The sequence below is a fragment of the Hymenobacter pini genome, from assembly GCF_020421205.1.
Lineage (GTDB): Bacteria > Bacteroidota > Bacteroidia > Cytophagales > Hymenobacteraceae > Hymenobacter > Hymenobacter pini.
In genome coordinates, this window is sequence record NZ_JAIZZH010000009.1 from 1 (window position 1) to 49,708 (window position 49,708).

The window sequence follows — 49,708 nt, forward strand, 5'->3', positions numbered from 1 at the left end:
ATGTGGCCGCCGTCCCGGTCGCGCGTGAGCACAATGAAGGAACCCATGTGCGCCGCCTGGGCCATCAGTTCCTTGTGCTGCCGGCCCGAGCGCCAGGGCATTACCATGCTCATCAGGCCCGGATGCGCCGGGGGCGTTTCCAACTTCACCCCGAAGTTGCTGCCATCCATGCGCGCGTAGGTGTCATTCACCACCGACATCATGGGTCCGTGCCAGGGGTTCATACGTTGCGGGTACAGCCCCGACACTACCACCGTGGGGTGCAGGTGCAAATGCCTCCCCAGGTGCGCGTGCTGCAGGCCGCTGCGCAGCAGCAGTGCCGGGGTTTGTACGGCTCCGCCGGCCACCACCACCCGCCGGGCCCGGATGGTAACGTGCATCGGCTTTCCATCCGGCGTGGCGTACACGGCCTCAGCCCCGGTAGCCTGGCCATGGGAGCTGGTAACCCGCTCCGCCCGGGCATTGCACAATATGCGCGCCCCGTGCCGGAAAGCCGTTTGCAAATACGTGTTGAGCGTGCCCTGCTTCACGCCGTACCGGTCGCCGAAGCAGCTGTAGCCCAAGCCTTCAAACTGCGCATCAGAGGTGTTATGGTGCCGCTCGTTGCGCGGAATCAGCCGGGGTTCCTCGCCCAGCTGCCGGGAGCCATCCAGCAGTGCTTGGTTCTGGGCGTTGTGCCGCACGTAATCGGTATTCACGCCCAGCACCTGGCTCACGGCATTCAGGCTTTCCTGAAAAGAAGCCGCCAGAAAGTGCGGCGCCTGATGCTCCTGGGCCCACTCCTGCAGCACGTACTCCGGCGTACGGAAGGAGCCCGCCCAGTTGACGGTGGTACCACCGCCCAGGCAGGAGCCCGCCAGCAGCCCAATGCCGCCGTCCTGGGTAGTGAGGGTGCCGCGGGCATCGTACAGCGCCCCCAGCATATCTACTTCCTGCTGCGTGAAGTCGGAGCCGTAGTAGTAGGGGCCTTTCTCCAGCACCAGCACATCGTAACCCGCGGCGGCCAGCTCGCCGGCCACCACGCCCCCGCCGGCCCCACTGCCAATTACCAGCACCTCGCACTCATACTGCACATCGTGGGTGGGCGTAAGCAACTGGATCGGCTTCGACGTTTCCACCGGCTCATCCACGGCCTGCGGACCTGGGTAACCGATGTGCTCCCACACAAAGCGGCTTTGCTCGGGCGTAGAGCCCCCGTAATACAGAAACATGCACAGCTTGCGCAGCGCCTGAAACCCCTTACGGAGCTGCGGCACGTTGGAGGCAGCCCAGCTTTGCAGCAGCTTCTCGCGCTGGGCTGAGCTGAGCTGGGCAAACGGCCGCAGGGCTCCAAACCAGGTAAGTCCCAACACCGGCGCATCGAGCAGCTGCAGCAGCTGCCGGAACTCGCGCTGCGCACTAGCAGGCTGCGCCGTAATAGCCGCCGCCAGCTTATCCAAGTCTACGCCTTCTGAGCCGGCGCGGGCCCAATAGCCCGCATCGGCCGCGGGTGAGGGCGGTGGCAGAGTGGGAATAAATGTATCGGCCAGGGCGCGCAGAGTGGCGCGTTGCGCGGCGGTGAACTCCATAACCAGGTGGGAATGCAAGCAACAGAAAGAGAAACCAGACCGGCTCGGCACCGGCTCTAAAAGTTCGTCATTTTCCCGGAATTACTCGGCTTGCATACAAAAGAAAAAGGGGGATTTAGAACTTAGAAGTGAGAACCCAGGCTCCGGCCTTGAGAATCAAGATTAGGCGCTGACGCATACAGCGAGAGGGCGTTTCTAAGTTCTCAGCTCTCTATCACAGCCACTTCACCAGCCAGTTCACCAGCTTTTTCACCTGAGGGGTGTAGGGCGGGTAGATGGGCTTGAGGCCGGTACGGCCCACGCGCTGCCGCAGCACCGATTTTTCGTTGCTGAACGCTATAAAGCCCGCGTAGCCGTGCGCCCGGCCCAGTCCGCTGTTGCCCATTCCGCCGAAGGGCAAATCGGGGTGGCCTAGGTGCAGAATGGTTTCGTTGACGCAAGCGCCGCCGGCCGGAATGTGCTGCAGCAGGTACCGTTGGTTTTCCTGGCTCTGGCTGAACACGTACAGCGCCAGGGGCCGGGGACGGGCGTTTACCTCATCCACGGCTTGCATAAGCGTGCTGAACGTGCGCACCGGCAGCAGCGGCCCAAAGATTTCCTCCTGCATCACGCGGCTTTCCGCGGGGGCATCCAGCAGCACCGTGGGCTCTATGAAACGGTGCTCCGCATTGGTAGTGCCGCCCACAGCCACGGCCGCACCGTGCTGTTGGGCATCGGCCAGCAAACCGGCTAGCCGCTGAAAGTGCCCATCATTCACGATGCGCGCAAATGAGGTGGATGCGGCCACGGGCTGCCCGTCGGGGGCGTAGAACCGCTGAATAACCTGCCGTATTTCTTCCACCAGCTGGTCGCGCACCCGCTCGTGTACCAGCACGTAATCGGGGGCCACGCAGGTTTGGCCGGCGTTGATGCCCTTGCCCCACACGATTTTCTCGGCCGCGTCGCGCAGGTCGGCGGTTTCGTCCACCACGGCGGGGCTCTTGCCTCCCAGCTCCAGCGTAACGCTGGTGAGGTGCTCGGCGGCAGCGCGCATCACCACTTTGCCCACCTGCGGGCTGCCGGTAAAGAAGATGTGGTCGAAGGGCAGAGCCAGCAGCTCAGTGGCTACTTCTTTGTCGCCCTCCACCACGGTTACTTCGGAGGGGTCGAACAGCTCCCGGCACATAAGGCTGAGCAGGGCCGCCACGGTGGGCGTCATTTCCGAAGGTTTGATAATAGCGCAGTTACCAGCCGCCAGCGCCGAAATCAGCGGATCGAGGGCCAGGTAGAAGGGGTAGTTCCAGGGTGCAATGATCAGGCACACGCCCTTGGGCTCGGCCTGCACCCAGCCCCGGGTGCCCACCAGCGCCATGGGCGTGCCCACTTTGCGCGGGGCGGCCCACTGCCGCAGGTGGCGCAACGTGTGTTTTAGCTCCGTCTGCGACGACCAGATTTCCGTCACGTCGGTTTCGGTGGCGGGCTTGCGGAAGTCGGCGTACAAGGCTTGCTGGATGGCGGCGCGGTTGTCGGTCAGCCATGCGCCGAGCTTCCGCAGGCGGGCAGCCCGGTTATCCAAGGGCTCGTGGCGCAGGGCCTCAGAGCGCCCCCGCTGCCGGTTAAACAAGTTCTGTAGAGCAGATGTAGCCGGAGCAGACGGCATAGCAGCAGTGGCCATAAAGCAGAGAAGACGGGAACTGGTAATCTAACAGAAAACACAAAAACCGATAAAAAGTACCAAACCTTGCGCAGGTTCCAACCGGTAAGCGCCATCTTTGCCCCCTGTTTTGGCGGAAATCACCCTTCACCGCCGGCTTTTTATTTGTATTCGCTATGCAACAGGTCTGTCGCCGGCTGCAAGAGCTTCTTCAGCTACTGAATGAGCACCTGCCTACTTTTTCGGCTGCTGAGCTGAGTGAGCCCTCCGCCCCCGGCAAATGGTCGCGCCAGGAAATTCTGGGCCACCTCATCGACTCGGCTGCTAACAACCACCGGCGGTTTGTGCTGGCCCTCACCCGCCCCGAGCCACTGCTCATTATTCCGTACGACCAAGATGCCTGGGTGCACTGGGCCGATTATCAGCACACTACCCCGTCCGACCTGTTGACTCTGTGGACGTTATACAACCAACAGCTCATCCGGCTGATTACCCAAATTCCGGCAGAGGCCTACGCTACTCCGTGCACCTTTGAGAGTGGGTATTCCGTGACGCTGGGCTGGCTGGTTGAGGATTATGCCGTGCACCTGGAGCACCACGTGCAACAGCTCCTAGACCGGACCCCGCACTAACGCGGGCACTATTTTGCGGGGGTAGCACGTTAGGGGACTTCGTCGTTTGAAAAGTGCATGTTGACAGTTCCCCTTTTACCTGTGCGGCGGCTCGCTCCGCTGTTTTTTCTGCTCCTAACGCTTACTCCGAAAACACCTGCCCAAGCCGCTCCGCCGCACCCGCTGGTGCGTGTGCAGCCTGTAGCGCCTCGGGTTTTTGTACCCACCAGTCGCCCGCAGCTGGCAGGCCCGGCCTCCAATGGCCTGCTTATTCAGACGCCCAAAGGCCTGCTGCTGGTAGATGCCGCCTGGAGCGCCGCCCAAACCGAGCAGTTATTGCGCTGGGCTACCGACAGCCTGCACCAGCCGGTGCGCCTACTGGTGCTTACGCACGCGGGAGCCGCCACCCCAGAAGCGTTGGAGGTGCTGCGCCGGCACCATGTGCGGCTGTACAGCAGCCCCCTCACGGCCCGGCGCTGGCACAGCAGCCACCCGCAGGCCCCCGCTCTGGTACCGGCCCTGAAGCCCTACACCCTGATTCGGGCCGGGCGCACCCGGCTGGAATTGTTTTTCCCGGGCGCAAAAGGTGGCACCGAGCCGGGCGTAGCTTGGCTTCCAAAGCAGAAAATATTGTTCAGTGGCAAAGTAGCGCCAGCCAGCGGGCAGCAGCCAAGCTCCCGTGCCGAGCGGGCCTCGCTGCGCACGGTAGCCGCTCGTTACCACCGGGCTCGGGTAGTAGTTCCCGCGCACGGGGCAGTGGGTACGCTTGCCCTGCTGGGCCGGTAGCGCCTTATTACGTGCTGCTTGAAGGAGGTGAAAAGTGTAGCTTGCGCCCTCTCTTTTCATCTCCCTACCCCTTACTATGCTGAACCGGCGGACGTACTTTATCCGGGAACACGCGGGCGTGTTCAAACTCAAAGACACCTACGATATTCTGGACCCCGAAACTCAGGAGCAGATTGGCTATGCCACGGAGGCCACGCCCTCCTGGGCCATATGGCTGCGGCTGCTGGTGAAAAAGCACATGCTGCCCGTTACCATTGCCGTGCGGGAGCAGCCCGAAGCCGCGCCGCTAATCCGGATTGAGCGGGGCTGGACGTTCTGGCGCTCCAAGGTGAACATCATTGACGCTAACGACCAACGCATTGGCTATTTCAAGAGCAAGTTGCTCTCCTTCAATGGCGGCTTCTACGTGTTCAATACCCAGGACGAGCAGATTGCCGAAGTGAAAGGCAGCTGGAAAAGCTGGGACTTCAAGTTTGTAGCAGCCTCGGGGCAGGAAATTGGGATGGTTACCAAGAAATGGGCCGGCCTGGGGCGGGAGCTATTCACCAACGCCGACAACTACCTGATTTCTATCAATGACATGGGTGAGCAGCAGGCAGCCTCCAATGCCTTGCTGCTGGCGGCTGGCTTAGCCATTGATACCGTTTTCCACGAGCAGCAGTAACCGCCTAACCGCCCTGGGCCCTGTGGCCCGGGGCGGTTAGCTAGTCCGGCGGCGCTGCCGGCGGCGGGCCAGGGCTGGGGTGCGCCAGCGCCAGGGCCAGTCGTGCTCATTAGTGAGGCGCTCAGCATCAAACAGCCATTCCAGCGCGGCGGGTAGCTCCGTGAAGTACTGCACCTCGTAGGGCAGTGATGCGCGCGTGGAAGCCAGTAGCAGCCCCTCCGTCATCATGCGGTTGTGCAACTCCATGGGCAATAGCACTGCCAGGCGGGTAATGCCGGAACGGCGCAGGCGAGGTAGCCAGTTGGTATACAACCACTGTTGCACAGCCGGATCCAGGGGAGGCAGCCGGTGCATATTAAGCAGCAGCTGCCGGGCCTGGTGGCGCTCTATCCCCGCCAGAATAGCCTCCAGAATTACCGGCACCTGCGCGGCAGTGGGCTCAGCCGGACGCCACATGCGCAACAGCCGCAGCCGCCGATTAAAGCGCAAGACAAATAAGGGAAGAGCAAAGCGCACCAAGGGCATGGCAGCTAACGAAGTAGAGAGGCAGCCCAAGATACAGCACTTCTCTACAGCTTGGTTATGATGAGCTTAGAAGTAACCTCCGCTGCGCATTTGCCCTGTTACCGGTGGGCTCTATTTCTTCTTTTTAGGCTTTTTGCTCAGATAGGCGCGGGCCTCGTTGTAGGCTTCTGATTTGCGCTCGGCTTTTTGCTGTACCTCCTTATAGTAACGGGCGGCTTCTTCGGGGCGCTGCTGCTTTTCGGCAATACGGGCCAGGTTAAGCAGCGCATACAGGTAGAAGCCCTGTTTAGTATCTTTGGTACTCTCGGCAAATACCACGCAACGCTGGTAATACTCGCGGGCTTTGGGTAGGTCTTTGTATTGGTTCTGCATCAGGCTACCCAGGAAGAAGGTAGCATAGCGCCCACTGATGCCCTCGTAGCCGGGTAGGCCCCGGTTAATCTTGTCCAGAATATCCCGACTCACCCGCTCACACTCGCGCAGGTCGCCCACTTGGTAGCTCATGAGGGCATAAAACCGCTGCAGGTAGCCATTATCGGGGTAGGTGGTGGCCATGGCTTGGGCCAGTGGCAGGGCTTCCAGCGGTTTATTCTCCTGATTCTGCAGAATTTTCATCAGGAACACCTTGGCTTCCGGCGCGGTGTAAAAGCCGTTGGCGGCCACACTACGCAGTTGGCTTAAGCCCAGTTTTTTGTTGCCTTTGGGAAAGAACAGTAGCACCGGCTTCAGCAACGGGTAATTCTCCGAAATCCAGGGGGCGTAGTAGTTGATTAGGGCCTGACCAAACAGAAATTCCGGGCTGAGGCCGTTGGCTTCCTGGCTTTTCTCCAGAAAATCGAGGGCGTGCTTGCTGGCAAAGGTGGCCTTGCGCCAGTTGTGCCGCTCGGCATTCAGCCGGGCCGAAAACCCATAGGCGGCCGACAGGAAAAAACAGGCTTCGTAGTTCTTGTTATCGGCCTTATATAAGGTTTCGCCCTTGGTCACGGCCGTATCCATGTAGGCCAGAAACACCTTGTCGTACTGCTCGTTGGTGATGTTGCTGGGCATGATTTTCCACCACGTAGTCAGGCCCAGCAGGAAGTAGGGCATGGGGTGGTTGGGGTAACGGCGGCGCAGGCTGCGGAACTGCCGCTCGGCCTTATCGTGCTTGAAGTTGTAGATGTTGAATACGGCACCTTCCAGCTCCGTCTGAATGTCCTTGTCCAGCAGTAACCACCCGGAAATATCAACGGCGGCGGGAGCTACATCCACGTTGGATAGGTTTATCTGACGGCCCGGACGGGTGGTATCGGGCTGCTGTGCCTGCACCCGAAGGGCGAGTAAAAGGCAGCAGCCGAGCAAAAAAAGACGCATGAGTACAGGTTATAGCCCCTAGTATACAGGAAACGGTCGGGAGACGCGCCCTATCATACGTACCGCAACAAAAAAAAGAGGCTGAAGCTCCCACAGCCTCAACCTCTTTTGCGTTTACCAAGCACCAAAAGCGCCCAGGAAACGGCCAGCGGCTAAAATTCCCACCCAAAGCCGCTGGATGTCCGTTCCGAAACTGCCCGCTTACCGGCCAGCTTCGGGCTGGCGGGTAAGCCAGCAATATGCGTTGTACTGACCGGGCGTAAACACCCGGATCAAGGTTTGCTCATAGGTTTTTTCGGCCTGCAGAGCCGCCGGGCTGGCCAGCAACCGGCCTTCCGTGGCCGAGGCCACCATACCGGGCTGCGCGGGCGTCTCGCCCAAGGCTTCCAACTGCTGCAAATACTGCCGCGTGCTACGCTGCACTTCCCGCTGCTGCTGCCGCGACAAGCTCAGCGCCTGGCCCAGATAGCGGGCCAGCCGGCTGCTGCGCACCGTTACGGACTTAGAAGCGGAGCCATCGGGTTGAGCCTGCGCCACATGGGCACCTACGGCCAGCAACGCTAACAGCGTCAGGGTCAGTAAGCAGGTTGTGAGCGTTTTCATATGGATAGTCCGATTCAGTATGTCAAAGGTCCGGCTGAAATACGCGAAAAGCCACTGCCTTGTTCACCTTTTTTGGTGCCTTATTGACCAAATGTGTTAATTTCACGCTTCCCACTAAGCCATTGAGGCATTACTGCGCTGTGAAGCTACAATTTGAACCCATCCACCCCACGGTTGACAGCTCGTTTACGCTCCTGCACTACACCGAAGTTAGCAAGGCCGAACTGCTCTGGCACTACCACCCTGAGTATGAGCTGGTGTACATCCCGAATGGCCATGGCCGCCGCCACATCGGCCAGCACATTTCCCGGTTCGAGGACGGGGAGCTAGTGCTTATTGGGCCCGATTTGCCCCACCTCACATTCAGCTACGGTCAGCCGGTGGGCACGCCCTTCGAGGAAATTGTAGTGCAGCTGCGCGGTGATTTTCTGGGCCCGGACTTCTGGGAGAAGCCTGAACTGGCCGCTATCCGGCAGCTGCTGGCCCGCTCCCACGAGGGGCTTTCCTTCGGAGGCAATACCCGCACGGCAGTAGGCCCCACGCTGCGGCAGCTACTGAGCGCGCCGCCGTTTATGCGGCTGCTGCTGCTGCTACAGGTGTTGCAGCAACTGGCTCAGGCTCCGGCTCAGGACATTCAGCCTCTGCACGCGGGCACCGGGGGGCAGGGTCTGAGCGGCAAGGAGCAGCAGCGTCTGAGCCGGGTGTACCAGTTTGTGGAGCAGAACTACCAGCGGGCCAGTCTCTCGGTGCAGGAAGTTGCCGATGTGGCCTATCTGTCGGTGCCGGCGTTCTGCCGCTACTTCAAGAAAATGACGCGCCACACCCTCACCGACTTTCTGCAGGAGTACCGCGTGGGTCAGGCCTGCCGCCTGCTACTGGACGACGACTTGGCGGTGACGGAGGTGTGCTACTCCTGCGGGTTCAATAACCTGTCGCACTTCAACAAAACCTTCCGCAAGTTCACGGGTCAAAGCCCCACCGAGTACCGCCGCCAGCGCATTGGGAAATAGGTGATGAGGTGAAAGGTTGGTACGTCATTCCTCGGCTCCGCTCGGAATGACGGGTTACATTTTTCGCTATCCTCTTTTCAGGAACAACCAACGGAAAGCAAGTGTCTGCTACGGTAGATGCTCGCTTTCTTTTTTACCCTACTATTCCCTTGGCAGCAGCTGCTGGTAGCCGCGCCGGAAAAGCCGTTGGTGCTGCAGCCGGCCCCATTTCCGGTGGCGCAGCCGTTATTCTCAATAGCCACTGTGCACGATGAACGCGTGGGCCGGCCCGCCGTGGCCTGGCTGCTCACGCCCACGGCCACTACGGGACAGCCGGTGGAGCTGCGAGGCGGCACTGAAGCGGCGCTGTGGCAGTTTGCGGCCCGGAGCCTGCCGGCTACTACTGCCCGCTACCGCGTGACAGTGCGCGTACTGGAGTGCCGGGTGCAGGAGGTGCCCGCCGCCAACCGGCAAGCCGCCGGGCAGCTCACGGTGCGCCTGGCATTCGACTGGCAAAACCCGGAGGGCCGTACCGTAACTCTCACCGAGTACCGGGGCGGGGCCCGTTACCAACGGCCGCTGGCTAACCGGGCGGTAGTGGAAACGGCGTTGCAGCAGAACTTGTTGGGCGGCTTCCGGTATCTGCAGCAGTGGCTGACCAAAGCGGTGCGGGAGGATGCCCGGCTAGCCACGGCTGTGCGCCCCACCTTCCGCTACGAAACCCGCCAGACTGAAGCCGACACGGTATTTCATGATGTGAACCGCCCACTGACCTGGGACGATTTCACCGGGCCGACGCGGACGAAGGGCAAGTACGCGGCGGCGGTGTATTCCAGCTTTGCCTACCAGGGCTGGCCACGGCTGCGTAACGGGATTATTGACCTGGATATTCAGCTGAAGGTATTTATGGTGCGCAGTTCCTCCTGGGTGGCTCCCAACCAGCGCACGGCTTACAACCTCAACCATGAGCAGCGGCACTTCGACATCACGCGGCTGATTGTGGAGCGCTTCCGCCGCAAAGCCACCGCCGACAGCCTCACCGTGGCTGATTTCAACAGCATTCTGCAGCTGCAGTACTTGAAGTCTTTCACCGAAATGAACCACCTGCAGGACCAGTACGACGCCGAAACCCACGGCGGCACCGACCCCGTCGCTCAGGAACGCTGGAACCGCCGGATTGATGCCGAATTGCGCAAGTATGAGGTGCTGCAGTAAAGGTTACCTCTCAGCAGTAATCTGAATATAAAAAGCCCTCGGTGTGTAATACACCGAGGGCTTTCGGATAGAAGTAGAATAGCAGCATATTGCCACTTTGCATAGACACCTTCTATAGACACTGTTAGGATAGCGGATTACAAAGGAGTAGCGGCCGTGGTAGTGCGCAGGAAAAGCAGCGCGTCGTAGGCTTTGCTGAGCTTGAATTGACCGTACTGCTCCGTGCTGGCAGGCGTCTGGCCTACCAAGCGTTGCGGGCGTTGGGCGTCCTGGGCACCCAGTTGGTGCGTGTTCAGGAAAAAGGCAGAATTGTTTACGCGGGCCAGCGAAGCCTCCCAGGAACCGGCTTTCGGTGCTGGCAGTGGGTAAGCCGCCATCTGACTAACCGGTGACACAAACGCCTGTTGGGTGGCGGCAAACGTGCCGAAAGCAGTGGAGGTGGCTAGCACGAAATACTGCCCAGGGAACATCCGCTCCAGGAAGGCCCCGGTGCCGCCCCCATTATTATCAGTAGGGTCCATAGACTGGCGCGAAAGGTGGGCGTCATGCGACCAGACGATGATTTTGCTACCCGGCTGGCGCACCAGCAGCTGCGTCATGGCGGCGAAGAGACTGTCGCGGGAGGAGTCACGCTTGTGGAACTTCACCTGGTATGGGTAGTCGAACACCATGCGGCTGTTTTGCAGGGTCAGCTCCAGGGTTTCCCGGGCGGCGCGGGGTAGGCGGGCGGTGGGGAGGGCTTTAAGCAACTGCTCAGCGGCATCGTAACCGGCCAAGCCGTTGCTCAGCCACGCCTTATGGTCGAATTTGAAAGAGCTGCTGTTCATCTGCAGCCACATGTCATCCTGGAAGGCGGCGCTCTTCACGAGTTGCTCGATGTGCGGACGCAGGGCGGGGTTCTGCTTACTCAGGCCCTGTTGCACGAGCTGAGCGTTATCGGAGCCAAACATGGCATCAATACCGGTGAGGCTGACTTGCCGACGGCGGTGCTGGCGGTTGTAAGCCTGCATCCACGTGAGCATTTCGGCGGTTTCCTGGTTCTGCCAGATGCTGAGCAAATGTTTCTGCATGAGAGGTTTCAGGGCAGTGGCCTGGCGCTGATGCAGGGCCGTATCTACCCGGCGGGCACTGCCGTAGGTATTTTCCAGGGCTACCTGCGTGAAGCCGTGCTCTTCCATTAGCATGCGCGTCAGCCAGAAACGGAGCTTGTAGAACTCGGCCGTGCCGTGCGTACCTTCGCCCAAAGCCACTACTTTCTTACCAGCCATTTGGCCCACGAGCGGCCGCACGGTTTCCCGAAACTGCTCGAAGCTCTGGGTATTCACCGCGTTGATAAGCGCCGGATTAAGCAGAATGCGGGCCGTATCAGCTGAAACAACCGGCGCAACAGTAGTAGATACCTGAGCAGAGGCCATGGAAGCCGGAGCAGCTAGTAGCGTGGCCGTAACAAGGGAGCGAAAGAAAGTTTGCATAGCGGGCGATGTGTAGAGTTGCGGGAGTAGAGAACCAGCCATTTACCGACTGGCAACGACACAAAGGAACAGGGCTTCATCGGTGAACAGAAGCTTTTTTAGACCACGGCGGCCCAAGAAGCGACGAAGCAGATGGGTTAGCATTTTAGTCGAAAAAAATACCCCGGTTAGTCGAAATCTGATTCCGCTGATGGGCTGGGTCGCCGGAAAATCTGCCAACTTGGCCCTATGCTAGCGCCCTCCTCTGCTCCTCCTTCCTCCTCCGACCAGCCCAGTTATTTCCCGCTCTTTTTTGAAGGGCTGGTGTGGGTGCTATACGTGGGCATGTATAAGTACAACGGGTTTATGGAGGCCACGGTGCTGCCTGGGCAAGCACCGCACTCCAACTTTCCCAACCCACAGCTCATTCTGTTTGCGGTGGCGGCCACGCTCTACATCATCCCGTACTACCGGCTGCTGGTGCCTGCCCTGCTGCGCCGTCGGCGCTATTTGCTGCTGGGGCTGGGCTCGGCGTTGTACCTATGGTGGGGCATCAAGCTGAACATGATGCTGGCCAGCGGGACCTTTCAGCAGATAGCCAGCCCCCCCAGTCTGATTGATTTCTACCACGCTACTTACGTAGAAGCGGCCGGCAAGCTTTTCAGCCGGGCTCAGCCCTATATTAGCCTGCTGTTCACGGACTTGCTGGCGTTTAGCTGCGTGGCGTTTATGCGCGTAGCGTTTGAAAACGAATACCGCCGCCGCCACCTCGAAAAAGACCATCTGGCCTTGCAGATGGAGCAGCTGAAGGCCCAATTGCAGCCGCACTTCCTGTTCAACACACTCAACAGCATTTACGGGCTGAGCATGGTCGGTTCGCCGGATACGCCGCGCTTTATCCTGCTGCTTTCCGAGCTGATGCGCTACGTGTTGTATGACAGCGGCAAGGCCCGCGTACCACTTGCGGAGGAAGTGGAGTTTCTGAAAAACTACTTTGAGCTGGAGCAGCGCCGCTACGCCGGGGCGCGGGTAAGCTTTACGGCCATGGGGGATATTGCCGGCGTGCAGGTGCCGCCCCTGTTGCTGCTGCCTTTGGTAGAGAATAGCTTCAAGCACGGCCGCCACCATTTTTCCGACGATGCCGCCGTGCACGCCACACTCACGTCCGCCTTGGGCCGTCTGCATTTTCTCATCGAAAACGACATGCTGCCGCAGGTCCCGACTGCCTCATCTAAGCGGAGCGGGGGCATTGGGCTGCGGAATATTCGTCAGCGGCTGGAGCTGTACTACCCCAACGCCCACCAGCTGGACCTTACCGAGCACAACGGCCGCTACCGGGCCGAGCTGACGCTGCATCTGTAACCCGGCACGGCTTTCTACTTATTCCTGCTACCCTTACTAGTATGACTACCTCCCCAGCTCCCGTTCGGTGCCTGATTGTGGACGATGAGCCCCTGGCCCACCAAGTGCTCACGCAGTTCATCGGCCAGACGCCGGGGCTCACGCTCACGGGCAAGTGCCGCAACGCCATGGAGGCCTACGAGCACCTGGCCCAGCACCCCGTGGATTTGCTGTTTCTGGATATCGAAATGCCCTTGGTGACGGGCCTGAACTTCCTGAAAAGCCTGACGCACCCGCCCAAAACGGTACTCACCACGGCCTACCGCGAGTATGCCTACGAGGGCTACGAGCTGGACGTGCTGGATTACCTGCTCAAGCCCTTTAGCTACGAGCGGTTTATGAAGGCCATTGCCCGGCTGCCCGCGGTGCAGCCCCTTCCCCCCGCCGATGCTGCCACCGAGAAGTACCTGCTGGTGAAGGAACGCCAGGGCCTGCTGAAAGTCCCGCACCGCGACATTGTGTACGTGGAGGGCTGCAAGGACTACGTGAAGATTGCCTCACCCACCAAAAGCTACCTGCTGCACCACACCATGAAGGAAATGGTGGAGGTGCTGGGCCCGGCGTTTTTGCGGGTGCACCGCTCCTTTATTGTGGCCGCCGCCCACATTCGCATGCTGCAGCCCGATAACGTACTGCTGCTGGATAACACGCTTATTCCCATTGGAAACTCCTACCGCGGCGAGCTGCTGGCTTATTTCAAGAAATAATCTGTCTTTTACCAGACTATTCCCCACTCCACCTTATACCTACCGGGTATGCTACGTGCTTCCATTTCCTTCCTGGTGCTGCCTTTGCTATGGGCCGGCACCGCCACGGCCCAAACGGCCACCTTCAACAAAGCCAAGCTCGACAGCCTGCTCACGGTGCTGGATGCCAACCACAAGCTGGCGGGCAGCCTGCAGCTTACCCAAAACGGACAGGTAGTATATAGCCGCGCCATTGGCCCGGAGCAGCCGAACGTGCCTGCTACCACGGCCACGCGCTACCGCATCGGCAGCATCAGCAAAACCTTCACGGCTACCCTGATTATGCAGCTGGTGGAAGAAGGCAAGCTTCAGCTGAACGCGCCCATTGCCACCTGGTTTCCGGACCTGCCCAACGCCACCAAGATTACCGTGGACCAGCTGCTGCACCACCGCAGTGGGCTCGGCGACTTTACCCGGGACCCGGCGTATGGGCAATACATGACGCAGCCCAAAACCCAGGCCGAACTGCTGGCCATTATCCGGGCCCGGCCGGTTGATTTTGAGCCCGGCGCCAAGTATGACTACAACAACTCCAACTATGTGCTGCTGGGCTACATTGTGGAGAAGGTGACCAAACAATCTTACGCGCAGGCATTGCAGAAGCGCATTACGGGCAAGCTGGGCCTGAAAGACACCTACTACGGCGGCCGCCTTGATGGCCAGAAACACGAAGCCGCTTCCTTCGTGTGGGATGGCACTACCTGGCAGCTGCAGCGGGAAACCGATATGAGCATTCCGGGCGGCGCGGGTGCCATTACCTCTACCCCCGCCGACCTTACCCGCTTTATGGAAGGCCTGTTTGCGGGCAAACTGGTGAAGCCGGCCACCCTGCAGCAAATGCAGCAGATGCAGGACGGCTACGGCGCAGGTATGCGCATTGTGCCCTTTGACAGCAAGCAGAGCTACGGCCATTTCGGCAGCATTGATGGGTACCGCTCGGCCCTCACCTACTTCCCCGCCGATAAACTCACGCTAGCCTACTGCGGCAACGGCATCAGCACCGGCTACACCCTCAGCGACCTGCTGGTAAGCACCCTTACCATCTATTTCAACAAGCCCTTCCGCCTGCCCGATTTCCGCGCCCCAAAGCTTGAGGCAACTGATTTGAACGCCTTAGTGGGTAACTACGCCAGCCAGCAGATGCCGCTCAAAATCAACGTAACGACCAGCGGCACCACACTCATGGCCCAGGCTACCGGCCAAGACGCTTTCCCCCTCACGCCCAAATCCAAGACCACGTTTGTGTATGATGCCGCGGGCCTTACCATGGAGTTTGATGCGGCGGCCCACACCTTTATGCTGCACCAGGGAGCCAACCACTTTCTGTTCACGCGCCAGTAGCATTCCATCAGCTGGAAACGCCAAACGGCCCCACCTGGAAAATCCAGGTGGGGCCGTTTGCTAAGTGGTAGTGGTGCGAAGCTTATTTCTTCACTTTCACCTGTCCGTCGTCGGCGTCGCGCTTCACTTTGGTACCGTTGGGGTACTCCACTTTCGTGTCGCCGTCTTTGTCAATTTTCACGGTTTTGCCATTGGCGTACTCAATTTTGGTTTCGCCGTTTTTCTTCTTGTCGTACTTCACAATAGCCGGGCCACGACGCGCGGGCGTGGTTTCGCGAGTGGTTACTACCGTGGTAGCCGTGTAGGGCGTACCATCGTAGTAAGTGCCACGGTTAGAGGCGTAGGTGTTGTATTGGGGCTCCGTCACGTAGGTTTTTACCTGGCGGTCGGTTTCGTCGTTCACCTGGCGCAGGGCGGCGTAGCGGCCAGTGGTGTCGGTGGCGTAGCGGGTGTTTACCTCGTTGAGGCGACGGCCCCGGGTGTAGTAGGTTTTAGTTACCTGGGTTACCACCACGGTGTCCGTCAGCTTCAGGTCGTCGGCAATGCGGGCGGCCAGGCGGTCGGCTTCGGTGCGGTACGCGGCCGTGTCGGTGGTCATGGTGCCGTCGTTTACTACCACGGCGGTATCGGCGGAGGGAGTGGTGGCCGCATCTACGGCGGCGGGCTTATCCTGCGTGCAGGAGGCTACGGCCAGTGAGGCAGCAGCAGAGAGAAACAACAGAGACTTATTCATGGAGAATTCGGGTATGATGAAAACCGCCAGCTCCATATAGGCTTGCGGCTATAATTGGGGCTGATACGGTAGCGCTTGAATCGAGGTTGCAGCCCGGCTTGCAGAAAAAGTACCGCGTCAGGCAACGGTTGCGGCCCGCTGTTCATCTACCCCACTACAACGCCGTTACATCCCTCACTCCTTTTCCCTGGTCGTATGAAAACGAATGTTTCTTTCGCTTTTGCAGTGGCTGCTGTGCTTAGCGGCAGCCTGGTTAGCTCGGCCGCAGCCCAGCAACTCCGCAACGTAAGCGGCTTTGAACAAATCAAGGCCAGCGGAGCCATTGATGTGGTGCTTACCCAGGGCGCTACCACCCAAGTGAAGGTAGATGCCGAGCCTGATGTGCTGGAACATGTGCGCACCGAAGTGCAAGGAAATACGCTGGTGATGTATCGGGACAAAGGCCTGTCGTCGTTACTGTCCAACAAGAAGGTAACCGTATACATTACTTGCCCCACCCTCACGCGGGTAGAAGTGAGCGGCGCGTCCGATGTGAAAAGCACCACGCCCTTCACAGCCGACAACTTCACCGTGCACGCCAGTGGAGCCTCCGACGTAACGCTGCATCTAAACGTGAAAAACCTATCGGCCTCGGCCAGCGGGGCCAGCGACCTACACCTGACTGGCCGGGCCGAGCAGCAGCAGGTACACGTCAGCGGCAGCAGCGACTACAAAGGCTACGACCTGCAAAGCCGCACGGCCAACGTGCAAGCCAGTGGCGCTTCCGATGCCTACGTATCCGTGACGGAGGAGCTGCAAAGCCACACCTCCGGCTCCAGCGACGTGCACTACAAAGGCAAGCCCCGCCTCACGCGCTAACGGCACAGGTAGCTTTTAAACTCAGTAAGGCCACCCGGTACGCACCGGGTGGCCTTATTTGTTGAGCGTAAGCAGCTACTTACTGCTTTTCAACCAGTGCCGTGCGCTGCTCCGTACCGGATTGGTAGCGCACCAAATAGGTACCAGCCGCCAAGCCAGCCAGCGGAATGGCCGTGCTGGTAGTAACCGGCCGAACCTCGTACCGGGCTACTACGCGGCCATCCAGCGCCACTACCTGCACCTGCGCGCCAGCGGTAGCAGGGTGCTGCAGCCAGAGCTGGCCGGTAGTGGGGTTGGGGTAGACCGCCAGGGCCAGTTCCCGGGCCGACAGGGTACTGGTGGCAGTGGTGCGGTTGCCCTTCACCACCACGTTTTGCAGCAAGGAATACCGGCCGGCGCTGGAGCTGCCGCAGCTAAAATATAGACGCACCGTGAGCGTTTGCCCCGTTGCTAGGTTGAGGCCGGTAGCGCCGTTCAACGCCAAGTGGTAGCGGTTGGTGAGGCCGTTGACCTGATTGGCCAGCACGATAGGCGTAGCAAAAGCGCCGTTAGCCGCAGCGGCCAGCGCCCCACCCGGACCGGTACCGCCGGTTACATCCACGGAGTCGGCAGTGAAGTTGCTGCGTGAGTACACCACGGCCAGCTTGGTACCACTGGAGGTGTTGTAGAAGCCCGCCGACAGCAGCAACGAATCCAGCCGTACCGACTGCCCAGCGGCCGCCGTAATGGTGAACTGCTCGTAGTATTTCCGGCTGAGGTTGCCGCCCGGTCCGCCCGAGGCCGTACCCCATGAACCGTCGCCGTTGCTGGTAACGCCCAGCGCCTGCCCAAAGGTGGCCGAGTAAGCTGGTACCGTGGCCACGGTGGTGCCGTTGGATACGTACAACCGCTTCAGCGTGGGCGTACTGGCCGTAAGGGCCGCACTGCGCACGGTGGCATCGTCGGCGGCGCTGGCCGTGAGAGGCCACTGCTGCAACACCACCGATACCACCGGCTGCTGGTTGGTAGCGGTACCCGTTACGGCGGCCGTTACGGCCGTGGCCCCGGTGCTGGTATGCTGAATGTTGCCCGCGTACGGACCCACGGCCGAGGCGTTCAGGCGCACGCTCACGGTAGTAGGAGCCAGCACCGTGCCGGTGGGTGCCAGGCTGAGCGGGTTAGCACTAGTGTTCCAGGCTCCGCCCGCGGCTACCTCGTAGCCCGCCGGGGGCGTAATCAGTACCGGCCCGGTCAGGTTTTCGCCCGCTACGGTGTACGACTGCGCCGCTGAGGGCCCACCAGCGTACTGCGTGAAGGTGCTCAGCCCGCCGCTTACTATTATAGTAGGCACGTTGGATACCCGCACCGAATCGGTAGAGTGGGTGGCCTGCCCGGTGCGGGAAGCCTGCACAAAATAGTAGTAGGCGCTGCCCGAAGGCGGCAAAGCATCCATCAGCTGAAAGTTGACGGTGGTATCGGTGGCGGCCGTCAGCTCGCCTATTTTGGTAACAGCGGCCCGGTTGGCCGAGCGGTACAGCTCGTACTTCACCTGGGCCAATGGCCAGCTGATGTTCCACGACACCGTGGTACTGATAGCGCCTTTCTCCGCTTTCAGGTTGGCTACGGCCACATCGGGCTGGGCCGTGGGCGTACCGAAGCCGGGGATGGTGGCCGGATTCCAGCTGCCGAACAACGTAGCGGGCTGGTAGGCGGCCGTGTCGGCGGCCGTGAGCTGCTTCGACCAGGCTACGCGCTGGGCCACGGGTACCAGTTGGCCCCCGAAGTAGCGGCTACGGAACTCGCCGTAGGTAATCAGGCTCACATCGGTACCGGCGTCCCAGGTTACCCAGCCCTCGGGCCGGATGCTGGCGCTCAGGCGGCTGTTGATGAGCACCGTTTTGTTGTTGGCCAGCGGCGAGCTACCGGTGGAGTTCTGCCAGGGACGGCCCAGATAGTACTGCGTGGCCCCGATATTGGCCGGAAACCGGCTTTTGCGGAACACGTAACCGGCAGCCTGCCCCGCCGGGGTGTTGGCCGCCGTGATGAACGAGTTGCCCACCGCCGTGCGCGACTTGGCGTATATCACGCAGTTCTCAAACACCCCAATGGAGCTGCCGAAGATGAAATCCACGTTGCCGTCCACGTAACAGTCCCGGAAATAATGGCGGGGTGTGCCGCTGCCTTTGGTGTACAGGGTGTCCTGGTTGCCCAGGAAACGGCAGTTGCGGAAGGCGGCGCGGTCGGCATTCACCAGCACGGCCACGGCCTGGGTACCGTCGCCGTAGTAGTTTTCGAAGGTGAGGTTCAGGGCGCTGAAGTCGTTGGCATTTACCGTGAAGCTGGCCGAGTTCTGGGTGCCAATGGTACCGCCCCCGGGCAGCGGGGTGCTGGCCCCGTCGTTGTAGGTCAGCACAGTGTTGGCCACACTTTCCCCCACCAGCTGCACCATGGTTTTGGTGGTGGGCACGGTAATTTTCTCCCGGTAGCGGCCCTTCTTGATGAAGATGGTGTAGAGTGTGGTGCCGTTGTCGGGGGCGGCGTTGATGGCGGCCTGCACCGTGCGGAAGTTGCCGGAGCCATCCTGCGCCACCACGGCGCTGTAGGTGGCCGTTTGGGCCCGGACGCTGAATAGCGTAGTCAGCAGTAAAAGCCAGCTGGTAACCAGCCAGTACCGATAGGTAGAGGTGTTGGGCATACAAATGTGGGAATTGGTTGGAAAAGAAAGCGCGGAGAAAAGCAACTTAAGGCTGCTCAAAAGCGGCCTGCAAGTGCTGGCCACCATCAAGGAAGCGCAGCACGTAACGGCCGGCTGCCAGCTTGGGCAGGGCCAAACGGGTTTGCCGGGCCGCCACAACCACTGGCACTGCTGCCACCTGCTGGCCCAGCACATTGTACACGGCCAGTTGGGCTCCGGGGCCAGCGGCTGGGTGCTGCACCTGCAGAGCGTCGCCCTGGGAGGGGTTGGGGTACACTAGCAGCCCCGTTTCGCTTGGCCGGAGTGCGGGGCTACTTAGCACCGGCGCGGCTAGGCCGTTGAGGTAGTTTTCTAGCTGAGTGTAGCCGTTGCTGACTCGTTGGCTTCGGTCGGCGGGGTTGTTGGGGTTAAGGCCCCGAGCCGTTTCCCAGGCATCGGGCATGCCGTCGTGGTCGGCGTCGGCGGGGGCGGGCAGGGAGTTGAGCGTGGGCCAGGCGCCGGTAGTTTGGGCGTAGGGCGTACCGTGCGGGAAACCGCCCTGCACATCAATGAGACTGCCGGTGCGGTTGCGCACATCCTGCACAATGCGCTGGTCGTGGGCGTCGCGGGCGGGCAGCACGGCCCCGGCCCCGGCTAGTACAGCTTCGTAGGCCTGCTGGGCCGGTTGGGCCGCTACCAGTGCCGTCAGCGAACTGGTGGTTTTGGCCAGTGTGGTGTCATTCAACGAGCCCCCGTTCATGGAAGCGCCCCGCCAGTTGTGCGCCGAAATGCTGGCTGAGCCTTCCACGTAGTTGCCGCTCAGGTAGTACGTGCCGTAGGGCAGGCTGCTGCTTTTGTAGGGGTTGATAATCTGGTAGCGCACCGGCACGCCGGCCGAGGAGCCGGTGCTGGTAGAGGGCCCGGCTTTGTAGTAGTTGTTGATGATGTTATAGCGGCCCCCTTCGCCCCCGTTGGTGGTGTAGCTGGCCCAATTGTAGAGCACGTTGTTCACCAGCTCGGCGTTTTCCTGGCCGGGGGTGTTGGGCGAGAGGTTGCGGCTGCCATCAAACCGGGGCAACCGGCCCCGGCAATGGGCCAGCAGGTTGTGGTGAAACGAGGCGTGCCGCCCCCCCCAGATGCCCCCGTAGGCGTGGCGCTCAAAGTCGGTGTCGCCGGTTTCGAAGTGGTAGGAGTAGTCCAGCGGCTCGCTGATGAGGTTCCATTGCAGCGAGATACTGTCGCCGGCGTACAGGGAGCAAGCCTCATCCGCCGACCAGCTCATGGAACAGTGGTCAATCATGAGCTTGCTGCGGCCCACGGCGTTGAAGGCGTCTCCGTCGCCGCTGCCGTTCACCGGCCCCAGGTTCTGGTTTTTGTCACCCAGCCGGAAGCGCAGAAACCGTACAATCACGTTATCGGCCGCCACCGTGAAGGGTTGGTCAGCCAGGCAAATTCCGTCACCGGGGGCCGTTTGGCCGGCCAGGGTAGTGTTGGGTTTCTGCAGCTTCAGGGGCGTGAGCAGATGAATGGTGCCCGACACCCGAAACACCACCGTGCGGTAGGTGGCCGGCTGAGTAAGGGCGTAGCGCAGGCTGCCGGGGTTGAGGTCGTCGTTGAGGTTGGTGACTTCGAACACCGTGGTAGGCTCCGTGGCCGTGCCGCGGCCCCCGCTGGTGTAGCGGCCGGCGCCCTCGGCTCCGGGGAAAGAGGGCAGTTGGGCCAGGGCAGGCAGGGCGGCCGTGAGCAACAGGCTGCCCGCCAGCAGGCTCCGCAACGCAGTGCGCCCCGGCCGACGCAGGGGTAGAGGTAGCAACATACAGGAAAGGTGGGAATTGGGGAAACCGGTGCCGGCCCGGAAGTTAGCAGCCCGGCAGAAGCGCGTTTGGAGCAGTATTCTACTGACTTACAAGGGCTAATCAGCCGGTTACGGCGGAGTTTATTTGCGCAATCGTTGCCGACATCGTTGCCGGTTGCCGGGCCGGGCGGCCACAACCAGGTACCTTTGCCCGCCTATGACCGAGCACCGCCACTTTCTCCTCTATAAGCCCTTCGGCTACCTCAGCCAGTTTATGAGCAACAACGCCCGGGAAGCGCGCAGAAAGAAATTCCTGGGTGAGCTGCACGACTTTCCGGCCGAAACCATGGCCGTGGGCCGCCTCGATGAGCACAGTGAAGGCCTGCTGCTGCTGACTACCGACGGCCGGGTAAGTGAGCGTATCCGCCGCAAGGATGTGGAGAAGGAATACTACGCCCAGGTAGACGGCGTGCCTACCGATGAAGCTATTCGGCAGTTGCAGGAGGGCCTGGAAATTGCCCACCGCAGTGTGCTGTACCAGACGCTGCCGGCCCAGGTACGCCGTCTGGAGCAAGCCCCCGACCTGCCGGCCCGGGGCCGCAAAATCCGCGACGAGCGGCACGGCCCCACCAGCTGGGTCAGCATCATCGTGACCGAAGGAAAATTCCGGCAGGTACGCAAAATGACGGCCGCCGCCGGTTACCCTACCCTGCGGCTGGTGCGGGTACGGGTAGGCCACATCTGGCTCACGGACATACAGCCCGGCGAAGTGCGCGAGGTGCCGGAGCTGATAGCCGTGGACGAAGCGGAGGAACCTACTGAGGACGCAAACGGATAGCTGCCACGCAGGGGAACGGGCGTAAAACTCAACCAGGCTGCTACATTCGCCCGAGTCAACCCTTTCCTGCCTGTATGCCTTTCCGCCTCCTGCTGCTCTGGCTGACTGCCGGCTTGCTGTTTCTGTCGGCCTGCTCCTCGCCCGACGGCCCGCCCGCCGAGCCCGACTACCTCACCCGGATTCCGGACCCCAAAACGCTGGGCGAAACCTATGTCAGCAACCCCGACAGCCTGCTGGCCCCGGCCACGGTGCAGGACCTCAACGCCACCCTGCAGGCCCTCGACCAAAGCGGCCGGGCCCACATTGATGTGGTAGCCGTGCGCAGTATTGGCGAAGAAACACCCAAAACCGCCGCCACGGCCCTGTTCAACCGCTGGAAAATTGGTGGCAAAGACCAAAATAACGGCTTGCTGCTCTTGCTGGTGCTGGATCAGCGGCGGGTGGAAATGGAAACCGGTTACGGCCTCGAAGCCGACCTGCCCGACGTGACCTGTTTCCGGATTCAGCAGCAGTACATGGTACCCTTGCTGCGCCAGCAGCGCTACGATGAGGCCGTACGCGAGGGGGTAGCCGCCCTTATCCGCCAGTTCAGCACCGGCTCGGTGGCCCTGGCTCCCACCGATTCCGCCGCCGCGCCAGCAGCGGCTCTGCAAACTGCTCCCGAAGCCGCCCCGGAACCGGTAGCAGTGCATGAATACGCTGAGAATAATGGCTGGAGTGGCCCGGCAATAGTAGCCGCCTGGCTTATGACGGTGCTTTGGCTGGTAACTACCCTGGCCCTGGCCTTTCATAAGCCCGCTGTGCCGGCTCCGCGCTGGGTGCTGTGGCTGAGCCTGGTGCTGCTACCACTGTACGCGGCCCTGGCCATACTCACCAACTGGACCTTGCCGGCGCTGGGCCTGCTGGTCCTGTGCTACGGGCTGCCCCTGCTGTACACTTATCTGTATCTGGGCCGGGTTAATCGGGAGTTCCGCACCACGTATGCCGCCAAGAGCCGGCATGAGAAATACACCTTTCTCCACGAAGCCCACCACAATCTGGGCTTCACGGCCTGGCTGCTGCCGCTGGGGCTGGCGTTTTACTGGCCCCGCTACCGCCGCCGGCTGCGGCAGCTCCGCGAAGCACCCTACGCCTGCCCCCGTTGCGCCACACCCATGCACCGCCTCAGCGAACAGGCCGATGATGAAAAGCTGGAGCTGTACCAGGCTGCCGAGGAGCACGTAAAATCCGTGGACTACGATGTGTGGGCGTGCCCCCAGTGCCAGCATAGCTTCGCCCTCGATTATCAGAACCTGAGCACCGATGTGCTGCCCTGCCCCAAGTGCCACCACCGCACCCTGCAGTCCAAACCCGACCAGGTGATGCAGGCGGCCACTACCGCTTCAGAGGGCTGGGGCTGGCACGTGCACCGCTGCTACTTCTGCAACCATGAGCAGAAAGAGAAGTACACCATCAGCCGCATACCTACTTCCTCCAGCAGCTCGTCCGGCGGTTCCTCATCGTCGTCCTCGTCGGGCAGTTCTTGGTCGAGCAGTAGCGGGGGCTCGTCTGGGGGTGGCGGGGCCGGCAGCAGCTGGTAGGTGCATCCCTTTAAGCAGCCATGGGCAAGGGGTTGCCGAAATTAAACGGTACCTTTACTGCATTATCACGTCAGCCGGTTGCCGAGGCCCGCGTTTCCGCGGCTGGCCCGCACCCGGTTTCTCCTGATTCGGCCGGTATTTTGCCCCCTGCAGCCACTCAGGCACGCTTTTTCCGTAGGAAGTAGTGCAGAGAGTTACTCAGGCAATAGGTGCTCCGCTTAGGCGCGGCACTTGGGTGTAGCCGGAACTTTCCGCCGCCGAGGATTGTACTGAAGTGATACTCTTTTTTACCATTTCAAGGCCTTCATTGTCAGAACGGCCGATACCTTAAGACGTCATTACTACATATGGGTAGATCACAAGCCACCTTCGGGAAGAGAGAAAACGAGAAAAAGCGCCTGAAAAAGCGGCAGGAAAAAGAAGAGAAAAAGGAAGAGCGCCAGGCCAACGCCAAGAAAGGCCAGGGCCTCGACGATATGCTGGCTTACGTAGATGAGTTCGGCAACATCACCTCTACTCCTCCCGACCCCAACCGCAAAAAGCAGGAGATTAAGCTGGAGGATATTCAGCTGGGTGCCGCCCGCGTAGTGGAGTCGGACGAGGACTCCGTGCGCACTGGTACCGTTACCTTCTTCAACGAATCGAAGGGCTACGGCTTCATCAAGGACAAAGCCACCGGCGAGAGCATTTTTGTGCACGTAAACCAGGTGCAGGCTGCTTCTCCCCTCAAGGAAAACGATAAGGTAACCTTTGAGGTAGAGATGGGCCAGAAAGGACCAAGCGCCGTGGGTGTGAAGCTTGCGTCCGCCGTATAGCCTCTCTCCCTACTGCTCCCTACACGCGAAGCGCCAGCTACTCCCGCAGTAGATGGCGCTTTTTTGTTGGAAATTCTTACTCACTTTAGGGCTACTACCGCGTATAAATCCATTTGTAATAGTGCACCTGGTCCCGCCAGTCGTCTTTCTGCCGGATAACAACGCGGTGCTCATCCAAGGCGGAGAAGGTGTAGGTTTCAGTAATCGGGAAGTTGAAGCCGGACGGACGATTCAGCTTCACCACAATGGTTGTGTCCTTCAGTTTGTACACGCCATCCTTCGACCCCATATATACATCGGCGGGCTGAAATACCCACGTAGAGTCGCCGATGTTCATTCCCTCGCTGGCGTTGCCCGCGCGGGAGTAGTCGTAGCGGCTCCTGAGGCTACCATCGGGGTTGTAGTAGAAGAGGCGTCGGTACTCCTGCTGTAGATTCCAAGTACCGGGCAGCGTGGGCGCGGGGGCAGGGTCGGGTTTGGCGGAATCGTGGCAGGCGGCCAAGCCCACACTGGCTAGCAATAGGCTGTAAGGTAGAATTGCTTTCATTGACTGAACGGAGAGGAATACGCTACGGACTGCTGGCAGCTAGACCGAAGCTACCGGATTTTCTATTGAGCTAGACACGCTTAGCCAGTAAATACCCCTAAACACACCTGGGACGGCTGAGGGCAAATCCGTAAGTTGCGGGCTAGTACGTTACGCTATGTTATCCATGCCGGCTGTATCCGTCCGGGCCCTGTGGTGGGCCCTGCTGCTTGTTCTCGTATCCGTTACCGCCCGGGCCCAAACCAGCCTACCCACTGCGGCCGACCTCGACGCTTTCTACGACCAGCTGAACGCCTACCGCACGGCCCGCTACCAGCCCCTGCCCGAGCTGGAGGCCCTGCAGCTGCCCTCCACCTTCTCGGGGGCCGATGTGGCGGCCCTGCGCCTGCGGGAGCGGCACATTGTACGGGTGGATCTGGTGTACACGGCCTTCCGGCTCAATCCGGCCTTCAACCAGCGCCAACTCAACCTGGGCCGCATCCGCAACCTGGCCGCCGCCGTGCCGGGGCTCTTGCAGGATGAATCGGTAACGTGGACGCTGGTGGAGCAGACCGGCTGCAACAGCCCCACCGAGTGCCAGCCGTTTTTCCACGGGTTTGTGGTGTACGTGGCCCGGCACGCCACCGCCGCCACCATGCGCGCCGACCTCGACAGCCTCACCCGCAAGCTGCGCGTGCTGGAAAAAAAGCGGCCCAAAGCCGGCAAGAAAGCCCAGGGTAAGAAGGTGGCCTGCAACCTGCCCGGCTCCCGCTTCACCAACCGCCAGATGGCCCGCAGCCTGCGCCGCCTCTATAAATGCCCCGAGCGGGAAGCGCAGCTGGTGAAGTTTCAGCTGACCGTGGATGCCCGCGGCACCGTGCAGAAGGTGAAGGTGCTGCCCACCGCCCGGCCCGTGTGCGTGGCCGAGCTGGAAGACGCCATCCGGCAAAGCGTGGCCTTCACCTCCGGCTTCCCCATTGATAGGAAGATGTTTCCGTTTCTGGCTACCGGGGCCATCCGGCTGCCCATTGGGCCGCTGCAGCTGCTGGGCCCGGCCGATATGGGCTTCACCCACTTTGCCCTGCCCGACTCGGCGGCCCGGCTGTACCGGGTGTTTCTGAAGCACAAGAACAAGCAGCACAAAAACGACTACTGCGAGGCGCGCATCACCAAAAAAGGCGAGCTGCTGGCCGCCGCCGACACCGCCGCCCCCGAGCTGGCTCTGCCGCCCGATGCCAATGTGGTGAGCCGGGTACTGCAGCGCCACCCCGAGTGGAGCAAGGAAGTGGTGGTGACGGACGTAACCGGCAGCATGTTCCCCTACACCTACGATTTGCTGGCCTGGCTGCAGCTCAGCGCCCTCGAAGACGAGAAAACCTTCGTGTTCTTCAACGACGGCAACGACCAGCCCGACAAAGACAAGCGCGTGGGCAAAACCGGCGGCCTCTACCACGTACGCACCGACAGCTACGAGGCCATCAAGAACAAGCTCATTGAAACCATGAAGGCCGGCGGCGGCGGCGACGCGCCCGAAAACGACGCCGAAGCCCTGCTCTACGCCCAGCAGCTGGCCGCCGCCCCCGACTCGGCCGAGCTTATCCTCATTGCCGATAACTACACTTTCCCCCGCGACGCCCGGCTGCTCAAAAACACCACCGCCCACGTGCGCATCATCCTCTGCGGCGTGCACGACTACATCAACCCCAAATACCTCGCTCTGGCCCGCAAGCACGGCTTCTCCCTCCACACCATCGAGGCCGACCTCCTGGACCTGAGCAAGCTATTGGAAGGCGAAACCATCACCATCCAGGGCCAGCAGTACCAAGTGACGAAAGATGGGTTTAAATTGGTGCGGAAGACATAGCTCGTAAACTGAATTATTTAATCCATGAGACTTACTCTTTCTCTTTTAGCAGTTTTCTATACACTTTGCTCATGCTCAAACCCAAGCGAAATTACTTACGAGGAGCAACTATCTATCTGCACTAAAAATCATAAATCACCCACAAGCAAAATCAACAAAACAAACTTAGAAGCTGCTACTCAGGAGTTTCAGCTTGAACAACAAATACGCGAGTGTATGAAAGGTGCACATGGGCCTGCTTTCAAACTCAAAACTTACAAAGGTGATAGTATTAACACAGTACCAACACAGGGCAAAGCCGTAGTACTATTTTTCTGGTCAGCTACACTCGCTGACGCTCCAGATTATGCTAAAAAGTCTGATTCGGCTACATTTGCAGCAATGAATACGCTCTGCCAAAAATATGATAAGAAAGTAGATTTTATTGGATTTCCTTTCAACGACTCCATCACCGTAAAACGCTACTTGCAAGAGCACCCCTTATACTTTCCTCAAGTCTATGACAGAAAAATAAGTAGTGATAAATATATATTACTAACTCAAAACACAACCAATTATACTATTTTCATCAATACACAAGGAAGAGTAGTTAAAATAGTTTCTGGCAGTTTCGCAACAGAATCAAGAGCTACGCAAGTTATTTCAACAATAATTCAAGCCTGTACAGAAAACAAGCCTTATAATAAATGACAAAAAAGCGGCGGCAACTTCTAGGAGCTGCCGCCGCTTTTCGTTTCAAGCGCAAGCGCAGGAATTACATGTGAATCGCCCGGTTCTCCGTAGCGGCGAGGCAGGCTTCCTTCATGGCTTCGGCGTAGGTGGGGTGGGCGTGGCTCATGCGGGCTACGTCCTCGGCGGAGGCGCGGAACTCCATGGCCGTTACGGCTTCGGCAATGAGGTCGGCAATGCGGGGGCCAATCATGTGCACGCCCAGTATTTCGTCGGTTTCCTTGTCGGCCAGCACTTTCACGAAGCCGTCGAGGTCCATGGAGGCGCGGGCGCGGCCCGAGGCGCGGAACGGGAACGAGCCGGTTTTGTAGGCTTTGCCCTGCTCCTTCAGCTGCTCCTCGGTGTAGCCCACGCCAGCCACTTCGGGCCAAGTGTACACCACGCCGGGGATGAGCAGGTAGTTGATGTGCGGCTTTTGGCCAGCAATAGTTTCGGCCACGAATACGCCTTCTTCCTCGGCCTTGTGAGCCAGCATGGCCCCCCGAATCACGTCGCCGATGGCGTAGATGCCGGGTACCGAGGTTTGCAGGTGCTCATCTACCTTGATGCGGCCCCGCTCCTCCATCTGTACGCCGGCGGCTTCCAGGTTCAGGCCAGCGGTGTAGGGCACGCGGCCCACGGCCACCAGGCAGTAGTCGCCCTCAAATTTCACTTCCTCGCCCTTGGGGTTGGTAGCGGTTACGGTCACGGTGTCGCCCTCGCGGGTGGCGCCGGTTACCTTGTGGCTCAGGAAAAACTCGATGCCGATTTTGCCCAGGATGCGCTTGAGCTCTTTGCCCAGGCCCCGGTCCATGGTGGGGATGAGCGAGTCCATGAACTCCACCACCGACACTTTCGCGCCGAGGCGGGCGTACACCGACGCCATTTCCAGGCCGATTACGCCGCCGCCAATTACAATCATGTGCTTGGGCACTTCGCGGATGTTCAGGGCCTCGGTGCTAGTGATGATGCGCTGCTTGTCCTGCTGGATGAAGGGCAGTACGGTGGGCTTGGAGCCGGTCGCAATGATGACGTTTTTAGTCTCAATCTGCTGAGCCTCGCCACCCTCGCGGGGCGCAATGCTGATGTGGTTCTTATCCACGAACGCACCGATGCCTTTGAGGACGTCGATTTTGTTCTTTTTCATCAGGAACTGGATGCCGTCGGTATTGGCCTTCACCACCCCGTTTTTGCGGTCGATGAGCTGGTTCATGTTGATCTGCAGGTCGCTCAGCTCAATGCCGTGCTCCTTGAAGGTGTGGCCGGCATTGTGGAAGTGCTCCGTCGAGTCGAGCAGGGCCTTGCTGGGGATGCAGCCCACGTTGAGGCAGGTACCGCCCAGCGTGTCGTACTTCTCGATGAGGGCCGTTTTGAGGCCGAGCTGGGCGCAGCGGATAGCCGCTACATAACCGCCGGGGCCGGAGCCGATGACGGTAACATCGTATTGGTTCATAATCAGCGGATGAGTTCGGTGGAAATCAACGGGCGCGAAGGTACGGAAGGGGAATTTGGGAAGCCGGGAATTTGTGCGCTCATCTCTATAAGAACAAGCAGCCTCCGGAAAAGTGTAATTACGCCGTCGATGCCTGTTCTGAGCCTGTAGCGCATTACGCCTTCTTCCCTACCGCCCGTCATTCCGAGCGGAGCCGAGGAATCTCGCGTGCTGACGTTGAAGTGAGCATTACAACCTCAGCACGCGAGATTCCTCGACTGCGCTCGGAATGACGGTCTATTTGTTCTCTACATCTTACCTGCAACTACGCACGCCAAACGGCTCCCCTACCGGCCGGAGCCAGCGGAGGAGCCGTTATAACGACAGAGCAAACCAGAAACCGGTTTCCGTTGCGGGCGGGGCGCTGGGGTATACCGCGCCGGCACTCAGTTTTAGGCGTATCTGTCGGCTTTTCGCCGGGCCGTAGCCCGCAGAAAAAGAGCGAAGCACCGCCTCACTTCCGGGCCGCCCGAACGGCTCCCCTGCAGCTACCAGGCGGCAATGCAGCAGTACTTCGCGTTAAGCCGCGCGCAATACCGGAGCCGTTTCCAGCTGCTCGGTCAGCGTGCGTAAAATACCTCGTGCCAGCGCCAGGTTAGTTGTATTAGCATCCACCACCAGGGAAATCAACTGCTCGCCGGTGCTAGTGAGCCGCAGCAGATGCAGCTGGCTCGACAGGGTAATCAGGATGTCCTCCAGCTGCTCGTTGGGCAGGGCCAGCGCCGCCAGGGCTTCCTGCTTGCCCTGTACCAATCGGGCCTGAAACCCGGCCGCCGCGCGCCAGTCTTGCTCCGGCAGCACTGAGTAGGCCGCCAGGCTGGTGCCGGTAGCTACTTCTACCACGGCCACGGCCAGCAAGTGCGGCAGCTCAGCACGCAGCTGCTCTACCAGGTTGGTGGCCTGCCGGGTCAGTTCCAGTTGCCGTTTGCGCACGGCTGGCTGTCGGGTAGCTTTCTTTCGATACGACTTTGGTTTCACGCGGGGAGCTAATCAGATACACTAAACCGCTGGCAGCGGCATCAAATTCTCAGAACGGTGGTAGAGCTGCGCACTTGTATTTTATTGCGGAACATCAACACGTAAATTCACAGCTCTACCACTGTTCGGGCGGCTCGCTCATTGTGGTGAGCACCCGCTTAAAACTGCCACCAATGGCGCTTGGCAGCTTTGGCCCGGGGTTGCAGCGTTACATCGGCGTGGCCAGAGGCCTGCACGCCTACTTGCGCATCCTCGTAGCCGGCGTAGCCATAGTGCAGGGCCGTGGTACCGGCAGGCACTTGCAGCACATACTCGCCCTGGCCGTTGGTAGACACGCCCCGGTAGGTACCGGGCTGAATTACGGTGGCTCCTACCAGCGGCTTGCCATCCTCGCCCAGAATGCGACCACGCACGGTAATCATGCTGCGGGCACTGCTAGCGGCGGTGCTGGCCAGGCTGGCTTCGGCCAGTTCCGTGGGGGTAGTGGCATCCACGGGCGTGTTTTCGGCCAGGGGAACCCGCTCGGATGGCAGGCGCGTACCGGCAAACACCATGGTGCCCACCAGCACCGCCGAGGCTACCAGCCCCGTCGCCCGGCGGCGGAAGCGCACCGGCTCAGTGCGGATGTAGAGCAGCTGTTTCTGCACCCAGGTAGGGGCAGTTTCGGCTTCCTCGGTAGCGCGCAGGTTTTGCCAGCGCGTGAGGGTTTCGTGGGCCTTATCGGCGTCGCGGTGCAGGTACTCTTCCACGGCTTTGGCGGAGGCTTTGCTCAGGTCGCCCCGCAGGTAAGCGTCGCGGTACACCGGCAGCAGCTCGCCGGTTTCGGGGTTGAAGGGAGAAGCAGTAAGTTTCATGCAAGCAGTAAGGGTAAGAGGTGAGAAAAAGAAATAACTGCCTGAGAACGGGTGCCACCTCTCACCAATCAGGTTTCGCAGGTGCGCATCACCTCCCGGGCAATGCCTAAGTTGGTATCACGGCAATCCACGGCCACGTACAGAAACCGCTGCCCATCGGGCAGCAGCCGTAGCAGGTGCAGCTGGGTACGCAGGGTAATCAGCAACTCGGTCAGTTGCTCATCGGCGGGGAGCTGCAGAGCCCGCATGGCCTGCTGCTGCTGCCGGATTACCTCGGCGTTGAACCCAATAATCTTGGCCGGGTTGAACTCCCGGTTAGTGGTGTAAGAGGCCAGCATGTGACCAGTGGCTACCTGCCCCACGGCGGCGGCCAGCAACTCGGGCAGGCCACGCAGCACGTTTGTCAGCAGCCGCTCGGCGGCGGTGCGCTCGGGCCCCGCCGTTCCGGCCCCTACCACCTTGTTAATGGCCGGTCCGGTAAGGGTTTGGAGTTGACTTAGAAAAGGAATTTGCATGGAAGGGGCCACCAAAAGCGTTGCGTACAAGCCGCTCGCTCCCGGCCCGGCCGGTGTGGTAAGCCAGCGTACCGGCTACTTGCGCACAAGGGCCCGGCCTTGCCGGGGCAGCCACCAGGGGGGTAGGCTGCCCCGGCTACGAGAGCCGCAGCCGCTTTCTTAGTTCAGAGCGGGCGCGTGGCTGCGCAGCACTTCACGGGCAATGGCCAGGTTGGTGTCGCGCGAGTTCACCACCAGATAAATGAACTTGTTGTTCTCGGTGAGCTTGAGCAGGTGAATCTGGTTGGAGAGGGTAATGAGGATGTCCTCAATTACTTCGCCCTGCAGTTTGAGCGCCTGCATGGCCTTCTGCTTTTGCTTTACCACCTCGGTGTTGTAAGCCGCCGCCGTATCGGGGTTGATGCTGGGCGAGTTGGTGTGCGAGGCCAGGCTCATGCCAGAAGTAGTATCTACCACGGCCACGGCCACCAGGCTGGGCAGGTCGTTGATGATTTCTTGTACTACTTTGCCAGCGGCGTTGTTCGTAGAGTAAGCCATGATTCGGGGGGAGGAAAAAGAAATGGTTGGAAGTGAAAGGCCAGTGCCGGCCGGTTGCCTCCCGTTGCCTGTATCCTTTAGTAGCCCACGCGTTGACTACCAGCGGCCTATTTGGCAATTTATTTAGGAAGCTCCTCGGCGTAGCAAGCAGATAAAGCAGTTCGTCAATCAGCTGTATCCTACTGACTTGCTCTACAAAATTCCTTCCTTATTTCCTCCCAGGAAATGATACTGCACACTTATAAAAATGATTGTAATTAAACTTTTCCCTACACTTTTAGAGCGGGAACCCATTATGGGATACAAAAAATGCTATTACAACAATAATAAAATCTATTCTTCAGAAAGCAAAATTCCCGGACCACAACTGCGGCCCGGGAGTTACGAGAAGGAAGCGGGAAATAGTTTTCAGTATTGTATTATTTCAATCATACATCTTGGCCAGCTGGCTGATTTTTTCGTGGGCAACGACCGTAATGCGGCTACCCTGCGTGAAGACCAACCCTTCGTCGCGGAACTCGGAGAGCAAGCGGCTGGCCGTTTCCTTGGTAGTGCCCGTAAGGGCGGCCAGGTCTTCGCGGGATACCGGAATGCTGAATGGTTGCTCATCAACCGGCCGAAATGCCTGGTGTAGCAGCAGCAGGGCCTCGGCTAGTCGCTCCCGCACGGGCTTGTAGGCCGTGTGGAGCAGCCGTTCCTCGGCTTCGCCCAAGTTGCGGGCCATCAGCCGGAGCAAGGAGTGCGAGAACTGGGAGTTTTGCTCCAGCAGGCTGAAAAAGTCGGGGCGCGGAATCAGGCACACCACGCAATCGGTGAGGGCGGTGGCGGCGGTAGTACATATTGGTCCCATCATCAGGGAGCGGTAGCACAGTACGTCGCCTTCCCGGGCCAAGCGGATAATCTGCTCTTTCCCATCGGCGCTGAGCTTGGAGACTTTTACCTTGCCCTGATACACGCAATACAGACCCGCCACGCGGCTACCCTGCTCAAAAATCACCTGCCCTTTTTTGTACGATTGGTGCTGCTTGCCCCCGGCCACTAACGACAACTCGGCGTGCTGGCAGGTACCCAACAAGGAGCGCTCCACGTGTGGGCAAGCCTGACATGAGAGGGGAACGGAAGGTGCTATCATGCGCTTTACCTGGTAATGAGAGGCTAGCTATAGAGAGCTTTGCTTACAAAAATACTATTCAGCCACGTGCTACTGCTGCACTGAGTAGAAGTGAAGTGGTGTAACTAACTACGTTACTTCACCTACTTGCCCAGCCCAGCAGTTCATCAATCAGGCTAATTTACGCATTTCGCAAACAAAAAATTCCATTATACCATTTATTATATATAGCGACTACCCGCTCAACATGTCCCATTATTGGATTTAGCTTCCGTAGGAAAAGACAATTTTCACATCGTCTATTCCAACAGCGTGCCTACGTAGTAATTTTCAGTATCAACTTCTAGATTGTTGCGTTTCAAATTGGGAACGGCTAGCGGCTTAAAAGATGTGAAAACCGGCACTAGCTGGTAGTTTCCACCGCGCGTACGCACCCGCACCGGCAACGCAAAATCGGGCTCATCGGCAATCCAGCGGGCCTGGACTGGGCCCTCTTTAGGGAAGCGCACTTCTAGGATGGGTAGCCCGGAATGGCGCAGGTACTGGTTGAATACGGGCGTGAGGTTCTGGCCCAGCTGCTGGTTGAAGTAGCCTACTACCTGCTCGGTGGTAATAGTTTGGTGGAAGAACTGCTTATTGAGGCCGCGCAGCAGTTCCCGCCACCGGGCATCGTCGGGCACGTAGACCACCCGAATCATGTTGAGCAGGTTGCTGCCTTTGTCGTACATATCCGAGGAGCCTTCCCGATTAACGCCGTAGGTGCCGATGATGGGCGCATCGTTGCGGATATTACGCCGCTGGCCGTGGATATACTGCTGGCCAGCCTCCTTCCCGAACTGGCTTTCCACGAATAGGGCCTCGGAGTAGGTGGTAAACGACTCGTGAATCCACATATCGGCAATATCTTGGCTGGTGAGGCTGTTACCGAACCATTCGTGGCCACTTTCGTGAATGATGATGAAGTCCCACTTGTCGCCCCAGCCCGTGCCCGACCGGTCCCGGCCGAGGTAGCCATTCTGATACTTGTTGCCGTAGGCCACGGCGCTCTGGTGCTCCATGCCTAAGTGGGGCGCATCTACCAGCTTATAGCCATCCTGATAGAAAGGGTACGGCCCGAACCAGCTTTCTAGGCTTTTGAGCATGGGCGGCACGTTGGCGGCAAACTGGGTTTTGGCCTTGGTCAGGTTTTCGGGCAGCACCCAGTAGTCGAGGGTTAGCGGGCCCGCCTCCCCGGCGTAGGTGCCGCCGCTCAGGTGCTGGTAGTCGCCCACATTCAGGGCCACATCGTAGTTGTTGATGGGGTTCGAGACAAACCAATCGAAACGGGTAGCCCCACCCTTGAGCGGCACAGTGCGGCGCAGGCGGCCATTGGACACATCCTTAAGGCCTTTGGGCACCGTTACGCTGATGAGCATGGAGTCTACTTCGTCAGCCTGCTGGTCTTTGCAGGGCCACCAGATGCTGGCCCCCACACCCTGGCAGGCTGAAGCTATCCAGGGCTTGCCTTTAGCATCCTGGGTGAACACCAACCCGCCGTCCCAGGGCGCCTGTTTGGCCTCGGTGGGCTGCCCAGAGTAGAATACGGTGAAGGCCGCCCGGCTGCCCTTGGTTACTGGGGCCGGAAACGTGACGAATACGGCGTTGGCTTCCCGCGTGAAGGGCAGGGGTTTACCCTGGTACTCTACTTTATCTACCGCCAGGTTGGCAAACAAATCAAACTGCAGGCGGCTGAAATCCTGAGTAGCCGTGAAGCGAAACTCGTTGGAACCCTTCAGGGCCTTGCGGGCGGGGCCCACCTGCACATCGAGGTGGTAGTAGTTCAGGTCGTAGCAGGTGCGCAGCGCCGACTGGTAGCCCCGTAGCGAGTCGGCGCGGGTGTAAGCGGCTTTAGGTTGCAGCAGTTGGGCCTGGGCACTGGTCAGTAGGCCGGCAAAAAGAGCAGTCAGAAGAATACGCACGGCAACATACGGGTTGGGTACAACCGCAAAGAACGGGAGCCCGCGCGAAACGCTGCACTAGTGGCCGTTTTTGGGCCGGGCGTTCAGTATACAAGAAGTTGGTTCCGGGAAGTGGGGGTTTCTGTTTACTTTTCCCAAGCTGAACCACGCTATTCTACCGGTTCGGCGGCAATACCCGCTCTGTCGTTACTCCCTTACAACCAATCTGCACCCGTGTTGAGCTTCGTCCGAATTACCCCCGTGTGGTTTTGCCTGTGGGTGCTCGGCCTAACCGGCCTGGGACTGAGCGGCTGCGCCCCCGAGGTGCGGGAGCCGGTGTACCGCATCGGCTTCTCACAGTGCACCACCAACGACGCCTGGCGCCGGGCCATGCTAGCCGGCATGGAAAAAGAGCTGAGCTTTCACCCGAACGTGCAGTTCCGGATGCTGGACGCCCACAACGACAGTGAGCTGCAGCGCCGACAGATTCAGGAACTGATTCGGCAGAAGGTGGATTTGCTGCTGATTTCTCCCAACCAGTCGGGTCCGCTTACGGCGCTGGCAGAAGCGGCCTATAACCAGGGCATTCCGGTGGTGATTCTGGACCGACGCACCGCTTCCCGCCTATACACGGCCTACGTGGGTGGCAACAACCAGGAAGTGGGCCGCACCGCCGGGCGCTACGCGGCCCAGTTGCTGAACGGGCGCGGGCAGGTGCTGGAAATAACGGGCACGCCCGGCTCCTCCCCCGCCACCGACCGGGACCGGGGCTTCCGCCAGGCCCTGAAAGCGTATCCGCAGCTGCGTATGGCGGCCCAAGTAGAAGGCAACTGGCTGCCCGAATCTGTACTCCGCCGCCTGCCGGCCGTGCTGCAGGCCCACCCCGACGTGAACCTGATTTTTGCCCATAATGACCCTATGGCCCGCGCAGCGTACCAGGTGCTGGGGCAACTGGGCCGCACGGGGCGGGTGCGCATTATCGGGGTTGATGGCCTCCCTGGCCCCGGCAACGGCCTGCAGCTGGTGGAAGATGGCGTGTTGCAGGCCACGCTGCTGTACCCCACCGGTGGGGAGGAGGCCATCCGGACGGCCCTGCGTATTCTGCGCCACGAGCCCTACGTGAAGGACAACGTACTGGGCACCATGGTTATCGACTCCTCCAACGTGGGCACCATGCGCCTGCAAACGGAGGCTCTTACAGTCCAGCGCCAGGATTTGCAGCAGCAGCAGCAGCGCCTGCGGGAGCAAATGCGCCGCTACGCCAGCCAGAAGGTAACGGTATATCTGCTGCTGGGTAGTTTGGCGGTGGCCATGCTGCTGGGGGCCTGGGCCTGGCGCTCCTCGCGCATCAACCGCCGCATCCGGGAAATGCTGGAAGGCCAGAACGCCCAAATCAGCGCCCAACACAACCAGATTACTCAGCTGGCCGAGGAGGCCCGCCGCTCCTCGGAGGCTAAGCTGCGCTTCTTTACCAACTTCTCCCACGAGCTGCGCACCCCACTCACGCTCATTCTGGGGCCGGTGGAGGATCTGCTGACCAACCCCGGTGAGCTGTCCGTGGCCCAGCGCCAGGATTTGCAGCTGGTACGCCGCAACACCCAGCGCCTGCTGCAGCTCGTGAACCAACTCCTCGATTTCCGCAAGATTGACGTGGGCCGGATGGCCGTGCGCGCCACCCAGGGCAACCTGGTGGCCTTCGTGCGGGAGTTGATGGATGTATTCGAGAAAACGGCTCTGCGGCGCGGCATCACCTTCCGGTTTCTGCCGGCCGAACCCGTTATTACCCTCTGGTTTGATGGGGACATTCTGGATAAGGTGTTTTACAACCTGCTTTCCAACGCCTTCAAGTACACCCCCGACGGCGGCCAGGTGGTGGTGAGCATGCAGCGCAACCCAGACACCAACACCGTGCGCGTGAGCGTGGAAGACAACGGCCGGGGCATTGCCGAAGCAGACCAGCCCCACGTTCTGGGCTGGTTTTACCAGGGCAGCCAACCCTCGGCCAATGGCTCGGGGCTGGGCCTGGCCTTGGCCGATGGCCTGACGCGCCTGCACGAGGGCACCTTATCGTTTCGGAGCCAGCCCGGCCACGGCAGCACCTTCGAAATAACGCTGCCCCTGGAGAAGCCCGCCACCTTCCTGGACGCCGAGCAGGCCCTGTCTCACCTCCCGCTGGCCCCCGAGGATTTGCTGGATGAGGAGCCCCCACTACCGGCGGAGGAGGTTTCAGTAGCCCGCACTGCTACCACGGCCCTCATTATTGAGGACCACGAGGAAGTGCGCGCGTTTCTGGTGCAAAAGCTGCAGCCCCACTTTCAGGTGAGCACCGCCGCCGATGGGGCTACCGGCCTGCGCCTGGCCCACGAAACCATCCCGGACGTAATTGTGTGCGACGTGAGCCTGCCGGAGTTGAGCGGGCTGGCCGTGGTTACCGCCCTCAAAGGCGACTGGCGTACCTCGCACATTCCGCTGGTATTGCTCACGGCACGTAATGCCCCCGAGCAGCAGATCGAGGGCGTGCAGGCCGGCGCCGACCTTTACCTGACCAAGCCCTTCAACCCCACCTTCCTGGTAGAAAGCCTGCGCACCCTGCTGCGCAACCGGGACCAGCAGCGGGAGCATTTCCGCCGGGAGCTGTCGGTGGACACGGCCACGGTAGCCCCCCAGCGGGTGGACCAGAAATTCCTGGCCGATCTGACGGCCATTATCGAGGCGAACCTGGACCGGCCTGGCCTGAGCGTAGACGACATTGCCCGCAGCCTGGGCGTGTCGCAGATGCAGCTGTACCGCAAGGTGAAGGCTCTGCTGGGCACCGGCGTTACCGACTGCATCCAGAACCTGCGCCTCACCAAGGCCCGGCAGTTGCTGCTACAGGAGGGCAGCACCGTGTCCCAGGTGGCCTACCAAACGGGCTTCTCCTCCCCGTCTTACTTCGCCACGCTGTTCAAGGCCAAATACCAGGTTTCGCCTTCCGAGTTCAAGGCCCTGCACACGGCCATGTGAGCACGGGCTGACAAAGTTGGCTATAACGGTTTAGTGTACAGAACCGACACGTCGCCTCTCTACGTACCCAACCCTCTTTCGGGCCTGTGCTACCCCAGCCCGTTGTGTGCTTTCCGACGGACTTTTTTAATTCCTACCGAACGGCTAAAGCGCAATTTTCTGCCTGCAAAAATTCTGCAGACCGTGTAAGATTTCTGAAGACCAGAGGATTGAACAACTAACAGCAACAAACATAATTAATTGATTTTCAAATATATATCACGACAAGGCACACTGCAAGAATTCTGTATGCATTTGAAAGAATGCAGCAGACCGTAGCCGACGGGAAAGCCAACATTTGGGAAACGCTCAGCCCAGGCATCCCATGATTCAGCGCAAAGTTTTTTTCTGGTCCATCGTTACGGCACTCGGCGGCTTCTTGTTCGGGTTCGATACGGCGGTAATTTCGGGGGCCGAAAAAGCCATTCAGCAGCTCTGGGGCCTGAGTGCTTTTGAGCACGGCTTCACTATTTCCATTGCCCTTATTGGTACGGTGCTGGGCGCCATGTTCGGGGGCATTCCCTCGGACCGGCTGGGGCGGCGGCAAACCCTGCGCTGGATTGCGGTGCTCTACCTGGTATCGGCGGTGGGGGCGGCCCTGGCCCCGAGCTGGGTATCTTTTCTGCTGTTCCGCTTTCTGGGTGGGCTGGGCGTGGGCGCTTCCTCCGTTACGGCCCCGCTGTACATTTCCGAAATTTCGCCGGCCAGCTCCCGGGGCAAGCTGGTGGGGCTGTTCCAGTTCAACATCGTATTCGGCATTCTGGCCGCTTACCTCTCCAACTACCTGCTGGCCAACGTCGGGGATATTTCCTGGCGGCTGATGCTGGGGGTGCAGGCCGTACCCTCCGTGGCTTTTCTGGTGTTTCTGTACCAGGTGCCCGAAAGCCCCCGTTGGTTGCTGCTGCACGGCCGTCTGGCCGAGGGGCGGGAGGTGCTTAGCATCATCAGCCCCGAAACGGTAGATGCCGATGTAGCGGCCATTCTTAAAGGCCAAGCCCACAGCGCAGAGCAGAGTGAGTCATTGTGGGCCCGGCAGTACCGCATGCCGGTGTTGCTGGCCATTGCCTTCGCCTTTTTCAACCAGGTATCGGGCATCAACGCCATTATTTACTACGCCCCGCGCATTTTCGAAATGACGGGGCTGGGCCAGGGCGCGGCCCTGCTCTCGTCGGCGGGCATTGGGCTGGTGAACTTCATCTTCACCCTGCTCGGCGTGAACGTGATTGACCGGTTTGGGCGGCGCAAGCTGATGCTGGTGGGCTCGTTGGGCCTTATTGCCACGCTGGGGCTGGTGGCCCGGGCCTTCTACACCCAACAGTTCAACGGGTACCTGGTACCGGTGCTGCTATTCGTGTACATCGGCTTTTTTGCTTTCTCGCAGGGGGCCGTCATCTGGGTGTTCATCTCCGAAATCTTTCCCAACGCGGTGCGGGCCAAGGGGCAGGCCCTGGGTTCTTCCACGCACTGGGTAATGGCCACCGTCATTGCCTTCACCTTCCCCTACTTCGCCGAGCGGCTGGGCGGGGGGCACACCTTCGCCTTCTTCTGCGCCATGATGGTGCTGCAGCTGCTATTTGTGCTGCGCCTGATGCCCGAGAAGAAAGGCAGCAGTCTGGAAGAAGTGGAACCCGTTCTGGTCATGCACTGACCAACTCAGCTTACGCAACAACAACTCAGCGTGGTATTCCTGCCGAAGTGGATATAGCCGGGGCCGTTTGCTTGCTGCAACGAGCACTCCCCGGGCCCGGGGCTGCCGGTGAGTACAGCCCCCGGACCACCCCGCACCGCCGCTTCGGCAGGTTTCACCGCCCAGTGTTTTCAGGTACTTAAACTCTTTCTTATCCCATGCCAATTGCTTGTTTTGGAGAGATGCTATGGGATGTGCTGCCCACCGGCAAGCAGCCCGGCGGCGCGCCCCTCAACGTGGCCGTGCACCTGCACAACTTTGGGCTAGGGGCGCACATCATCAGCCGCGTCGGCCACGACGACCTGGGAGCCGAGCTGCTGGCGTTTGTGGAATCCCAGCACATCAGCACCCACTACGTGCAGCAGGGCGAAACCCACCTGACGGGCGTGGTAAAGGCCAACGTGAGCAACAGCATGGAGGTAACCTACCAGATTGTGAAGCCCGTAGCCTGGGACTATATCCAGTACAATGCCGCCCTCAGCGAGCTGGTGCAGCAGGCCGATGCCTTTGTGTACGGTAGCCTGGCCGCCCGCCACGCTCCTTCCCGCGAAACCCTGTACCGCCTGCTCCAGCAGGCTTCCCTCAAGGTATTCGACGTGAACCTGCGCCCCCCGCACTACTCCCGCGACGTGGTAAGCTACCTGCTCAACCAGGCCGACATCGTGAAGCTCAACCACCACGAGCTGGAGGAAATTATGGGCTGGTTTGGGGCCAGTCCCGACGAGGCCACCGCCCTGCGCTGGCTGGCCGAGCGGTTTCAACTGCAGGCCGTGTGCGTGACCAAAGGTGCCGACGGGGCCGTGCTGTGGGTGGACCGGCAGCTGTACAGCAGCCCCGGGCTGGTGGTGCAGGTGCAGGATACCATTGGCAGCGGAGACGCCTTTCTGGCGGCTTTGCTGCGGGGCTGGCTGGCTGGCCAGGCCCCGGCTGATTACCTGGCCTTTGCCTGCGCGGCCGGCTCCCTGGTGGCCAGCTGCCAGGGTGCCACTCCACCCATCTCCGAGGCCCAGGTACTGGCCCTCGCCGCCACCTCCACCATCTAAAATTACCCGCTTTTCCTTCCCGCTTCTATCAAGACGATCATACCGGCCGCAACCGCCTTGCTCAGCGCCGTGTCCGGCCCGGCGCAGACGCCCACGCCCGCCGGTCCTTACCGGCCGGTGTACCACTTCCCCACGCCCAGATACCCCTTTTATCCTCCTGTTCTCCATGGTTTCCCACAGTTTGCCCCATGCTCGTTGGCCAACCTGCCCGCTCTACGCTGGCGGGTACGCGGTACCGATAACCGACCAGTGACAAAGCCGGACCTGCCGCCCTACTTATCTGCCGAGTGGCGGCGGTGGGCCTGGCTTTGCTGAATGCTTGCAGAATTCCCACACTTTTTTTCCCTCACTCATGAATAACAACTGGTACAAACGGTACAAATCTCATGAGCAGCTAGCCTTGGGGCTGGCTGGTCAAGCATCGTCGGTGTGGCTGAAAGCCCTGACGATTGGCGGGTTGTGCATGCTCACACCGCTACTTAGCCAAGCCCAGGCCACGCGGGCCATCAGCGGCCGGGTAGTGGACGCCAACTCGGCGGGTCTGCCGGGGGTAACGGTAGTAGTGCCCGGCTCCAGCGTGGGCACCAGCACCGGCTCCGATGGCTCGTTCCGGCTGGATGTTCCCGCGGCGGCCACTACCCTGTCGTTTTCCTTTGTGGGCTACACTACCCAGCAGGTCAGCATCACCGACAAAACCACGGTGCAGGTAACGCTGCGCGAGGACACGCAGGTGCTGGGCGACGTGGTAGTGGTAGGCTACGGCACGGCCCGCAAGCAGGACGTAACCGGGGCCGTGGCCGTAGTGGGCGAAAAGGATTTCAACCGGGGCACTTTCACTTCGCCCGACCAGCTGTTGCAGGGTCGGGTTTCGGGGGTGCAGGTAAGCAACAACAGCGGGCAACCCGGCGGACCTTCTACCATCCGCATCCGGGGCAACTCGGCCGTGACGGGTACGGGCCAGCCCTTGTATGTGGTGGACGGGGTACCCCTGGACGGGCGCTCAGCCCGGCCGGGCCTGGTGGCTTCCGCCGATATTGGGGCCGGGGCCGACAGCAACCCGCTCAACTTCCTCAACCCCGATGATATTGAGTCTTTTACGGTATTGAAGGACGCGTCGGCCACCGCTATTTATGGCTCCCGGGCAGCGTACGGGGTTGTACTGATTACTACTAAAAAAGGACAGTCGGGAGCACCCACTCTAAACGTAGGTGTCTCCAACGGCTTCTCCACCCTGCTGCGCCGGCCCGAATTTCTGGATGCCAGCCAGTACCGGCAGGCCCTCACCTACTACGGCGTAGCGGCCACTAACGACAAGGGTGGCAACGTGAATGCCCTGGATGAGATTCTGCGCACTGGCTACCTGCAGAACTACACCGTGGCTATGAGCGGCGGCGGCGAAACCGGCCGCTACCGCCTCTCCCTCGGCTACCTTGACCAGGACGGTATCGTGCGCAAAACGGGGTTCAAGAAGTACAGCGCCAACCTCTCCACCAACCTGCAGTTTCTGCAGAGTAAGAAGCTGGGCCTCGACGTGAATATTTCCACCAGCCAGTTCCGCGAGCAGCTGGCCCCTATCACCACCGATGCCGGCTTCCGAGGCTCCCTTATTGGGCAGGCCCTGCAGTGGAACCCTACTCAGCCCCTGCGCAACCCCGATGGCAGCCTGTACGTGGTGGCTGGCGACGTGGTGAACCCGCTGGCTAACCAGGAGTATTACAACGACAACTCCCGGGTAACTACCATTCTAGCCAGCGCCTCGCCCTACTACAAGTTCACTTCCTGGCTGGATTACCGGGCCCTGATCAGCGTGAACTACAACACCGGGCAGCGGCGCACATCCATCGACCAGCGGCTGATTAACTTTCCCGACCTGATTGACAAAGGCTTTGCCTCCATCAGCGACAATGAGCTGGTAACCCAGCAGCTTACCCACACGCTGAACTTCAACAAAGCCGTAGCTACCAGCCTGAACCTGAACGCAGTGCTGGGCTACGAGTACACGAAGTTTGCCAACTCGGGCTCCAACGTGAATGCCTTTGGCAATCCCGCCGGCGGGGGCTTCGGGGTGTTCGGTCTTGATTACACCAACTACATCCAATACTCGGCCGCCGGCAACCGGCGCATTTCCTCCTTCGTGGACCCGTCCTCGCAGCTGCAGTCGGTGTTTGGGCGGGTTATTCTGAACTTTAAAGACCGGGTGGTGCTTACCGGAACCTTGCGCCGGGATGAAAGCACCAAATTCGGGCCCAACAACCGGGTGGGCTACTTCCCCTCGTTTGCCGTGGCCTGGGACCTCAGCCAGGAGTCCTTTTTCCCGGCCGAGCGGCTCAGCCAGCTGAAACTACGCGCGGGCTACGGACGCACCGGCAACCAGGAGTTTCCGGCCGGCTCCGCCCAGGCCCGGTACACGCTGGATGAAAACGGCGAGGCCCGCTCCCCGCTTAACGCCCGCAACGACGACCTGAAGTGGCAGTCGGATGCCCAATACAACGCCGGTATTGACATCGGGGCGTTTGACAACCGGCTGACCTTCACAGCCGACTACTTCTACAAAACCACCACCGACCTGCTGTTCCCGACCGTGCCCGGCGAGCCCCGGCCTTCCAACGCCCCTATCCGCTGGGCTAACCTGGACGGAAAAATCGTGAACAAGGGCGTGGAGCTGACCTTGAGTACCGTGCTGGTGCGCAAGGACAAAGTGGACGTGGGCTTCAATGCCAACGCCACCTTTATCCGCAACGAAGTGTCCGACCTGGTAGGCCCGGCCATTATAACCGGGGCCATCAACGGGCAGGGTCTGTCGGGCGCTACGTCCCAGCTGATCCGCAACGGCTACCCTATCAATGCGTTCTTCCTGCCCCAGTACAATGGCCTGAACGACCAGGGCCTATCCAACGAGCTGGGGGCTATTGCCTATTCGGGTAGCCCCAACCCCCGCACGCTGCTGGGCCTGAGCGCCAACGCCCGCTACGGCAAACTCTCCCTGATTGCCAACATGACGGGTGTGTTTGGCCAGTACGTGTACAACAACACCATCAACGCCGTGGGCAACGTGGGCCAGATTGGAGCCGGCAAAAACATTGCCCTCTCCACGTTTGAGAATGGCACCAAAGAATCAACCGGTAACCCGGCGGCGGCCTCCACCCGCTACCTGGAAAAAGGCAACTTCCTGAAGATGTCGAACCTCACGCTTTCCTACGGCGTGGGCGACGTGGGCAGCGTGTTCAAAGGAGCCCGCGTGTACATTACGGGACAGAACCTGTTCGTTATTACTAAGTACGACGGCTTCGACCCGGAGGTAAACACCGTGAAACGCGGGGCTAACCAGGTTCCCTCCGTGGGCATCGATTATCTGCCTTACCCCAGTGCCCGCACCTTCACGCTGGGTGTCAACTTCTCCCTCTAATCCCCTAACCTTTTTTCACCATGAACTATGCAAAAATGGCCGGGGCGGCGGCAATGCTGGCCCTGTTACAGGTAGCTAGCAGCTGTGAGCTGCACGAGGATCTGGAAGGCCAGCTAACCGAAAACCAGGTTTCCAACGATGGCCCGGCGGCCCTGCTGACTGGTGCCTATAATGCCCAGCGCGACCCTATCCAGGGGTGCGTAAGCGTATTTGCCCTGCAGGAGGTATCTACCGATGCCCGCATTATGCCCACTCGCGGCCCCGACTGGGACGACAACGGCAAATGGCGGCAGCTGTTCAACCATACCTGGGATGCCAACAACGAGCGGGTGCGCGACACCTACACGCAACTCAACGGCATTATTTACGCCACCACCGACCTACTGCGCTTTTCGCCCACGACCCAGCAGCAGGCCGAAGCCCGGTTTTTGCGCGCCTGGGCTAGCTATCTGGTGCTGGATATGTACGACCAAGTGCTGTACCGGGAACCGGGCGAAGACCTAAGTACGCTGGCGCGGGTACGGAAGGGGAGCGAGGCACTGGACTTCATCGTGAGCGAGCTTAACGCCGTGCAGGGTGCCCTACCCGATGCCCCCGTAAGCCGCGCCACCAAGGACGCCGCCCGCGTGCTGCTGATGAAGTGCTACCTCAACAAGGGCGTGTACGCCAACCGGGCCGCGCCCACCTTCGCCGCCGCCGATATGAACCAGGTAATCCGGCTGGCCGATGAAATCATTAACAGCGGCAAGTACACCTTCACCGCCAATTTCTTCGACAATTTCGCGCCCAACAACGGCACCATTGGCACCGAAAACATCTTCACCCAGGCCAACACCTTCGGCAACAGCGGCCCCACCCGTGACTTCTGGAAGTTTGTCTCGCACTACAACATGCGGCCCGTGGATGGCTACAACGGCCCGGCGACTACCGCCGAGTTTTACGACCTGTTTGAAGCCTCCGACAAGCGCCGGGGCCAGGCTTACGACGTAGCGGGCGGCCCGGCTAACCCCGGCCGGCGCATCAACGTGGGCTTTTTGGTGGGGCAACAGTACAACCTCACCAACGACGCGGCCCTAACCACGCGGGGCGGGGCTCCCCTAATCTTTACCAAGGATATTAATCTCTCCGAAACCGGCTCCGACTTGGAGGCCAAGGGTATCCGCCCCCTGAAATACCCCGTGGACTACGTGAGCGAAGCCAAGGGCGGCAACGGCTGCGAGAATGACCACGTGAGCTTCCGCCTGGCCGATGTGCTGCTGATGAAGGCCGAGGCCATGTTGCGAGGCGGCACCCCCACCAGCGCCGGCAGCTACGGCGGTACGGCCCTGGCCATCGTCAACTCCCTGCGCACGCACCCTTCGCGCGGGGCCAGCGCTATGAGTTCCCTTACCCTGGATGGGCTGCTGGCCGAGCGGGGCCGGGAGCTGTACGGCGAGTCGTGGCGGCGGCAGGATATGATCCGGTTCGGCAAGTTCCTGCTGGCCCGCAAGGACAAGCCCCAGAGCAACCCCCGCTGCCTAGTGTATCCCATTCCGCAAACCCAGGTGGATATCAACCGCAACATCACCCAGAACCCCGGTTATTAATCTTTTGCCTGATTTCACCGAAGCAGGCCGTTGGTTGCTGCCCGCACTGGCGGCAGCCGGCGGCCTGTCTGCGTGTACTCCATAGTGCTTTTTCCTACCCGATGAAAACCCACCGTCTTTCCCGCCTGCTCCCGCTGCTGGCCGTGCTGACTGCCTGCAACCAGAACCCCAAAACGGAAGCCACCACTGCTGTTTCTAACAACACGGCCACTACCGACAGCACCATCGCTAAAAAGCCCGGCTGGTGGAAGGAAACGGTGGTGTACCAGTTGTATCCGCGCAGCTTCCAGGACAGCAACGGCGACGGCGTGGGCGACCTGAAAGGCATCATTTCCCGCCTCGATTACCTGAAGAGCACCGGCGTGGGCACCGTGTGGCTCAACCCCATCTATGCCTCCCCCAACGACGACAACGGCTACGACATTTCCGACTACCGCCGGATTATGCCGGAGTTCGGCACCATGCAGGACTTCGACGCCCTGCTGGCGGGCATGCACCAGCGCGGCCTGAAGCTGGTGATGGACCTCGTAGTGAACCACAGCTCCGACGAGCACGCCTGGTTTAAATCGGCCAGCGCCTCCCGCAGCAGCCCCTACCGGGACTACTATTACTGGTGGCCCGCCGAGAAAGGCACCCCGCCGGCCCGCTACAGTACCTTCGATGTGAAGAAGAACGCCTGGCAGTACAGCGCGCCCACCAACTCCTACTACCTGCACATCTTCTCCCGGAAGCAGCCCGACCTGAACTGGAACAACCCCAAGCTGCGGCAGGAGGTGTACGCCATCATGAAGTTCTGGCTGGATAAGGGCATTGATGGGTTCCGGATGGATGCCTTCCAGTTCGTGGCCAAGGACCCCAGCTTTCCGCCCATGCCCGGCCTCACGGAGCAGAACTACGCCAACGCCTACAACCACGGCCCCCACCTGCACGACTACCTGCAGGAGATGCACCGGGAAGTGCTCAGCCACTACAACGTGATGAGCGTGGCCGAAGGCGCGGGCCGCAACCCCCAGGAAGCCCACCTCTTCGTGGACCCCAACCGCAAGGAGCTGGACATGACCTACCACTTCGAGGGAGTTGGTGTGGGCAGCAACTCCGAAACCTACCAGCTCACGGAGCTGAAGCGCGTGTTTACGAAGTGGGACAGCGCCTTCGCCAAAACCGGCTGGCAGGCTTTGGACCTGGGCAACCACGACCAGCCCCGCATGACCAGCAAGTTCGGTGACGACCGGCCGGCGTTCCGGGCGGCCTCGGCCAAGCTGCTTAATACCTTTTTGCTGACGATGCGCGGCACGCCCTACTGCTACAACGGCGACGAGCTGGGCATGACCAACATCAAGTTTGACAAGATTTCCGACTACCGCGACCTGGCGGCTCTGAACGGCTACGCCTTGGTGAAGAGCCAGGGCGGTAATCTGCCGGCTTACCTCAAAAACCTGCAGCGCTTCTCCCGCGACAATAGCCGTACCCCTTTCCAGTGGGACAGCACCGCCAACGCGGGCTTCACTACCGGCACCCCCTGGCTGAAAGTCAACCCCAACTACCGCACCGTGAACCAGGCCGCCCAGGAGCGGGACCCCAACTCGGTGCTGAACTACTTCCGGCGGGCCGTGGCGCTGCGCCAGCAACATAAGGTGTTGGTGTACGGAGCCTACCAGTTGCTCGACGCGCCTAACCCCCACGTGTACGCCTACACCCGCACCCAGGGCTCCGAGAAAGTACTGGTGGTGCTCAACTTCTCCTCGGAAAACCGCACCTGGCCTTTGCCGGCCGGCCTTGCCTTGAACGGCGCGCCCTGGCTTAACAACTACCCCAGCTTCAACCCCGCCGCTACGCTGGCGTTGCAGCCCTGGCAGGCCCTGGTGCTGCCGTTGCAATAAGAGTCGGTGCTGGCTGCCCTGGTCCGATGCCGTCAGCACCGGATCAGGAATCGGTATCTTGCTTGTCTGCCTGCTCTTTCCTGCTTTCCGTTTCACCGTCCTTTCCCACCCCCGTTATGCTCCACTTTCCTCTACCAGCTGTAAGAACATTGCTGGGCACTATCCTGCTCATGAGCACGGCGCTTGGCCGCCCGGCCCTAGCCCAGGCCCCCGACCCCTGGCGCGTGGCGGCCGACCAGATAGACCCGCGCAGTTACTACGGAGTGACGGTGGCTAACGGGATGCTGGGCGTAGTGTCGGCACCGGAGCCATTTCAGGTAAAGAGCGTGGTGCTGGCCGGGGCCTACGACCAGTACGGGCGCGGGCGGGTGAGCAACTTTCTCAACAGCTTCAACCTGCTGAATATGTACCTGGAAGTGGATGGCCGCCGGCTCTCGGGCCGGGACGCCACCAACTTCCGCCAGGAGCTGGACATGCGCCGGGCCAGCCTCACCACCAGCTTCGACTACCAGGACAAGGCCACCATCCGCTACACCTACTACGCCCTGCGCCACCTGCCCTTCACGGTGCTGATGGACGTGAGCATCACGGCCAAGAAAGACGTGCAGCTGGGCGCGGCCAGCGTGCTGGAAACCCCCGACGCCCTGCGCGACGCCCAGAACTACTACAACGAAATTGACCGGCCCCACGTGGCCCTGAGCCTGCTCACCTCCTCGGCCAAAAGCCCCACCGGCAAAATGCAGCTCTGCGCGTCCAACACCTTTCTGTTTGAGGAGCCCCACGGCCAGGAGCCCCGGGTGATTCATGAAATGTGGGACAACAACATGCACCTGATCAAGTTCAGCAAGCCGCTGAAAGCCGGCCAGACGTATTCCTACGCCGTGGCGGGCTCCTCCATCACCTCGGCCCACCACGCCGACCCGCTCAACGAAGCCGAGCGCCTCACCATTTTCGCCCGCCTGGAGGGCAAGCAGCGGCTGCTGGATTTTCATGCCAAAGCCTGGGAGGAGCTGTGGAAAAGCGACATTCAGATTCAGGGCGACGCCCAGGCTCAGCAGGATGTGCGCAGTATGCTCTACCACCTCTACAGCTTCTCCCGGGCCGGAACCGACTATTCTCCCTCGCCCATGGGCCTCTCGGGGCTGGGCTACAACGGCCACGTGTTCTGGGACACCGATTTGTGGATGTTTCCGGCCCTGCTGGTGCTGCACCCCGATATTGCCAAATCCCTGATTGAATACCGGTTCCGTCGTTTGGAGCCGGCCCGGCGCAATGCTTTCGCCCACGGCTACCAGGGCGCCATGTACCCCTGGGAAAGCGCCGATACGGGCGTGGAGGAAACCCCGGTGTGGGCCCTGAGCGGACCGTTTGAGCACCATATTTCGGCCGATGTGGCCCTGGCGGCCTGGCAGTACTACTGCGTCACCCAGGACCGGGACTGGCTGCGCGAGAAGGGCTACCCCATTCTGTCGGCTACGGCCGATTTCTGGGCCAGCCGGGTGGAGCGCAACGGCCCCGGCCACTACGACATCAAGAACGTGGTGGCCTCCGATGAATGGGCCGAAAACGTGGACAACGACGCCTTCACCAACGCCGCCGCCCAGGTAAACCTGCGCAACGCCGCCGCCGCCGCCCGGCTGCTGGGCCTGCGCGCCAATCCCGACTGGCTGCACGTGGCCCAGAACATCCCCATCCTTAAAATGCCCGACGGCACCACCCAGGAGCACGCCACCTACAAGGGCGAAGGCATCAAACAGGGCGACGTGAACCTGCTGGCCTACCCCCTGAACGTCATTACCGACCCCGCCCAGATCAAAAAGGACCTGGCCTACTACGAAACCCGCGTGCCCAACGAAGGCACCCCGGCCATGACCCAGGCCATCTTCGCCCTGCTCTACGCCCGCCTCGGCAACGCCGACAAGGCCAGGCTCTGGTTCAAGGATGCCTACGAACCTAACCTGCTGCCCCCCTTCCGCGTCATTGCCGAAACCAAAGGCGGCACCAACCCCTACTTCGCCACCGGTGCGGGCGGAGTGCTTCAGGCCGTGCTCATAGGCTTCGGCGGCCTGAACATTACGCCCGGCGGCATCACGCAGAGCAAAACCACTTTACCCACGGGCTGGCAGTCGGTGAAGATAACGGGCGTGGGCCCGCAGCGTAAAACCTACTCCGTGAGCCGCTGACAGGCTAATTCGTAACAAGGAAATACGTAACCAAAACTTTCCGCGTGCTGATGAGCCTGATTAGTGGATCTGAGTTGCGGACTAGAGCTAGAAGCTAGTTCCCCTCCTTGGAAAGGAGGGGCTAGGGGTGGTTGACAATCGTTGAACATCCACTGACGACAATCTTTAGTAATCCGTTCTGCTGGCTTCAACCACCCCTAA

Annotated in this window: 38 protein-coding genes; 21 read left to right on the top strand and 17 right to left on the bottom strand. The window is 60.5% G+C overall.

Annotation, left to right across the window (positions count from 1 at the left end; genetic code table 11):
* Together LF252_RS22365 and LF252_RS22370 are read right to left on the bottom strand one after the other, a co-directional pair.
* The coding region (locus tag LF252_RS22365) for an FAD-dependent oxidoreductase (protein WP_226271823.1) at positions 1-1,568 on the bottom strand (1,568 nt) is incomplete at its 3' end.
* A 214-nt stretch (positions 1,569-1,782) separates the two neighbouring features.
* Entirely contained in the window at positions 1,783-3,222 is a 1,440-nt protein-coding gene (locus tag LF252_RS22370) for an aldehyde dehydrogenase family protein (protein WP_226271824.1), read from the bottom strand.
* Positions 3,223-3,377: 155 nt separating this feature from the next.
* On the opposite strand from LF252_RS22370, the gene LF252_RS22375 reads away from it, so the two are divergent.
* The 3 genes from LF252_RS22375 to LF252_RS22385 all read left to right on the top strand — a co-directional run bounded on the left by LF252_RS22375 (position 3,378) and on the right by LF252_RS22385 (position 5,262).
* Positions 3,378-3,833, top strand: a complete 456-nt coding sequence (locus LF252_RS22375; protein WP_226271825.1) for a DinB family protein — start codon at positions 3,378-3,380, stop codon at positions 3,831-3,833.
* 81 nt (positions 3,834-3,914) lie between these two features.
* Entirely contained in the window at positions 3,915-4,598 is a 684-nt protein-coding gene (locus LF252_RS22380) for an MBL fold metallo-hydrolase (RefSeq protein WP_226271826.1), read from the top strand.
* A gap of 76 nt (positions 4,599-4,674) precedes the next feature.
* Positions 4,675-5,262 (top strand): phospholipid scramblase-related protein, encoded by a 588-nt coding sequence (locus LF252_RS22385; RefSeq protein WP_226271827.1) that lies wholly within the window; start codon positions 4,675-4,677, stop codon positions 5,260-5,262.
* Positions 5,263-5,298: 36 nt separating this feature from the next.
* Here LF252_RS22385 and LF252_RS22390 read toward each other — a convergent pair whose 3' ends face one another.
* From LF252_RS22390 to LF252_RS22400, 3 genes are all read right to left on the bottom strand, one after another.
* Positions 5,299-5,751 (bottom strand): hypothetical protein, encoded by a 453-nt coding sequence (locus LF252_RS22390; protein WP_226271828.1) that lies wholly within the window; start codon positions 5,749-5,751, stop codon positions 5,299-5,301.
* A 147-nt stretch (positions 5,752-5,898) separates the two neighbouring features.
* Positions 5,899-7,140, bottom strand: a complete 1,242-nt coding sequence (locus LF252_RS22395) for a tetratricopeptide repeat protein (protein WP_226271829.1) — start codon at positions 7,138-7,140, stop codon at positions 5,899-5,901.
* 201 nt (positions 7,141-7,341) lie between these two features.
* Positions 7,342-7,743: a hypothetical protein gene (locus LF252_RS22400; protein ID WP_226271830.1), complete on the bottom strand. Its 402-nt coding sequence runs from the start codon at positions 7,741-7,743 to the stop codon at positions 7,342-7,344.
* Between the two features lie 140 nt (positions 7,744-7,883).
* Between LF252_RS22400 and LF252_RS22405 the strand changes: the two genes are divergently transcribed.
* Positions 7,884-8,753: an AraC family transcriptional regulator gene (locus tag LF252_RS22405; protein ID WP_226271831.1), complete on the top strand. Its 870-nt coding sequence runs from the start codon at positions 7,884-7,886 to the stop codon at positions 8,751-8,753.
* A 117-nt stretch (positions 8,754-8,870) separates the two neighbouring features.
* A complete protein-coding gene (locus LF252_RS22410; protein ID WP_226271832.1) occupies positions 8,871-9,947 on the top strand; it encodes a hypothetical protein in 1,077 nt (358 codons plus the stop codon).
* A 137-nt stretch (positions 9,948-10,084) separates the two neighbouring features.
* On the opposite strand, the gene LF252_RS22415 is transcribed toward LF252_RS22410, so the two are convergent.
* Positions 10,085-11,419: an erythromycin esterase family protein gene (locus LF252_RS22415; protein ID WP_226271833.1), complete on the bottom strand. Its 1,335-nt coding sequence runs from the start codon at positions 11,417-11,419 to the stop codon at positions 10,085-10,087.
* Between the two features lie 228 nt (positions 11,420-11,647).
* On the opposite strand from LF252_RS22415, the gene LF252_RS22420 reads away from it, so the two are divergent.
* The 3 genes from LF252_RS22420 to LF252_RS22430 are packed head-to-tail and all read left to right on the top strand — an operon-like array spanning position 11,648 to position 14,886.
* Positions 11,648-12,760 carry a sensor histidine kinase gene (locus LF252_RS22420; protein WP_226271834.1) on the top strand — a complete coding sequence of 371 codons (1,113 nt, stop codon included), beginning with the start codon at positions 11,648-11,650 and terminating at the stop codon, positions 12,758-12,760.
* 41 nt (positions 12,761-12,801) lie between these two features.
* A complete protein-coding gene (locus tag LF252_RS22425; RefSeq protein ID WP_226271835.1) occupies positions 12,802-13,506 on the top strand; it encodes a LytR/AlgR family response regulator transcription factor in 705 nt (234 codons plus the stop codon).
* Between the two features lie 48 nt (positions 13,507-13,554).
* Positions 13,555-14,886 carry a serine hydrolase domain-containing protein gene (locus LF252_RS22430; protein ID WP_226271836.1) on the top strand — a complete coding sequence of 444 codons (1,332 nt, stop codon included), beginning with the start codon at positions 13,555-13,557 and terminating at the stop codon, positions 14,884-14,886.
* A gap of 82 nt (positions 14,887-14,968) precedes the next feature.
* On the opposite strand, the gene LF252_RS22435 is transcribed toward LF252_RS22430, so the two are convergent.
* Positions 14,969-15,619, bottom strand: a complete 651-nt coding sequence (locus LF252_RS22435) for a T-complex 10 C-terminal domain-containing protein (RefSeq protein WP_226271837.1) — start codon at positions 15,617-15,619, stop codon at positions 14,969-14,971.
* A gap of 195 nt (positions 15,620-15,814) precedes the next feature.
* Here LF252_RS22435 and LF252_RS22440 point away from each other — a divergent pair, with 195 nt between their 5' ends.
* Complete coding sequence (locus LF252_RS22440) at positions 15,815-16,477, top strand: head GIN domain-containing protein (protein WP_226271838.1); 663 nt, start codon at positions 15,815-15,817, stop codon at positions 16,475-16,477.
* Between the two features lie 79 nt (positions 16,478-16,556).
* Here LF252_RS22440 and LF252_RS22445 read toward each other — a convergent pair whose 3' ends face one another.
* Positions 16,557-19,151 carry a pectinesterase family protein gene (locus LF252_RS22445; RefSeq protein WP_226271839.1) on the bottom strand — a complete coding sequence of 865 codons (2,595 nt, stop codon included), beginning with the start codon at positions 19,149-19,151 and terminating at the stop codon, positions 16,557-16,559.
* A gap of 46 nt (positions 19,152-19,197) precedes the next feature.
* A complete protein-coding gene (locus tag LF252_RS22450; RefSeq protein ID WP_226271840.1) occupies positions 19,198-20,946 on the bottom strand; it encodes a T9SS type A sorting domain-containing protein in 1,749 nt (582 codons plus the stop codon).
* Positions 20,947-21,142: 196 nt separating this feature from the next.
* On the opposite strand from LF252_RS22450, the gene LF252_RS22455 reads away from it, so the two are divergent.
* From LF252_RS22455 to LF252_RS22465, 3 genes are all read left to right on the top strand, one after another.
* Positions 21,143-21,763: a pseudouridine synthase gene (locus LF252_RS22455; RefSeq protein ID WP_226271841.1), complete on the top strand. Its 621-nt coding sequence runs from the start codon at positions 21,143-21,145 to the stop codon at positions 21,761-21,763.
* Positions 21,764-21,837: 74 nt separating this feature from the next.
* Positions 21,838-23,343, top strand: a complete 1,506-nt coding sequence (locus tag LF252_RS22460; protein WP_226271842.1) for a TPM domain-containing protein — start codon at positions 21,838-21,840, stop codon at positions 23,341-23,343.
* 347 nt (positions 23,344-23,690) lie between these two features.
* Entirely contained in the window at positions 23,691-24,158 is a 468-nt protein-coding gene (locus tag LF252_RS22465; RefSeq protein ID WP_226271843.1) for a cold-shock protein, read from the top strand.
* A gap of 94 nt (positions 24,159-24,252) precedes the next feature.
* On the opposite strand, the gene LF252_RS22470 is transcribed toward LF252_RS22465, so the two are convergent.
* A complete protein-coding gene (locus LF252_RS22470) occupies positions 24,253-24,705 on the bottom strand; it encodes a hypothetical protein (RefSeq protein WP_226271844.1) in 453 nt (150 codons plus the stop codon).
* Positions 24,706-24,871: 166 nt separating this feature from the next.
* Here LF252_RS22470 and LF252_RS22475 point away from each other — a divergent pair, with 166 nt between their 5' ends.
* Entirely contained in the window at positions 24,872-26,548 is a 1,677-nt protein-coding gene (locus LF252_RS22475) for a hypothetical protein (protein WP_226271845.1), read from the top strand.
* 24 nt (positions 26,549-26,572) lie between these two features.
* Positions 26,573-27,238, top strand: a complete 666-nt coding sequence (locus LF252_RS22480; RefSeq protein WP_226271846.1) for a TlpA family protein disulfide reductase — start codon at positions 26,573-26,575, stop codon at positions 27,236-27,238.
* Between the two features lie 64 nt (positions 27,239-27,302).
* On the opposite strand, the gene lpdA is transcribed toward LF252_RS22480, so the two are convergent.
* From lpdA to LF252_RS22515, 7 genes are all read right to left on the bottom strand, one after another.
* Complete coding sequence (gene lpdA, locus LF252_RS22485) at positions 27,303-28,709, bottom strand: dihydrolipoyl dehydrogenase (protein WP_226271847.1); 1,407 nt, start codon at positions 28,707-28,709, stop codon at positions 27,303-27,305.
* Between the two features lie 558 nt (positions 28,710-29,267).
* Positions 29,268-29,681: a hypothetical protein gene (locus tag LF252_RS22490; protein WP_226271848.1), complete on the bottom strand. Its 414-nt coding sequence runs from the start codon at positions 29,679-29,681 to the stop codon at positions 29,268-29,270.
* Positions 29,682-29,884: 203 nt separating this feature from the next.
* Positions 29,885-30,580, bottom strand: a complete 696-nt coding sequence (locus tag LF252_RS22495; RefSeq protein WP_226271849.1) for a carboxypeptidase-like regulatory domain-containing protein — start codon at positions 30,578-30,580, stop codon at positions 29,885-29,887.
* Positions 30,581-30,648: 68 nt separating this feature from the next.
* Positions 30,649-31,095: a hypothetical protein gene (locus LF252_RS22500; protein WP_226271850.1), complete on the bottom strand. Its 447-nt coding sequence runs from the start codon at positions 31,093-31,095 to the stop codon at positions 30,649-30,651.
* A gap of 159 nt (positions 31,096-31,254) precedes the next feature.
* Positions 31,255-31,632 (bottom strand): hypothetical protein, encoded by a 378-nt coding sequence (locus tag LF252_RS22505; protein WP_226271851.1) that lies wholly within the window; start codon positions 31,630-31,632, stop codon positions 31,255-31,257.
* A 424-nt stretch (positions 31,633-32,056) separates the two neighbouring features.
* Positions 32,057-32,719: a Crp/Fnr family transcriptional regulator gene (locus tag LF252_RS22510; RefSeq protein ID WP_226271852.1), complete on the bottom strand. Its 663-nt coding sequence runs from the start codon at positions 32,717-32,719 to the stop codon at positions 32,057-32,059.
* A 323-nt stretch (positions 32,720-33,042) separates the two neighbouring features.
* A complete protein-coding gene (locus tag LF252_RS22515) occupies positions 33,043-34,701 on the bottom strand; it encodes a M1 family metallopeptidase (protein ID WP_226271853.1) in 1,659 nt (552 codons plus the stop codon).
* Positions 34,702-34,917: 216 nt separating this feature from the next.
* Between LF252_RS22515 and LF252_RS22520 the strand changes: the two genes are divergently transcribed.
* From LF252_RS22520 to LF252_RS22550, 7 genes are all read left to right on the top strand, one after another.
* Positions 34,918-37,683 carry a substrate-binding domain-containing protein gene (locus tag LF252_RS22520; RefSeq protein ID WP_226271854.1) on the top strand — a complete coding sequence of 922 codons (2,766 nt, stop codon included), beginning with the start codon at positions 34,918-34,920 and terminating at the stop codon, positions 37,681-37,683.
* Positions 37,684-38,047: 364 nt separating this feature from the next.
* Positions 38,048-39,370 carry a sugar porter family MFS transporter gene (locus LF252_RS22525; RefSeq protein WP_226271855.1) on the top strand — a complete coding sequence of 441 codons (1,323 nt, stop codon included), beginning with the start codon at positions 38,048-38,050 and terminating at the stop codon, positions 39,368-39,370.
* A 197-nt stretch (positions 39,371-39,567) separates the two neighbouring features.
* Positions 39,568-40,452: a carbohydrate kinase family protein gene (locus tag LF252_RS22530; RefSeq protein ID WP_226271856.1), complete on the top strand. Its 885-nt coding sequence runs from the start codon at positions 39,568-39,570 to the stop codon at positions 40,450-40,452.
* Between the two features lie 352 nt (positions 40,453-40,804).
* A complete protein-coding gene (locus LF252_RS22535) occupies positions 40,805-43,858 on the top strand; it encodes a SusC/RagA family TonB-linked outer membrane protein (RefSeq protein ID WP_226271857.1) in 3,054 nt (1,017 codons plus the stop codon).
* A 20-nt stretch (positions 43,859-43,878) separates the two neighbouring features.
* Positions 43,879-45,444: a RagB/SusD family nutrient uptake outer membrane protein gene (locus LF252_RS22540; protein ID WP_226271858.1), complete on the top strand. Its 1,566-nt coding sequence runs from the start codon at positions 43,879-43,881 to the stop codon at positions 45,442-45,444.
* A 101-nt stretch (positions 45,445-45,545) separates the two neighbouring features.
* A complete protein-coding gene (locus tag LF252_RS22545; protein WP_226271859.1) occupies positions 45,546-47,324 on the top strand; it encodes a glycoside hydrolase family 13 protein in 1,779 nt (592 codons plus the stop codon).
* Between the two features lie 116 nt (positions 47,325-47,440).
* Positions 47,441-49,507, top strand: coding sequence for a glycoside hydrolase family 65 protein (locus LF252_RS22550; protein WP_226271860.1), 2,067 nt, complete (start codon positions 47,441-47,443; stop codon positions 49,505-49,507).
* The last annotated feature ends 201 nt before the right edge of the window (positions 49,508-49,708 follow it).

Coding starts and splice junctions, on each gene's coding strand:
- LF252_RS22470 (WP_226271844.1), bottom strand. CDS start 24,705: ATGAAAGCAATTCTACCTTACAGCCTATTGCTAGCCAGTGTGGGCTTG.
- LF252_RS22460 (WP_226271842.1), top strand. CDS start 21,838: ATGCCTTTCCGCCTCCTGCTGCTCTGGCTGACTGCCGGCTTGCTGTTT.
- LF252_RS22400 (WP_226271830.1), bottom strand. CDS start 7,743: ATGAAAACGCTCACAACCTGCTTACTGACCCTGACGCTGTTAGCGTTG.
- LF252_RS22370 (WP_226271824.1), bottom strand. CDS start 3,222: ATGGCCACTGCTGCTATGCCGTCTGCTCCGGCTACATCTGCTCTACAG.
- LF252_RS22420 (WP_226271834.1), top strand. CDS start 11,648: ATGCTAGCGCCCTCCTCTGCTCCTCCTTCCTCCTCCGACCAGCCCAGT.
- LF252_RS22530 (WP_226271856.1), top strand. CDS start 39,568: ATGCCAATTGCTTGTTTTGGAGAGATGCTATGGGATGTGCTGCCCACC.
- LF252_RS22435 (WP_226271837.1), bottom strand. CDS start 15,619: ATGAATAAGTCTCTGTTGTTTCTCTCTGCTGCTGCCTCACTGGCCGTA.
- LF252_RS22500 (WP_226271850.1), bottom strand. CDS start 31,095: ATGCAAATTCCTTTTCTAAGTCAACTCCAAACCCTTACCGGACCGGCC.
- LF252_RS22430 (WP_226271836.1), top strand. CDS start 13,555: ATGCTACGTGCTTCCATTTCCTTCCTGGTGCTGCCTTTGCTATGGGCC.
- LF252_RS22410 (WP_226271832.1), top strand. CDS start 8,871: ATGCTCGCTTTCTTTTTTACCCTACTATTCCCTTGGCAGCAGCTGCTG.
- lpdA (WP_226271847.1), bottom strand. CDS start 28,709: ATGAACCAATACGATGTTACCGTCATCGGCTCCGGCCCCGGCGGTTAT.
- LF252_RS22535 (WP_226271857.1), top strand. CDS start 40,805: ATGAATAACAACTGGTACAAACGGTACAAATCTCATGAGCAGCTAGCC.
- LF252_RS22525 (WP_226271855.1), top strand. CDS start 38,048: ATGATTCAGCGCAAAGTTTTTTTCTGGTCCATCGTTACGGCACTCGGC.
- LF252_RS22385 (WP_226271827.1), top strand. CDS start 4,675: ATGCTGAACCGGCGGACGTACTTTATCCGGGAACACGCGGGCGTGTTC.
- LF252_RS22395 (WP_226271829.1), bottom strand. CDS start 7,140: ATGCGTCTTTTTTTGCTCGGCTGCTGCCTTTTACTCGCCCTTCGGGTG.
- LF252_RS22540 (WP_226271858.1), top strand. CDS start 43,879: ATGAACTATGCAAAAATGGCCGGGGCGGCGGCAATGCTGGCCCTGTTA.
- LF252_RS22505 (WP_226271851.1), bottom strand. CDS start 31,632: ATGGCTTACTCTACGAACAACGCCGCTGGCAAAGTAGTACAAGAAATC.
- LF252_RS22495 (WP_226271849.1), bottom strand. CDS start 30,580: ATGAAACTTACTGCTTCTCCCTTCAACCCCGAAACCGGCGAGCTGCTG.
- LF252_RS22480 (WP_226271846.1), top strand. CDS start 26,573: ATGAGACTTACTCTTTCTCTTTTAGCAGTTTTCTATACACTTTGCTCA.
- LF252_RS22465 (WP_226271843.1), top strand. CDS start 23,691: ATGGGTAGATCACAAGCCACCTTCGGGAAGAGAGAAAACGAGAAAAAG.
- LF252_RS22440 (WP_226271838.1), top strand. CDS start 15,815: ATGAAAACGAATGTTTCTTTCGCTTTTGCAGTGGCTGCTGTGCTTAGC.
- LF252_RS22375 (WP_226271825.1), top strand. CDS start 3,378: ATGCAACAGGTCTGTCGCCGGCTGCAAGAGCTTCTTCAGCTACTGAAT.
- LF252_RS22425 (WP_226271835.1), top strand. CDS start 12,802: ATGACTACCTCCCCAGCTCCCGTTCGGTGCCTGATTGTGGACGATGAG.
- LF252_RS22455 (WP_226271841.1), top strand. CDS start 21,143: ATGACCGAGCACCGCCACTTTCTCCTCTATAAGCCCTTCGGCTACCTC.
- LF252_RS22450 (WP_226271840.1), bottom strand. CDS start 20,946: ATGTTGCTACCTCTACCCCTGCGTCGGCCGGGGCGCACTGCGTTGCGG.
- LF252_RS22445 (WP_226271839.1), bottom strand. CDS start 19,151: ATGCCCAACACCTCTACCTATCGGTACTGGCTGGTTACCAGCTGGCTT.
- LF252_RS22475 (WP_226271845.1), top strand. CDS start 24,872: ATGCCGGCTGTATCCGTCCGGGCCCTGTGGTGGGCCCTGCTGCTTGTT.
- LF252_RS22545 (WP_226271859.1), top strand. CDS start 45,546: ATGAAAACCCACCGTCTTTCCCGCCTGCTCCCGCTGCTGGCCGTGCTG.
- LF252_RS22415 (WP_226271833.1), bottom strand. CDS start 11,419: ATGCAAACTTTCTTTCGCTCCCTTGTTACGGCCACGCTACTAGCTGCT.
- LF252_RS22550 (WP_226271860.1), top strand. CDS start 47,441: ATGCTCCACTTTCCTCTACCAGCTGTAAGAACATTGCTGGGCACTATC.